The sequence below is a fragment of the Paenibacillus sp. UASWS1643 genome (assembly GCF_008693195.1).
Lineage (GTDB): Bacteria > Bacillota > Bacilli > Paenibacillales > Paenibacillaceae > Paenibacillus > Paenibacillus amylolyticus_B.
This window is the reverse complement of sequence record NZ_VXKZ01000115.1, coordinates 346,029-403,699: the sequence shown is the minus strand read 5'-3', so window position 1 is coordinate 403,699 and position 57,671 is coordinate 346,029. Positions and strand designations below refer to the sequence as shown.

Sequence of the window (57,671 nt, the reverse complement as noted above, 5' to 3'; positions counted from 1 at the left end):
ACTCTAAAAAGAGGATGCTGGATAAACCACTGAAAGATAATTAATAAATTGCATGTATTTGTAGTTGGATTTTTAATGATTTCAATGCGATCAAAATTGCTGAGGAGGAGTATTAATGTTTAAAAACGAAAATTCAAATCTCTCAGGTTCTAAAGTTGATTTTTTGGATCGTTCTTTTATTCAGCACCCTTTTCCAGTCTACGAAAAGCTACGTGCGGATGAACCTATTCATCGTTTTTTATTGCCGGGTGGGCATTATGCGTGGATGGTATCACGCTATGAAGATGCCGTAAATATTCTACAAGATGGACGCTTTGTCACAAGTCATCCTCTCCAAGGACAAGCCGGGGAACAAGCTCCACATATGGAGATTATCTCGCAAAATCTACTGAGCGTGAGCCCAGAAGATCACCGACGTCTACGGCGATTAATTCAGAAGGCTTTCACACCACGTATGATTGAAAGGTTACGTGGAAGAATTGAGGAAATTAGTGATGAATTGTTAGACAAGATACTTGTATCGGGCAAACGTGAAATCGATCTAATTGAAGAATATGCTTTTCCTCTGCCGTTAATTGTTATCTGTGAAATGTTAGGTGTTCCAATAGAGGATCAGGACAAATTTCAATTGTGGTCGAATACAATTATGGAAAGCGTCAGCAACCCTCAGATGAGCCAGGAAAGTGACCTGGTCATGAAGGCTTTTGTTGACTACCTGCAAGGCTTTATCGCCGAACGTAGAAAAGAGCTTAAAGATGATCTTATCAGTGATCTTATCAATGTGGAAGAGGCAGGAGACAAGCTTACAGAACATGAACTCTATGCACTCGTGTTTGTTCTGATTATAGCTGGTCACGAGACAACAGTGAACTTGATCGGTAATGGATTGTTAGCTCTTCTAGAGCATCCAGAGCAAAAACGGCTATTAGTAGAAGAACCTAATTTAATTCAGGCTACCGTCGAAGAAATTCTACGATTCAATGGTCCTGTTGAAGTAAGTAATGTTCGTTGGGCAACAGAAAATGTTGAACTGGACGGTCATCAGATACGTCAAGGCGATATGATGTTTGTTGCTGTGGCTTCTGCGAATCGAGATGCCAAAAAGTTTGAGGAACCTGATACATTTGATATTACACGTAAAATTAATGACCACATTTCTTTTGGTAAAGGTGTCCATTATTGTCTTGGTGCCCCTCTTGCAAGGCTTGAAGGAGAAATTGCTATAATTTCACTTCTTCAGAAACTCCCTGAGATGAAATTGAATACGAAGATTGATCTTTTAGAATGGAGATCAGGTATGATTATCCGTGGCCTTAAGACGTTACCAATTACTTTTTAGAGCTGAATTTCTAGACTGAAGAGAAACAGCAGATAGTTAGTTACATCCTACGAACATTCATTATCCTACACTCCTCATTATTGTATGTGAAGTTCGCTTGATTTCAGGAAAGAGCCTTAGATTTAGGCTCTTTTTTCTTAAAATGTTAAATATGTTCATATTCATAAGTTGGATCAAAAGCACTCAATAGAGAAGTACATTCCGTTTTTCCGAAACCCCTATTTTGTAAAGATTGATAACATCTTGAATAACAATAATTCTGGAAGGAATATTTATATGTCAAATACAGATAAATCCGAATCGTCCCAGGCCGTATGCTTGATCTAAATGATTTTAGGTTTTTCTCACTTATGGATGAAGAACAGAGTACAGAATTGGCCTACCATGATCTACATCGTCATGATTGTTTCTAAATGTTTGGATAACAAAAGGACAGGGGAGAGTACTGATCGATTTTCAGGACTAACCTGTCTCCGAATACACTCGTTTTAATCTCCCCTGGTCAGATTCACGGTTGGTTTGAAGAGAACCATGTCCAAGAGGTTGAAGGATTCATGCTTATCTTCTCATATGAAATAATGTCCACACAAACATCTGCGTTAGCGGGTTGGTCACCAACCACTTTATTCGAGATGATGGGTAGCAACCCTTTTCAGCGATTGACCGAAGATCAGGCTTTTATTTTTAATGAACTTTTTGGGTTGCTTTCTCGTGAGCAAACGAGGTCACAGAAAGATCAATCCCTCTCCATACGTAACTTGAGTTGCTACATATCGAGATGAGTAGAATTGAGGATCAATGGGAGCAAGGCCATAGAGAAGAGGCAGGTTTTAAGCTTACTCGGCAATATTTACTGGCTGTAGAGACAAACTTTGGTTCTGTCACATATCGATAAGAAAAGGAAACCATTTTCTTATCCTTGACGATTGATCTCATAATATATACAGAATGAGAATATTGGAATAGAATTAAACCATCATTTATGTGATGGGAGCCAATAGAGGATTATGAAAAAATTCAGATTTCTACTAAAGGAAGAAGTCGCTAAAAAAATATACATACCTTCAATCAATCTCTGAATATATTTGGAACGGTTTTGATACAAAAGCAACTATAATTGAGCTTCAAACATTTCAAACCAAGTTAGGTTCTATTAACGAAATTCAAATTATGGATAATGGGTATGGAATAAAGATTCAAGATCTAGAGGGTAAGTTTACCCCCTTCTTCGAGTCCGATAAGTCAATTGATCCTAATCTCCGTTCGGTGCCCGATACTATCGTGAAGATCTCGAGCGATCCGGCTGCGTTCCTCAATGACAGCATAACGCAGGGACTTCTCTGTCGCTAGCTCCAGCTCCTCATGAGCTTGTCGAAGTTTGAGGTGGGCACCTTCCAGTTCTGAATGCATCAGAGTTAATTCCTCTGTAAACTTGAATCGTTCCTGTTCGCGTATCCTTCTCTGCCTAATCAAGCGACACATGGCGAACAAGCCCGCATAAAAAAAGAAATCACGACTTAGTAAACTCCCCCAGGATTGTCCATCAAAAGAAAGTCGAACCAGAAACGTGATCAAGAGAATGCTACCTGACTGAATCACCGCTGTCCAATTTGGCAGCATCAGCGCGATGTAGCTTATGAGAAAGCCTTGAAGGGATAGCAGTAATCCCGTGTTTTCATCAAACGCAAACCAAAATAAAGGGATACAACATACAGTAATGCAAACAGAACACTAAGCATTCGTGTAGATGAAAGTTGATAGACATACCAAAAACTAACCATGTAGATCAGGCACAGAGCCAATGATACCCATTTGGAGGACATCGGATCAGGAAATAATGATAGGAACACGAATAATAACGCTATAATCACGATAACGAATCCTCTGTGAAAGGAGAGAGACATCCATGAATACCACCTTCATGAGAACATTTTTGCCTTATTATTCACTCAATTTATTTGCTGGTGTCATAAGGGTGAGTTATTTATCTTCTATAGTAAATGTATTCAGTAGCTGTATGTTCAACTTACTGCGTTTCACTTTAATTAAAGTACCGATCACTCATACGGTAATCATTGCACCAGCCATCAGAATGAAAATCGGACCGAGCACTTCTAAGTCAAAATGGTGCTCTATTGAAAAAACAAAGGCTTCTTCGCCGTTTAGTGTAACCATTTCTATCAAAACAATACGTAGAATGAAAACAAAAGATAAAACAGCAATACTAGCAAAGTTCGAGGTTACGTATGTGATCCCGGTTTTTGAGTCAAATTCGGTGCGGGTTAAAAAGACCAGAACTGCACCGGCCACAGCCCCGAGTAGAGAAGCAGCAACCAGTAACCAGCCGTTATTACCACCAGTTGGCACTTCTTTCAAATACGTAGCCCCAAAGTAGCCAATTAAAACAATAGGTAGCAGGATTCGGATGATGTTGAACGGTTTGCGTCCGATCGTACTGTATACCAGCACAGCGAACATAGCAATTGTGGAAATCCAAAGATTAGTTGTCATAACGGTGCCTCCTTACAGGTCATTGGTTATATCACAATCATACAATTTGTAAGGAGGAAATACGTCCACCAGCAGGTTGAATTTGTAGTGATATATATCCACCTATAGGTGGATATGCGTCGCAAAAATGAGAATAAACTTTTAATAGAAGAGGGTTGTCCTCAGTCAGTGAACTTGTGAATATTTCTTATAGAGAACTTAGCACATGATTTGAAGAACCGTCTAAATTCAGAATAAGTTTCAACTGATTGTCAACTTCTTCAACCGATATAGAAAAGTCTTGCGCAACCCATTCCATAACAACTCCAAGATAGGCGTTCTTTGAAAGGCGAAATAGAGATCAGCATTTATATGCTTCGAAGGATCTAACATTATTGATTCCTCTATCATCGTTTGAATATGTCTTAAATATTGAAAATAAAACTGCAAAGGTGCATTTGGTGAAAAAATAAAGCGATAATAATAATCATGTTGTTGAACATGCATCAGTAATTTTTCATACGAAGGCAATACACCCGTACGTTCTAAATTTTTTTGATATGAAATTAATTCCCTTTCAACTTGTGCGATCAGATGCTCAGTATAATCATTAAACAAATCAATTTTATCAACATAGTGTACATAGAAGGTGCTTCTGTTTACTTTTGCTAATTTACAAATTTCTGAAACAGATGACTGTTCAAATGACGAGTTTTTTAGTAATTTTTCAATTGTTAAGTATAAATTTTTCTTTGTTCTTACAATTCTTTATCCAATTTAATAACTCCTATTTATAAAATAACCGACAACTATACAAGATTTGTTGGTAAGTGATTATCTTAATTTATTATACTCAATGAGACAGTTGTCGATTAATTCTATCATAATATTTAGGAAGATGTTCAGATGAATAAAGTAGTGATTATTACTGGAGCAGCAACGGGTTTAGGGCGTTCGACAGCTTTAAAGTTAGCAGAGCAAGGATATAAATTATCTCTTGTTGATTTTAATGAGAAAGATGGACAACAAACGACGAACGACGTTAAAGAAAAAGGTGCTGAAGCAATTTTTGTGAAAGCAGATATTTCTAACGAAAACGACGTTCAAAATTATGTTACTAAGACTGTAGAAGTATTTGGCAGAGTTGATTTCTTCATTAATAATGCTGGCATTATGATTCCATTCCGTTTAATTCATGAGTACTCTTCTGACGAATATGATCGTTTAATGAATGTCAACGTAAAAGGTGCATTTTTAGGAGTTAAATATGTAATCCCAGTAATGCTGGAAAATGGCGGCGGAACAATCGTAAATACGGTCTCTTCTAATTCATTTAAGCCAACAGCCTTCAATGGTATTTATGCTGCTTCAAAACATGCCATGGCGGGAATTACCAAATCCATTGGCCAAGACTATCAAAACAAGGCAATCTTCGCTGTAGGAGTGGCTCCTAACAATATGCAAACTTATATTTCAGCAAATGCAGCAGTTACTATTAATGAAGACATCCTAAAAGAGTATCTCTGAAACAACAGGTCCTAATATCACAGCAACTGCAGATGAAGTAGCAGATGCAGTCATTTTTGCCATGACGAATGGAAAGTTATTATCAGGTTCGATTGTAAATTGCGCAGAAGGTCAAATTTACAATTAAAGCTATAGATATGAAAAAGCATAGATCTGAAAGATTGCCTAAACGTTCAAATAACGGAAAACGATAACTCAGAGAACTAATCAACTGAACTGAATCTTCAAATGTTAGACACGATCTAGCAATTGAAGGTCCAGTTTTTTTGGTTAAAATTCTACTCAGATTTGAAGATAGAATTATTCATTCATACTTATCAGAGACGGAAAAGTTATGAAAGATATAGAAATGTTTAACAAGTTGAATACAGAAGTGACTTTAGAAATCCAACTAATGCCAAGACGTGGCGATGGTTTTCACACGTGGGGGAAACGAACGAAATACAAAATCAGCCGTATTGCTTCCCAGTTGGAAGCAATACGGCTGATTTTTCTACTTAAGGATTGTTCGCCTTGTATGCGTCAATCTGGGCCTGCAGATCCTTTATGGTTGTTTCCAGACCGGCTTTTTTGGCAGCCGACTCAAATCTCGCATAAGCGGTTTCATAATCGATTAGGCCAACGCTGGCCGGATTCATGTATTGTTCAGCGAGATTCTGAATGGCTGCATTTTCGTTCTTCACATTAGCGTCACTGTAAATAAAGTTATATCCATATGGGTATTTGTGTTCAATTTTCCGATAATCTCTTAGTTCTTTAACGATTTCGTCAGGTGATTCGACGCTCCATCTTTCGTTAGGGCCGCGCCATCCCCATGGGTCATTGGCTCCCGGCGGATAATTTGAAGAATCTGCAAGTTCTTTAAATCGGTCGTCCCCGACAGGCTCCCAATGTTTACCCTTAATTCCATACCAGGTTAAATCTGAGTAGTCTTTATTCCACTTAAGCAGATCCAGGAATTGAAGCGCAAGTTCAGGATTTTTGGAACGAGCGTTTATTGCTACTCCATTTTGCATGTAACCAGAAGGGACAGCCGTCATTTCGGGAATGAATATCTCAGCCTTCCATTCTGGATGTTTTTTTTCAATGGCTACAGCTGTATTTGAAATTTGATCAAGTGACGAAACCTGAACTGCCGATTTTCCTGCTTCAAACAACTCAGAGGATTTTTCTTTTTGTGACAAGGCGTTCTTCGAGAGAATGCCCTCTTTTTGCCAGCGGAACATAGTGTTCGCAAAGTTTTTGTATCCTTCCGTCTCGAAGGTCCTCTTAGCTTGCATTCCTTCTTTACTATATACGTTTAAAGTCAGGGCACTGTTGGATGACACACTTAGGTTGTCAGGTGCTTCCAGATTCGGATCAAATAAGGTTCGGATGAAACCTTCCGTTCCTTGATGATAAGCAAAAGGAGTAATTCCTTGGTCGTTCTTTGCAATTGCCGTTAAGTAGGCATCCAGACCAGCCATGTCTTTAACCGGCGGCACATTATATTTTTCCCTTAAATCTCCGCGCAGCAAGAACCCGATTGCCCCATTCTCCTGTACTGCCTGAGGTACAGCGTAAACTTTTCCGTTAACTTTAGCTTGTTCCCAAGCATCCTTAGGTGTTTTCTCCCACGTAATCGGCGCATTCTTGGACAAAAGCTCTTCGGTTAATTCCAGAAATCCACTCTTACTTGCGAAACTTTGATATCCTGTCCAATTCGAAGCGTAAATCAGGTCAAAATCCTCACCGGCAGAGAAGAGAAGAGAATATTTATTTGACCATTCGCCCCATGTAAAGTTCGTCACTTCAATTTTGGCATTAATATCTTTTTGCGCCATTTTGCTTAATTCCTGATAGACAAGATCAGCATCAGTTGGTTTATCCCCGAGGAGAATCATCTTAAGAGTGACCTGATCCCCGTCGGCGTTCTCTCCCTTGTTGGACTGAGATGAGCTATTTTCTGAATTGCTGCATGCCGACAAAACTAAAGCACTGATTATCATAATTGCCAGAGTGATAGACCACTTGTTCCGTTTGTTTTTCATGTTGACCCTCCTATAAGTATTATATGTTAAATCGGCATTATACCGAAATTAACCTTTCACAGCACCTAAAGTCAGCCCTTTCACAAAATACCGCTGTATAAAGGGATACAGGAATAAAATAGGGCCTAGCGAAATCATCGTGACAGCCATTTTGAGAGAGTTTTGTGGCATATTACTCATGTCAACGGAAGCCCCTCCACCGGATAACGCCGAGATTTTTCGAAGTTCTTCTGAGTTAGTGACTAAATTATAGAGAAGTAATTGCAACGGTCGCAGATTCTCATCTGATATAAACAGCATGGACAGATACCAGTCGTTCCAGTATTGCAAGGCAACGAATAACGTTACCGTAGCAAGTACCGGCTTGCAGACAGGAAGAATAATAGAAGTGAATATGCGGAATTCGTTAGCACCATCCATATATGCGGATTCACTAAGTGCTTCAGGTACTCCACGCATAAACGCTTTCATTACAATGACATAAAAAACACTGAAGAGAGAAGGGATAATGAGTACGAGCAGATTGTCTTTCAAATTTAGATATTTCATGATTAGGATATACCAAGGAACCAAACCTGCATTAAAAAGTGTAGTAAAGAAGAAATAGAAGGACAGTCCGTTCGCTATACGAAACGTACGTTTATGAATGACATAAGCCGTCATAGCCATTAAGAATACACTGGCTATGGTACCAACTACTGTAACTAGCATCGTAACTCCGTAAGCTCTAAGAATAACCATCGGATTTTCAAGGGCTACTTCATATGCCTTTAGAGAGAAAGAAGTCGGAAACAGAGTATAACCATTACGTATTATCTCCTGTTCATCGGTTAAAGATGAAGATAGGACCATTACAAATGGCACGAAGCACAGGATTGCAAAAACACTAAGTAATAGATAAGAGAGAACATTAAAAATTACGATATCTGCAGTTGGTTTTCTCAAGTTGATAGCTCCTTTCTAGAACAGAGAGTAATCTTTGTTATATTTCTTGACCGCATAATTCGCAATCATGATGGTGACAAAGCACAAAATGGATTGGTAGAAACCAGCGGCAGCTGCCATACCTTCCTCCCTTGTTGAGAGCAAAGAACGGAAAACAAAAGTATCGATAACATCTGTTTTATCATATAGAACACCGTTATTCTGTACCAACTGATAGAACAAGCCAAAATCACCTCTGAAGATATTCCCAATGGCAAGAAGCACCAGGATGACGATGGTTGGCGTAAGAAAGGGCAGGGTCAAATGCCATATCCGGCGGAAAATATTCGCACCATCAATCTGTGCAGCTTCGTAAATTTCCTTATCCACGCCCATAATGGCAGCCAAGTAATAGATCATGCCGTATCCTACAGACTTCCATGCACTGACAAGGATAATCAGGAACGGCCAGTAATCCGGAGTATTGTAGATATCGATGGGCTCGGATCCATTGGATCGCATGAACCCATTAATGATACCCGAATCAAAATCAGCAAAACCGTAGACCAGTAACCCCACGGTTACCCAGGACACGAAATAAGGTAGAAACAGCATCGATTGCGTAATCTTGCGGAACCATTTACCTGATAATTCTACAAGCGCGATTGCAAGTATAATCTCCAAAATGTTGTTGACGATAATAAATGCAATGTTGTACAAGAACGTATTAGTCGTCACAAGTAATGCCTTACCTGAAATGAAGAAGAATCGAAAATTGTCTAATCCTACCCACGGGCTTCCAAAGATACCATCTTGGTAGTTGTATTGTTTAAACGCAATAACCAATCCGGCAATGGGTAAATAGTTGAAAATGAAAAAGAAGACCACGGCCGGTAAAGCCATTAATACCAATAGTCGATTCTTGATCAGATGTTGCAGCAACGATTCACGTTTCACTGTTGAAACCTCCTATTCTTTTTGTAATGTTCATGAAAGCGCTATCGTTAGTTTGACAGCATTACATCATCAATATAACCCGACAGAATTGTAATCTAGCCAAATATATTGTAGGATCAGAAATAAAAAAAGTCCTATGATAGGGAGGTCATTTCAAAATGAAGATTCTAATAGCGGATGATGATCCATTTACGCTTCAGGGGATAATCGGAGCAATTCACTGGGACCAGTTCGGCGTCAATATGGTATTGCAAGCGAGCAATGGAAGTAAAGCGTTAGATGTCGCACGCCAAGAGCTTCCCGAGCTTCTGTTAACCGACGTACGAATGCCGAAAATGGACGGAATCGAGCTTGCCACGGCTTATCGGGAAATCAATCCGAGCTGCCAGATTATTTTCATGAGCGGGTTCTCTGACAAACAATATCTGAAATCGGCAATAAAACTAAGAGCGGTTTCATATGTTGAGAAACCCATAGAATTAAATGAATTGCAAGATGCACTCCAGTTGGCAGTGTTACAGACTCGTTCCACGGGACAGACTGTCAAAACAGAAACGAACATGATGCTGTCTGCTAAACCACTCATTTCGAGTGAACTCGCGCTAGCGATTACGAAACCTATATGTGACAAAGAGCGGATCAGTGAGTTGGTAGAGATGGCTGGATATACTTTTCCAGCCAGAATGCGTTTGCAAACTTTATTGGTGAAGGTTCGTAAGAAAAACATGCTGAATCCACAACGCGTGGAATTGAACGTAGAAAACATTTATGGTTTGGTCTCTGGTTTGCTGACTGAATCCAGTACTACAGGGATTGCGGCTGTGAAGGACGACTATCATATCGTCATACACCTTTACGTCGTCTCAGGCAATCTGGATGAACTCCAGGATGCTGCTGACCGATTTGCCTCGAACTTATTGGATATCCTGCCAGACAAGGAGATGGTATTCATTGCTTCTGGCAAAACCGTCATAGGGCTGTCGGCTACTGAAAAATCCTATAGTACAGCAGTAATAGTCTTGCAGCATATGTTTTATAACAATTATTCCGTTTACGGGTATCACGAGAATCAAACACCTGCGTATTACATTGATCCTCACTTGGTGACAGTGTTCGGGGAACATCTCTCCAAGCAGGAAATTGAGCAAGCGCTTCGGCTTATTTCCAGTCTCACCTTTGATATCAAGCAGCATAAAAACACCATGGTCAATTATGTAAAAGAAATGTATTTCCAGCTTGTGATGACATTGATTCGTGTGTCGGGAGAACGAAATATCCACCTCTTCGATAATACGGATAGCTCGGGATCGATATGGAACATGATGCATGAATTAGAAACCTTGAGCGAGTTGAAAGATTTTATCGCCATGAAGGTGGAGCACTATTCGTCATCAATTATGGAGCAATCTCCTTATAGTGGAATTGTTAACGGAATTCTTCAATATGTTCATGACCATTACTCGGACATTCATCTATCGATCAGTAAAATAAGTACTCATACGATGCTTACGACTTCCTATCTTTGCAACCGCTTTAAACAGGAGACTGGCCAAACAATTAATCAGTATGTTACGAATTATCGGATTGATAAAGCGAAGGAGCTATTGCGTGACCCCTCGCGCAAGGTGGCTAATGTATCGTTGAGCGTGGGATATAACAATGGAGACTATTTTGCCAAATGTTTTCGTAAATTGACCGGGTGCAATCCATCTGAATACAGGGAGGGGCTTGGAGGATGAAAATGAAGGAGAAAGCACGGTTTTTCCAATTTTTCTCCGATCTCAAGCTTAGAAATAAACTGATCCTTTCCTTCTTTACGCTGATCATACTTCCGCTCGGCGGTTATTTCTATCTGTCTTCTGAGCAACAGTATAAGCAGTTTTTAAATAGGACTTCATTTTCTGTGGAGCGAAACTTTGACCAGTCATTCTCTTTTCTTTCCTTCAAATTTCAACAAATTCGCACAGCGAGCGATATTCTTATATCAGAGAAAATGCTTACCGATGTGATGACATCCGAAGGAAGCACTGATGATTTCTTCATACAGTACAGAGATTTTCTGGATTTGAAGCCATTCTTATCTTCCTTGGAAGACCATAGTAATATTCAAAACGTCAAATTATTCGTTAATGAGGAATTGTTCTATTCAGACGAGAACATTAACCTCTTCAGTCTGGAGAAAGCACGTCAGACTTACTGGTTCAAGCGATTGATGGAGAGTGGCAAAGGGATTTTGTGGGCACCAAACTCTTACTTTACAGATTCCGAGGCAAATAAAAATGAATTTTTGGCGGTTCTCCGGCCATTTCGTAACCCCAATGATTATTCGGAATTACTTGGCGTTATCCGATTGGATATTCCGCTCAACATGGTCACTGATATTTTAAACAATGCCGCACCCATTCAGAATAGTTTGACATATATTCAAAATTCCAATGGGGAACTTGTTGCAAGTTCTAATCTCTCGCTCCAACAGGAATATAACATTGATCAGGATCAGGTAATTCATTCTTCTAAGAGGGACCCTCATTTTGTTAAATTGAAGAAGTCTGAAGTGTATCTACAGAGCAAAATGATTCCCGGAACCGATTGGTATATGGTTACAGTAATACCGTTAGAAGAAATTGCCGCTGAAAGCAAGGCCATGCTAAAAAACTCAGTTCTTTTGCTCATCGTTATTGGCTTAATCGCTTTGCTCCTATCCATTTTGATATCAAATTATATGACATCACGCCTAACTCAGATCATGCGTAAAATGCGAAATGTACAAGAAGGCAACGTCGTAGCACTCTCACTACCCCCGTCCAGGGATGAGTTCGGGGAGTTAATCGAGAATTATAATTATATGGTTCATAAAATTGGGGGATTGTTAGAAGAACAGTTTCGCTCTGGTCAAGAAATCAAGAGTGCAGAGTTAAAAGCGCTCCAGGCGCAAATCAATCCTCATTTTTTATACAATACACTTGATTTGATGAAATGGATGGCACGCAGCGGAATGACCGACGAGATAGGACAGGTTGTGACCTCGCTCTCAAAGTTCTACAAACTAAGCCTAAGCGGCGGCAATACGATCATTTCCATCCGTGATGAACTTCTTCATGTCAGCAGTTATATGCAAATACAGAGCGCACGATACGCAAGTAAAATCCAGCTGGATATTCAGGTGGATGAAGCAATTATGGAGTGTGGCATTTTAAAAATCACACTACAGCCTATTGTAGAGAACGCCATCATCCATGGAATATTGTGCACAGATGAAGAAGCCGGTACGATTCGAATAAGGGGCGGTCTTATCAAAGGCAATATTGAGATAATTGTATCAGATGATGGTGAAGGCATGTCTCCGGATACCGTATCCAAATTACTCACTAGCGATCTCCACAATCAAACGAAAGGCAGTGGATACGGTCTGCGAAACATTAATGAGCGAATTCATCTTTTTTATGGTACAAGTTATGGACTTACGTTCCATAGTAAGCCCGGATTAGGTACCGAGGTTATCATCCGTATACCTATGCAGAAACTGCAACATCAATCGAATGAGAACGGGAACCAATCCTAAGAATTTGTATTCTACGCATGCAATTTAAAATTCAGGCTTAATCTAAGATTTACTAAAGGATAAAGCATCAAACTTATTCTTATTTCGGTATTTTTTCGGTGTCAGACCGGTATAGCGCTTGAAAATTTTGATGAAGTGGTTCTGATCATAGAAGTTGAGTTTCGTGGCGATGGCAGTTTTGGGTTCAGAGGTCAGCTCCAGAAGTTTCTTCGCTTCATCTACCTTTTCTTGTTGAATGAATTGGGTGATGGTCACACCCGTTTCTTTCTTGAACAATTGGGACAAATAGTTTTCATGCAAACCTACAAGATCCGATAGAACGGCTAGGGGTATACTTTCATATAAGTGATTGAAAATAAACTCCTGGCAAGTCGCAATAGATCTGGAAAGGTGTTTGTGTTTACTTTCGTATACCCGATCTACAAAGTCTATTAATGCAGCGCCGATGGCAGAGACCACTTTATTATATTCATGCAGATCCTCAATACGCTCGATATGAAGATCACTAACGGTATAAGCAACTTCTGGATAAAGTCCCCCTTCAATTGCGTCAATTATTAATGAAGAATCCTCATATATATTGATTTTCCTTAGGGAATTTTCGGCATAAAAATATTCCTTTTTGAAAAGAGATTTTTTCCAAAAAACATACGCGTATGCATATGGACAAATCTCGGGGAATTTAGTTATTCAATTCAGCGTAAATTTTTTTAACGCCTGGCTGAAGATAGCAGGGAAGAGAAGTAAGGAAATTAGCACGCCTTCTTGGAAAGAAGTAATTGCAATGAGAGATCTTTCTTTTCCAATAGTAGCTTTGAAATACAATTTTGTTGCTGAGAAAAGTTCATCTAGTTCAATCGAATATCACTATTCTGAAGATGAAGAAGTGTCAGCTGATAAATACGTTTGCCCATATCAACATGAAACTGTCAAACGTAATATTTTTACTATGGCGTCTTATACACCTCAATCAGTTGCGATTCAGGTCAGAAGGAACACTCCCGATATTTTTGAAAAGAAAGCATTACAGAAATCAGTTGAAGCATATGTTAAGAGATTAAACTTTTAGAACCTGGCTAAAATGGACTTAAATGCAGTAAAAGAAAGTCAAGAAACGATCGCGAATCGTATGGAAGGAAAAATACTGAGAGAAAATGATTTTGAAGCTTTTAGAGTGTTTGTAGCATACGATTATGGCGAATTAAACAAAACAAACAAACGTATCATGCATTTCCATCAGTTTAATCGTGAACGAGATACGGCAATAATTTCATTAATCTTAGGATCAGGGCTTAGATTATCAGAAGTTTGCGGAATCAATCTTGAGGATTTAGATCTGACGAAATCATCAGTAAGAGTAGTCCGAAAAGGGGGGAAAGAGCAATATGTTTACTTTAGCAGCCAAGCATCCCTAGATATTGAGAATTACCTGCAGATAAGGGAAACAAGATATACCCCAGAAAAAAATGAAAGATTTTTGTTTATTGCAGCACCTGTAGGACGCAAAGGTAAAAATAGACGTTTAACACAACGTTCTATAGAAAAACTTGTTGAGAAATATGCAACAGCCTTTGGTAAGCCGGCTTTGACGGTTCATTCTTTGAGGCATTCATTTGCCACACGTTATCATATTGAGAATAATGATGTCCCAAAATTAAAGAATCAATTAGGACATTCTTCAATACAAACTACAATGATTTATACTCACTTAACAGATGATCAAATGAGAAGCGCTGTAAACAACATGGATAAATAATCCGGAGGGAGTGACATAAAGTTGCCTACCAGGCTGGAGAATGACACATAAAGTTGCCTACCAGACTGGAGAATTGTCGAGGGACAAGAACATGTTCCCATTGAAGTCGCAATTTTAGCGGCTTTTTTATTTTATCGGTACAAGTTCTTGTCCCAAGCCAAGGACAAGAACTTGTACCGATTGCCGGAATGGACAAGAACATAGTCCGATTGCCGATTAGATGTATATCTAAATATTAAGCAGATACACTTAAAACCTCATTAAGTACCATAATACATGAAAATATCCCCATGTTATGGAACAACAAGAAAGGAGATGCGAGATCTTGGAGATGCTTAAGTTGCTTCGCCAATCCTTTGATTATGTGGAACAACATCTGCACTTGCCGATTGAGATTGAGGACAGTGCTAGGTCAGTAATGAGTTCAAAATATCATTTTCAGCGCATGTTTCATGTAGTAACCGGTGTGACCGTAACTCAGTACGTGAGGAATAGGCATCTTACGCTTGCAGCGCAGGAGTTAGCGGGAACGGATTTACAATGAATAAAATGGGGTAAATCATCTGTTTTGGTATTAATTACGTTTTAATTGTAATTAGTTGATATGTTAAATTCTTCATCACGTCTTTTTAAAAGATTCTGGATAAAAAGAGTGAATACATATTCTATCTCAACACTTTACATGGCGTTAATTTTTTTCTAGGAGGATTTTTGTTGAAGAAGAAGGAGTTTCTTGAACTGGAACGAAAGTTCAAAGTAATGGCGAAATTACCATGAATGCAAATGAGGAGTATGTAGATGCTCTCCCTGATGATTTCAAAAGCGATCTAAACCAACAATTGAATAGAGAGACAATTGACAATCAGAGAACATTTCTGAGAACAATGCTCACTAATAATAATGATATTAACCTTCAGCTCACAATGACACCAGAAGGCGAATTCTTCTCTGTCAAAGGATCTGGCAGTATCACTTTATTAGGAGAAACAAGTCAGTTAACTTTAAATGAGTCTATGTTCAGATGCATTTTTTCCCCAAACTGAAATTTCAGTACTTTCTTCTGCTGGACCACTTGTTGTATAAACAAATTGAAATCCATCAAAATTGGCAAAATAATTTCTCGTCTCTACTTCATTGGGAGTCAATGATACTACTTCTAGTACATACAATGTTCTAGTCCCGTTTAAGAAATATCCCTGTACTAAAACACTGGAAGAATTGGCTGAATCTCGATTAACAAAATTAACCGTCACTTGTTGGGTAGGTCTGACTCCACCTACCGGACGATTTTCAATCGGTCCGGTTGATAAAATTGCCATACATTCATCCCTCTCTTTCTTAAAATGTTAGACTTGTCAAACGAAGATCTTTATTACATTGTAAATAAATTAGTGAAAGTATCCTCTATCTTTGAAAAAGAGGATCTATGTTATTATATGTAGTATTTGATGTACGCATCCTTTACTTTTCCCGCGCCCCTGATTCAACTGCATCCAGTTCCCAAACGTTTCACGAGAACGAACCTCCTGTGGGCGATCTGAAATTGATCTGCCAATGGTGAATTTACAGCGAGTTCTACGGGTTTCTAATGCTTCCTTTTGTGCCAAAGAACCTGTAACGTGCCTTGAGAGAGTCGACCTGCGTAAATTCCAGCGATAGATCGTTTTAAAGGATACAACGCTGGCTGGCCTTCGGTACGGAAGCGTTGAGTGATCTGTTCCGGAGACCACGTCACCTCCAGTTTTTCTTCCAACGAAGCAGCTAAGTTTTTGATCATTTACCTGATGAGACAGAGGCTTTACCACGCTTCTCATAAGCGTTCTGAGCATGTTCTGCCTGTTAGGGATGCGATGCAGTAGCACGATCTAGTTCACGGCAAATCGGGGACGAGTGCCTTCCCAGTTCTTTTGCAAAGGCTCTTGAACTTTTACTTTGTCTGTGGAGGATCTCTAGCTTGCTGCGTTCGATTACGCTATGATGTAAACAACTGATGGACTGATTCTCCTTGTGTGAATGCTGGTGTGGTAACTTTCATTCTACACGAATCAGTCCATGAGCATTTTATGGTTACAATAGTTGTCGCACTTCATATTACAATCCGTTATAAGATAAATTTAGTAGCTTACTCACATCAGGCCAAGCCCTCTATTTAACACTCTAATCATAAAATAAAAGATTCTTATAAAAAAAACCAAATCCGTCGCTGGTTGAACCCGCGACGGAATTTAAAAAAAGCTTAGCTTACTATATCTATGAATTTTTTCTTGTTTTTCTTTTAAATCTGCTCACGGCATTCAACACATCTTTATAAGGTAGTAACTTGAAAGTTACTAAAAGTGATATGTATAAAACACACACAAATGCCATTATAAAGACAACTTCTAGTAGATTGTTGATCTTTTCATACGAAAAAAGATTTAAACTCTTTACTACAAATTTGTTTAAACCTAGAGACAATAATACAACAATAGAAGTTGACAGAATTAGATTGAACCATTTTAAGCCTAGTATATTTAATGTAACAACCTTATTGATTATTGAAAGATTAAACAAAAACATAAGAAGAAAACATATAATTGTTGATACGTTAATACCATAGATACCAAAGTAATCGGATAAAATATAGTTTAATACAACCTTACTCGATACACCTATTAAAAAACTAATAATTAGATATTTTGATTTTTCAATTCCAATTAGAATACCGCCGCTAGTTTGCATTAAGATTTGAAAGAGAGAGCTTATCGTTATCATTATTACCATATTAGAAGAGTATGTCTTACCGAATTCAGTTCCCCCGTAATTAAATAAAAAACCAACAAGAGGGGAACTAGCAAAACATATACCTAAAACAACCGGCAATCCAGCTAGAAGTCCCAAACGCAATGACTTGGATGCTTCTGTTTTTAATTCATTTATATTCTTTTTAATATAAAGTGCAGATAGTACTGGAACAATAGATTGACTAAATGCTACAGAAATAATAATTGGTATTCCGGCTAATGATTGCGCTTGGCCACCTAATATACCTATTAACTCCTTAGCTTCATTTAATGTAAACTTATCTTTTAATAAAGGTATAATCGAAGAAGTATCAATATTATAAATTAGTGTAACTGTCATAGAGAAGATTACATTTGGTAAGGAAATTTTTATTAGCCAAATTGCTGTACTTAATGAGCTTTTAAAAAAATTCAACAATCCACCAAACGAATACACAATTTTTTTCTTGGTTTTAAGGTGTTTATTCCTCTTGAAACAATAAATTAGAGTTAAGAGTGCTGCCAATCCACCTGCTACCCCGCCAAATGATGCACCTGCACTTGCCCATATCAAACCATAACCAATTAATAAGTATGCTAAAAGTATTGAAATAATCAGTCTTACAACTTGTTCAACTATTTGGCTGATACCATTGGGCATAGCATTTTGATTCCCCAATGAGTAGCCTCTCATGACAGCTACTGCTGGAAAAAATAATAAAGCAGGTGCAATAGCTCTTATAGAAAAAACTGCATCTAAATCTCCAGATATCCGTGCATAGATTGGTGCAATAAAATATAAGAGACAACACATAAATAGACCACTTATCACTGAGAAAAACAGGGCCCTGTGATAAATGGTATGAGCTTCTTCTTCTGAATTATCAGCTATTTTGCTAGAAATTACTTTACTTAGGATCGTAGGTATTCCAGCGGTAGCTATCACGAGAAGAGTAGAATAAAGATTAAAAGCGATAGCATAACTACTCATCCCAGTATTTCCTAACAGATAAACAAGTGGAATACGTTGAAAAACACCTAAAAATCTTGCTACTGCAGCTGCAATAATTAATATTACAGAGTTTCTTAATAAAGAACTTCTGGACATCCTGAACCCTCTTCCAATCATTGTAAAATTTATTACTATAAGTTTAACATAATTTTACTGAGTATTTGAGTATTAAATAAATGTTTCATGGTTCTTGAACATGCTAGATCAGCCACCAATAGTGTCCTCTGGAGGCAGTGACCCAACCACACACAACACAACTACTACTATTACACACCCACTCTACCAAATCTATTATTGCGAAATTTATGTAAATCATAATATACTAATTTCAGAGGAATAGAATACATTGTTTTTTATGAATAACACTTACACTACCGTAGAAACGGCGTGCTGAAGACAAATTACGATTTGTCTTCATGCACGCTATTTTTTATTTTTTTTAGAAAGGAGGAACAGACTTGAGTCAGACGGGCTTAGATCCAAATGTTTCTCTGCAGAAAGTGTTCTCATTTGTGAATAGTGAAGAACTCGCTACGCAGATTAGCAATCTTTCGACGAATGGACAAGATATGTTAAGCAGACTACTAATTCAAGAAATTCTGAGTGCATCAAAATACTTTATTCCACTTATTCACCTTGCAGAAGTTGAAGGCAAAGAATTGATCGTCAATTTCTTGCCTGACCAAGTACAAGGAGGGTAATGTCGTGAAGGCCATCGCGAAATATCTTCCTATTGTAATTAAGCTGTACATACCTACCGTTTTTTTCATCTCCCTCATAGGGCTGATGGCATTGTTTATGAGTTTGTACCGCTTAGGATTCGGTATGCCTTTGTTGTTTTGGTTATTAGGACTAACTGGACATATCATTTTCTTTCGTAACACGAACAAAATAAGCTATCTATCTTTATACGGGTGTATCTTTGCTTTTGATTGGATGCTCGGCAGTATAGTTACTCGTTTAATTGATAGGATCTCACCTGGTTCTACATCCATATTACCATCCATTTTTAGTTTAATTTGCTTAGTTGGTATGCTCTTTCTTTCTTTCTTATATCTATGTCAAAGCAGTAAAGAGTCTGAAGCCTCCTATAAATCGAACGTACTTTTGGGAAGATTTTAATTTTGATCTGAATATGAAATTAGAAAAGGCCGAGATCCGCTGGAACGATATAAAGGAGAAGCTATATGAACTTAAGGTCAAACTACTAACTAAGAAAGTGGATTTGAAAAACCTTGTGAATAGAGGAGGAACCCATTCACTCCCTGTTCAACCCGTTCCTGTATCAATTCAAGAACCCGAAGAGATTAACCCCTTTGATATGAAAGAAGAAGACGATACTGAGAGGACAGACGAAGAACAACCCACGTTTACTATCATTGATTTTGAGAAGGAGAACGCCTCTGAAAATACCCAACAAACATTAGAGACTCCGAAATCAGAACCTACGAAAAAAGAGAAAATCCCCTTTTTGGAAAGTGAATTACCTGCTTACAATGCTCCGCTGCCTGAGCCACCTCCAGTACGATCTAGTAGAAGTGGGCCGGCACCGAGAGGGCATTTCAACAACAGGAGCAGACCCAGGCAAGGAGTATGCGCCTATCGTTTTACGCAAAAGTCCTGAGTTTGAAACTGCCTATGACCGTGAATTGTCTCATTTCATCCAATGTATCCAGTCAGGATCTCAGCCCGAGGTCACACTCCAGGATGCTTGTATAGCGTCCAAGATCGCACGGGCTGCACTCGAATCTGCTCATAGCGGGCTGCCTGTAAACATGTTGGGTTTTGAGGAAAAGGGGGGTTAATCGAATGAAACGACTGCGTATTGGCATGATTAGCTTCGCTCACTCTCATGCCTTCAGCTACTATCAGGAGCTTGCGGCGATTGAAAATGCGGAGGTTGTTGCCATCGCTGATGAGAACAGGGAGCGGGTCCAGAGCCTTATTGAACATGGGCATCTCTCCTATTACGAGGATTATCGCAACATGCTAAAGCTTCCTGAGATTGATGCCGTGATAGTATGTTCAGAGAACGTAAATCATGCGAGCATGGTCATGGAAAGTGCTCGTGCGGGCAAGCATGTTCTATGTGAAAAACCACTAGGTGTAGGCATGGATGAAATGAAGATTATGATCGAGCTCTGTTCCAAATATGGGGTACAACTGATGACTGCATTCCCGTGTCGGTATTTGCCTGCTGTAATGGAGACGAAAAGGGCGCTTGAACGAGGAGATATCGGCCAAGTAGTTGCGGTTAAGGGATATATCGCGGAACAGCACCAATGGGTTGGTATGTGGAACCCGCTCAATCCGGCGGTGGAGCAATCTTGGATCATACGGTTCATGTCGCTGATCTGCTTCGGTGGTTGTTTAACAGTGAACCGATAGCGGTATATGCGGAAAAAGGGGACTTGTTTCACGATCTCAAAGTGGAAGATTCGGGCATGGTGCATATCGAATTCGATCAGGGAATGATTGCTTTTATTGATACAAGCTGGTCGAGAAACCGGAGCTATCCGTTCTGGGGAGATGTGAAGCTAGATATCATTGGTACGGAAGGCGTCATACATATGGATGCTTTTGCACAGACGAATGAGGTGTACAGCGATTTGGAGGTTAAATCAAAATGGAGCTACTGGGGAGAGCGTATGAATTATTACATGCTTCAGGATTTTGTGGACGCACTTGTAGCTAAAAGAGATGTTCCCGTGTCCGGAGAAGATGGTTTGCGCGCTACTTCCATTGCCTTAGCCGCGTACGAATCGATCCAGAGAAAAGGCAAAGTGGCGATGAAGAAGGAAAGAGAACATGGAGCGTTGCACGGACAATCAATATACTGATAACTCCCTAAATGTTAGACCCACAATGGATAACCTTTTTGGATCTTTGGAGAGTGAGAGCACTAATTGTACTCCTTATCTGGATTAACTCGAATTCAGCTTGGTTATAAAATGAAGGGAACATTTTGTCCAGATGGCTATAAACCAGTCTATATTGATATGTAGTCAAAATTATCCTATTCTTGAGACATGAATGAGATTAAGAAAAGCGCCAATGCTTGCAACAATGATAGCGATGCTTAAAGAAGAGATTAATATCCCTTTTCAATACTAATTGCTAGACAAGAAGCAGGCAATTCAGAGAGATCTGGATTACCTGTTTCTTGCATTAATTAGGCCCCTCAGGAAGTTAACGAAGATGACAGATTTATCTCTAGCTAGCAACCAAATTAATGATCTTTCACCGCTAGCGGGACTAGTCAATCTGAGTACGTTGTCTATAAGTTCCAACAAGATCACTGATCTAAAGCCGCTAGCAGCAGGATTGTTTAAGCTTAGGAGACTCGAAGCTGCGAATAATAACATCAAAGATCTTGCTCCCTTGTCTAAATCAGCTGTCCTGGTTACTCTGAATGTATCATCTAACATCGAAAATAAAGTTGTAAGCTAACAGTCAGCATTGTTCAGCGGATCTACTCGCACTGGAGGCGATTCAAGTGATCAATAAGTCCAATGAATTACCGTTTATGTTTTTGGCGATTATATTTTGTTACGATAGGCCTAACCAAATTTTGGGTGTCCTTATAAGGGGGATTAGTCTATGTTCAAAGCAATAATTGATGTCAAAGGTACCATGATAACTTTTTGTTCGCAAACACCCATGTGTTACCAATCCAAGATTCGGATATTCCGGAGATTAAGCTTGTTTTGGATATGACGGTGGTGAAAGGAGAGTTCAATGACGTTTCTAAGAGATGGTGATAAAAAATAAATATCCTATTCATTATTATAAAAATCTTTAAAAATACATATTTTCTTATTACGAAAGTGAATAAAATTAAACCGTATTATAAATCTTGTTGATCTAGCTGACTTACAAGCTGCTTTACCCACGTTAAATAAATGTGTTAGGAAGAAGAGGAGGAGAAGAGAGAATGGGAAAACTAGCTGGAAAAGTTGCCATTATTACAGGGGCAGGCGGGGGGTTAGGTAAGCATATTGCAGTTCGCTTCGCGGAGGAAGGGGCCTTACTCTCCTTATGCGATATCAATACAGAAAGGCTGAAAGAAACAACTGAATTATGTAAAAGCAAAGGCGCCTCCGTATTTGCAAACGCCTTTGATGCTTCCGATCTTGACCAGTCAAACGAATTTGTTTCTGCTACGGTAGAACATTATCAGACGGTAGATATTTTGGTTAATTTGGCTATCGCTATTAAAACGCCTCATTCATTCCTGGACCACACGAGAGAAACACTTGATATAAGTTACCAGACGGGGCTCGTATCAACATGGAACTTTATGAAGCTGTGTTACCCTTATCTTAAAGAAAAAGGCGGTAAAGTGATTAATTTTGGATCGGGAAGCGGTGATCAAGGCCAGGAAGGATATGCAGCTTATGCAGCTATTAAGGAAGCAATCCGTGGTCTCTCCAGGGTAGCTGCCCGTGAATGGGGTCCTGATAATATCAATGTAAATGTGATAAATCCAGGAGCAATCACAGATGGTATACAAGCGTACCTCGATCTTTTACCTGAAGAGGAACGTGATCCAACCAAGTTAGGCTTCGAGCAAACCTCTCTACGGAGATTTGGAGCACCGTATGAGGATATTGCACCAGTAGCACTGTTTCTAGCAAGTGAAGATTCCAGGCACATAACCGGGCAAACACTAAATGTGGATGGCGGCGTCAACATTCATGCATAGATACTTGAATAGAGTGAAATTCATTGAAAAGAACCGCTAATTCCTGATGGATTAGCGGCTTTTTAGATAAATGCAAGATGAAGTAAAAAATGAGAACTAATTAATGAATGCTGGATTTTTCCGATATTGACTTGGTGATAATCCAGTATATTTTTTAAATATGTTTGAAAAGTAACTTTGATCATTGAAGTGGAGAAGCATACAAATGTTCGCTACAGAATGGTCAGATTGGATAAGCAATTTTTGAGCTTCTTTTATTTTTTCGTCTTGAATGTATTTTCCAAGCGGTTTGTTGGTTTCTTTTTTAAAAAGCTGTGACAAATATACGGCATTCAAATGAACCATGTCAGCCAGATCCTTGATAGAAATTTGCTCAAAAATATGATTGAATATATAGTTTTTACAAACTTGTACAGCTTTAGAGTAACTATTTTCTCTGCTTTCTTTCACACGGTCAACTAATGAAAACAAGAAGTCATCCCCAATCAAGTAGATTTTTTGTAGTTCGGAAGTTTCTTCTACTTTTTGAATGGTGACATCACTCATCGTATACGCAATTTCAGGATAAAGTCCACCGTCCATTGCTGCTCTTGTTGCAAGTGCAATAGAGATGATGGTTTGATTTTTAATGTTACGAAGGTGGCTTTTTTTCGATAGCAGACCTGCACCTTCAATTTTGACCGTATCTAAATGTTCCAACAGCTTTTCCTTATCTCCTTCTTTTACACATTGCCAGATTTTCTGTTCGACCCGATAATCCATATGAAAAGAAGCATCAAGACGGCGGTGGCGTACCAATTGTTCAATATGGCTTGATTCAATTTCTTCAGAATTTTTTAGTTGAGATGTGACTAACTCTTCTTCAAGTGGTTCTTGATATATTAAATAATAAGTAAGGAAGCAAAGAGACAAAATTTTCTTTTGATTTAACCACTCTAATTGACTGTAATAAAAAAACAACTCTTCCTGATAAGCAGAAGATATTTGATAGTCATGAATAATACCATATATCATGTTCTCGGTAACCTCGTAGGAAGAAAAAGGTCCAATTATCATAGTTGTGGTTGAAGATACATGAAATACAATGAACGTCTCCAGATAGTTTGTTGTTTTGATCAAGGGAACATTTTGCTGATCTTCAGGTTGAATGAGCCGGTTTATAGATTCTTCTATTGAGTGAAAAAGAGGATGTTTCAGATGAGTTCCACTGCTAAAAATGTGGCCGTTTTCATTATCAAAACCAATAATTGGAATATTATATGCATCACAGATCATTTTAGAGATGAATTTTAAGTTTTGTTTCATTATCGATACTCCTTATTTTTTATAAAAAAGTGCTTTGGACGATATTTTATAAAGATACATAAATATACATATTATTTAATAAGTAAAAAAATTAACGTTTTATCGAGAGATTGAAAAGCGTGGGTTAATTAGAGAAGCTTGACTCAGTGGCACCCACCATTCAGAGAGCTCGGGTGCTATTTTTAATAATTCGTAAATTACTCGAAATAATTAAGCTAACGAGAGGACCAAATGAGAGAATCTCATGAACAGTCCCGTTTTTTAAGTAGGGGAATTGCTGACGAAGAAGACAAAATCACTTCCAGACGTGTACCTGTCATTGTCTTGGAGATAATAGTACCGTCATTACTGTCGTATGGCAAACGATGTCGGTCCTTTCAGACTGTTAACAGAAAAAGAATTAATAATCCTTCAAGCGGATGCCGTGGGATGCGCAGCAAAGAAATTGCCTTTGACATGGGTGTCACGGAACGGACAATAAAGGCACATCTAACCCAAATCTATAACAAGCTAGGTGTGGATTCTCGCTCTGAGGCTGAGGCTATTGCTGTTTCATTGGAAAAAGGAATTCTTCATCTGTAAAATTTCCCGAACTTCACCAGAATTTTCAGTTACGAATCATCGTAAAGTACGGTCATAATAATACATTTAGTTTGTCGTGATATACAAATTAATTTATAACAAAGTGGGAGATCTAACGGGCCTCTAGGTGAATCAAATTTCAAGTAGTGGATCTATCCTGTCTAATTCCATGATAAAACTCTATAAATATGGTAGTGAATTGCAAAGCCCTAAACTTAAAAGTACACCTCTTTAGCCATCGGATCGAGATCAATACTCATGAGATGTATAGAAGGGTAGAGGAATTAGGCAAATTGCCGAAAACTGCAGCCCCCTCACCCGCCGACTTTGTTCAGTCTTTCGGCCTAGTTATTGAAAATAGTAAAGACGTACTGTTTATCAGTATGTCATCTCAGGTATCATCCACTTATCAGAATGCACTAATTGCCGCAAGGAAATTTCCACCAGGGCGGGTAACCGTAATAGATTCGTTAAATGTAACTGCAGGAACAGCCATGAGTAATCTTCTGGCTGCCCAAGCGGCTGCGGAGGGGAGGAGTGCTCTGTTTATCTCGGATAAATTTCACTTGCTGCGTGATGAAATCCAGTAAACTGCTAATCAAGCCTATTCTCTATGTAAGGCATGGAAGAGTATTATCCGAGGTGAAATACCGCGGTAATAAGCAAAAGATTGGATAGCATATTTTTACAGGTTCACCGTAATGATCATGATCAGATCATTGTTGACCAAACCCTGGAAGCTGAGACTGCAGAGTGGATCCGGAGAGCAGTTCTTGAAGAGACAAACATTCGCGATTTATTTATTGAAGGCGGGTGTGCAATCTCCTCTCACAGTGGACAACACAGTCTTGCAATCAGCTTCATTCTGAAGCCTGGGTGATAGTTATATTCTACTTTAATAAGAAGTTGCCCTACCGGTAACTTCTTATTTGATTTGATATATGTAGTCAAGATGAAGGTCCGTAACAAGAATATTCATTTTAAGTTGATATAAGCATTCGCTTGAAATGTCGTCAGATGAACATTAAAAAGTCGTGTATTAGGTAGATTTTACTCATGCTCTATGATCAAATGAGAAGGTGTATGTAATGTACACTTGAGAAGGAGGACTTTAACAAAAATTTTTATTCCGAAGTATATATAAGCTGGTACACTTTAAGATGGCTATTGTGAAATATGCAACCGCCCAACTTTCAATTAACAGGGGGAATAAAAATGGGCACTATATTTCCACATTTTTCTTGGAACTCCATTCGGTTAAAACTGGTTGTCGGATTTGTTTGTCGTCACATTACCACTTATTACCTTACTTATATATAACAACCATTACAGTATAAATGTAGTGCGTAATCAAGTGGCCATCTCCAATAAAAATTTAATTTCTCTGTATATGAGTCAGATTGATGATCGGTTAAAACTTGCTGAGAGGAATATCCTTAGTCTAGCCACAGTTAATTATGATATTCAGTCCATGAATGCACCCAACTCTGATGACGAATACCAAATGGCTAAATACAACGTATCAGTAAATTTATCCAACAATATATTTTTATATACATCCATTGATTCTTTCTTCATTTTCCAACCTGAAGGGCAAGACTTGCTAAATGTTTCTCAATCCTCTGTATCCTATTCAGAACGAATGGAGATTGAAGAAAATCTGGTTAAGCATTTAAATCAATTATCAAACTCGTCTCAACTACCCACGAACAACTGGTATATACGAAATATTGGAAATGATAGCTATCTTCTACGCATAATCAAATCAGATAACCTATTTATTGGTGCCTGGGTCAATGCTAAAACACTTATCGGTCCTATGAGTTTAATAGATCTAGGAAAGAATGGTAGTGCACTATTGGTTACTTCTGAAGGAATTCCTATGGTTCCTACAGATTTGCCTCTTGCACAGGTTGATTTGTCAAAAGGGTTAGAACAACAATATTATTTAACAGGCAACAAAAATAACATACTGGTTATTGGTGAATCTTCTAAGGAGGGGAAATTCAGTCTGACTGCAATTATCCCAAATGAGCAAATTTTGCAGAATCTTCCTATTCTATCATGGTTAATCCGTTGGATTTCCTTTACTGTCATAGCTTTAGTACCACTGTGTCTTTTTTTTCTACATCGGACATTGTTAGTACCTTTAAATAGACTCATCTCTGTAATGAACAAAATAAACAAAGGCCTTGTAAATGTTCGAATAGATAACTTTAAGGCATCAGATGAATTTTTAATGGTAAATCAAACTTTTAATAAAATGATCAATAAAATTGAAGAATTGAAAATTAATGTATATGAAGAACAATTGAGCAAGCAGAGAATTGAGCTTCAACATCTCCAGCTCCAGATTAATCCGCATTTCTTTATGAATTCACTAAATATCCTATACAGCCTGGCTCAAGTGAAGAATTTTACGCTGATACAAGATATGACACTTTGTTTAGTTCGATATTTTCGGTTCATGTTTCGCAGTAATCTATCCTTTGTTACCTTGCAGGAAGAGATGGAGCATGTCCACAACTATATTCGCATTCAAGAGTTGCGGTTCCCTGATCAATTGACATGTAATATTGAGTACCCTGAATTACTCGGGCAATTGGAGATTCCTCCTTTGTTGATACAAACTTTTCTTGAAAATTCAATTAAACATGGTGTGACATTGGAGGAACCCCTGCATTTATCGGTAAGTTTTGAATTAAGAGAAACGGCTTTAAACCCTTTTATTGAAATCGTCATTAGGGATACAGGAACAGGGTTTTCCGAAAAAGTATTAGAAGAGATTCGCTCGGGAAATCGTATTGTCGACGAGAAAGGCGAACATATTGGAATCTGGAATGTGAGAAAAAGATTATTACTTTTATATGGTGATGATGCTTCATTATCTTGTTATAATGGCTTTCCGAATGGAGCTGTAGTGGAAATTCGTCTTCCTTATCAAGAAGAAATATAGAGAGGTGGATTGAGTTATTTATGTACCAGATCTTAATTGTTGATGACGAGATTCATGCCGTCGAAGGAGTTCGCGCTGGTATTGATTGGGGTAAATTGGGGATTCAGACTGTCCATACAGCGCATACGGTAAAACAAGCTAAAGAACTATTCGAGACTGAACGCATTGATATTATGTTATGTGATATCGAGATGCCGCAGGCATCGGGTTTGGAGTTAACAAAGTGGGTTAGAGAACGTTTTCCCCAAACAGAAACCATTTTTCTGACTTGCCATGCTGATTTTTACTATGCCAAGGAGGCAATTCGATTAGGAAGCTTTGAATATATTCTTAAGCCGGTACCTTTTGAAGAGCTTGAAAAAGTGATCCTTAAAGCGAAGAATAAAATCCACAAAGAATCAGAAATAGTTCAATACACGAAGTTCGGACAATTCTGGTTTCAGCATCAACCATTGTTAATTGAACGCTTTTGGCAGGATATTCTGAATCAAACTATTCCATCAAGTCCAAATGCCATGAGTCTCGCTGCAGTCGACCGAAACATTCAATATATTAATGAGTTAGTGTTTATACCTATATTGATGAACGTTCAAAGATGGTACAAGCCATTAACTCTGCGTGAGGAGAGAATTCTGGAGTATGCTCTCAAAAATTCTGCAGAAGAAATTCTTTTTAACACCGGGAAAGAGGGATTGATTATTTCGCTCAATAATAGAAAGATGCTTGCCATATTATCAGTTGAAGAAAATGAGGATATTAACATCTCTTTGGAAAAGGAGGTCCAGCGTTATATTGATGAGTGCAGTCATTACTTTTATTGCGATATCTCATGTTATATCGGACAAACCGTCCATGGCCATGAAATGTTAGATATGGTGAATAAGCTTAATGAGATGGATAGAAACAACGTTGCATATAACAATAAAGTTTTTTTTCTAGCCAAATCTCAAAATAGCTCCTTCATTTATGAGCCCGGTAATATCAAGTTATGGTCTGTTATGTTGAATGAGAATTCTTTTGATGAGGTATTGTATGAATCTTCCCAATATCTCAATGGACTGGATAGAGGAATTTTAAATGCTGATCTTTTGAACCGAATCTACCAAGATTTTCAACAGATGATGCATTTTGTATTACAAACAAAAGGAATTCAAGCGCATCAATTGTATAGCAATTCCTTGTCACAGCAGTTGAGTGCTAATGCATCTCGCTCCGTGACCAATTTACTCGAATGGGTAGAGCATGTCGTTATAAAAGCAAAAGAATATGTACATTCATTGAAACAATCTTTGAGTGTTGTACAAAAAGTAACCCAATTTATCAAACTTAATATTTCTAAGGATATCTCCCGTGAAGAAATCGCTAATCATGTGTTTCTTAATCCGGACTACCTAACCCGTATTTTCAAAAAGGAAACAGGTATGGCCGTTTCTGATTATTTATTTCACGAAAGGTTAAGGGTTGCCAAAGAACTTCTCGTGAAGACAGATATGGCCATCAGTAACGTTGCATCCCATATTGGATATGTGAATTTCTCACATTTTTCACGAACATTTAAAAAGCATACGAACTTGAACCCTAATGAATATCGTCAACTACATCAACGCCCCACGGTTGATAATAACGAAGATAATAATGTAGATAATGAAAATCAATTGAATAAATAAAAGTAAATGAATAGCGTAATATTCGAACCGGTTAAGTTCTAGCTTGACCGGTTTAATTCTATGAAGTGACGGGTAGGATAGCGCATATAGTCGCCAAATGAATATAGGAATGTCGTGTAGAGAGCAGAATCGCAGGGCAGTTCTTAGTAAACTTTAATTATCCACTTCTGGACACTTTTTATGTTATCGGTTTCATTAGTAGAAAATTTACGATGAAGGGGTTAGGACTATGAAACAGAGACTGAAGTTGTTAAGTGTATTGCTCTTTGGTTCCATGTTGTTATTGTCTGCATGCAGCAGTAGTAGTAGTGATAGTAGCATTAACACTGAGGTGGACAATAATAAAGAGGGAGTTACTGAATTAACGGTCGCATTTCCGATTTTTAGTGCACAACCGAAAGATATGGCTTTAGTTGAAAGTGCCATTAACGAAATTGCCCAAGAGAAGATTAATGTTAAAGTGAAATTATTGCCCATCACCTTTTCGAACTGGATGCAGCAAACGAATTTGATGTTCTCCGGCGGTGAACAGCTTGATCTTATGCCAAGTATTTACAATTATAGCCAATCCGTTCTACTAGGTCAATTTATTCCGCTAGACGATCTTCTAGAAAAACATGGCCAAGGAATCGTGAAGGCATTGGATCCGGCTTACCTGGATGCATCCAGAGTGAAAGGCTCCATCTATGGCGTTCCGACCCTTCATGAAATGGCTGATGTCAATGGCGTTACAATGCGAAAGGATATTGTTGAAAAGTACGAAATTGATACCAGCAAACTTCAAACGATTGAAGACCTGGAAGAAGTGTTGAAAAAAGTTAAAGCTGGCGAATCTAATATCGCTCCTATTATCCCGTCAACAGTTGGTGCGTCTATACTTAACAACTACAAAACATTCGACGAACTCAATAATACCATCGGAGTTCTTCCTAACTATGATAACGACTTAAAAGTAGTTAATCTTTATGAGACAGAAGAATATGCCAAACATCTTAAAATGCTTAGAAGATGGTATCAGGAAGGTTTGATTCTCCAGGACGCATCGACCAATCAAGTTAGCTCGACTGACCTGATTAACTCAAACCGGGCTTTCTCGTTTTTACTTAGTGCACATCCAGCAGCACTATCTGAAACAGTTCAAGGAGGTGTACCTATGAAAGTTGTAACATTCTCCCAACCGCCCGTTTCCACGACGTCTCAAATTACGAATACGATGTGGGGAATTACTGTAAACTCTAAGACTCCGGATAAGGCGATGGAATTTCTTAATCTAATGTATTCCGATGAGGATATTTCAAACTTGCTGACTTGGGGAATTAAAGGAAAACATTATGAGGTTAAGTCTGAGAATGTCATTGATTTTCCCGAAGGCGTGAATGCTCAGAATTCTGGATACTATTTAAATGCAGGATGGCTGTTCGGCAATCAATTTCTCTCCTACATCTGGAATGGGACGGACCCAGAATTGTGGAAAAAAATAAAACAGTTTAACGATTCGGCTACCAAATCGAAAGCATTAGGCTTCACGTTCGATCCATCGTCCGTTAAGACAGAGCTTGCTGCCATAGGAAACGTGATTACTCAATATGCTCTCCCACTTGAAACAGGAAGTGTAGATCCGGACAGTGTTCTGCCTAAGTTTATAGAAAGCCTGAAAGCTGCCGGTGTTGGCAAGGTTATCGCTGAAAAACAAAAACAACTCGACGAGTGGGTGAAAAGTCAGAATTAAAGATTTACTTGTAACAGTAGAGACGGTCATGCGATCGCGTGACTGTCTTTCCTTTCTTCCTTTTATTTGAGTTTTAAGTTATGAGATTGAATGAAGGGAGTGTCGAACGATGAATAACAAATTAAGTGTTACAAGAAAGAAACTATGGAAATTCAGTTCCCTTTATTTAATGATGTTACCTGGTATTGCTTATTTGATCATAAATAATTATATGCCTATGTATGGATTAACCATAGCCTTCAAGGATGTGAATTTTGCAAAGGGTATCTGGGGCAGCGACTGGAATGGTATGGATAACTTCAAGTTTTTATTATCTTCATCCGATGCTTACGTTATTACTCGTAATACAATTCTCTACAATGCAGCTTTTATTGTAATAGGGCTGATTGTTGGTGTGGGAACTGCTATTCTCTTAAATGAAATCAAGAATAAGCTCGCAGTAAAATTCTATCAAAGTGTTCTGTTACTTCCCTACTTGATTTCTATGGTTCTGGTCAGTTACCTGGTGTACTCGTTATTAAGCGTAAATGTGGGTTTAATGAACAAAACAATACTACCCGCTCTAGGGATAGATCCTATCTCTTGGTACAATGAGCCCAAGTTTTGGCCATATATTTTGGTCATAGTGAATTTATGGAAAGGGATTGGCTTCTCCTGTGTAGTTTATCTCGCAGCCATAATTGGTATTGATAAGGATTACTATGAAGCGGCTATGCTGGATGGAGCCAGTAAATGGCAGCAAATACTAAAGATTACAATCCCGTTGATAACTCCAATTGTTGTTATGATGACGTTACTTAGTATAGGACGTATCTTCTACTCTGACTTTGGACTATTTTATCAAGTACCAATGAACTCGGGAGCCTTATTCAGTACAACGAACGTCATTGATACGTACGTATTCCGGGCGCTAATGCAGCTCGGCGATATTGGGATGTCCGCTGCGGCAGGATTGTATCAATCCGTTGTTGGTTTTGTCCTTGTCATCCTATCGAACTATACGGTTCGAAGAATCAACAAGGATAATGCGTTATTTTAGGAGGAATCATTATGGCTCATGAAGATCGTAGATGGCAGTGGGGTTCTAATATCATCTTGATGTTGTTGTCACTTGGTTGTATAATTCCTTTCTTGCTTCTTGTCATATCATCTTTAACCGATGAACAATCTATTATCCAAAATGGGTACTCCTTCTTCCCGCAGGAATTTAGTTTTGCAGCTTATGAGTATATATGGCAGCAATCCTCATTAATTTTTAATGCTTATGGAATTACTGTTTTTGTTACTGTATTCGGAACGCTCTCTAGTTTGCTTATTACGTCGATGCTGGCTTATCCTCTTTCCCGACCGGATTTGCCAGGGGGCAGGTTTGTTGCATTCCTTTTGTTCTTTGCCTTGTTATTCAACGGCGGATTGGCACCAACTTATATCATATATACCCAAGTGTTCCATCTGAAAAATACATTGGCGGCTCTTATTATTCCTGGTTTATTAATGAACGGGTTTAGCGTAATGATGATGAGAGGTTTTTTCATGACGACCGTACCTTCTTCGGTTTTGGAATCAGCAAGTATAGACGGTGCTAAAGAGTTTACGATCTACCGCAAAATAGTTCTTCCGCTTTCGTTGCCTATTTTGGCTGTTGTTGGTTTGTTACAAGGGCTCATGTATTGGAATGATTGGTTTAATGGCTTGATTTATCTTACCGATCCCAAGTTATACAGCTTGCAAACTGTGATGAACCAATTGATGAGCAATATTCAGTTTCTATCCAGTAACAGTTCCGTAAGTTCATTAGCAAGTGGGGCAATGCAAGATTTACCAACAGAAGCCTTCCGTATGGCGATAGCTGTAATCAGTATTGCTCCGATCATGATCGCTTATCCTTTCCTTCAGAAGTACTTCGTCAAAGGTTTAGCTCTTGGCGCGGTTAAGGGTTGATCCAAAGCATATGGAAGTGAGTTGAATTGACGTATTCTTTGGGCAATACAATCCATTCGGTAGGATGTAAAAGTGAAAGAAGCGGAAGGTTAATCCTTCCGTTTTTGCTTTAACTTAACGAACGGGGAAACACCTTTTGTTTTGAATATCACTCTAATCAACGAAACAACATGTAATAGAATATAGATCAAAATACCGGAGGTACCAAGATGCAAAAATCAGATGAACCTCGAAATGCTAGAAACAAGATAATCAGTCTCCTGGAAGTGGTGGATATTAATAGTAGTGAACGTAGTATCATAGCTGAATTTGATTTTATAATAGAGGCGCCTAATTGGACGCGTGACGGCAAACATCTTATATATAACAGCTTAGGCCGCCTTTACACTTTTGATCTCACTTCCAGGGAAAGTGAAATTATTGATTCCGGTTATGCGAATCGATGCAATAACGACCATGTATTGTCTCCCGATAACACGCACGTTGCGGTGAGTCATCATACGAATGAGGATGACCTGTCCCGAATCTATATTCTCCCATTCAAAGGTGGTAATCCGATTCTCATCACCCCATTAGCTCCTAGCTACTTGCACGGATGGTCGCCTGATGGTAACACACTCGCCTATTGTGCAGAGCGCAACGGCGAATACGACATATACACCATTCCAGTTAACGGCGGGATCGAGACTCAATTGACCTTTACCACCGGACTGAATGATGGCCCGGAATATTCTCCGGATGGAAAGAACATTTGGTTTAACTCGGTACAATCGGGTCTTATGCAGGTGTGGCGTATGAATACAGACGGCAGCGTACTGGTTCAGATGACCTTTGAAGAAAGTAATAATTGGTTTCCGCATGTATCTCCTAACGGAGAACTGTTGGCTTATCTTAGTTATAAGAAGAACGATGTTGATCCAGGTGAACATCCAGCAAATAAAGAGGTAGAAATTCGTCTGATGCCAAGTCACGGCGGCAATTATCGTACTTTGGTCCGATTGTTCGGCGGGCAGGGTACCATTAACGTTAACTCTTGGTCTCCTGATAGCAAAAAACTGGCTTTTGTAAGTTATAAGGTGCTTGACTAGAAGTGGGCAGATCCCGACTTAGCACGTAGGGGAATGTACAAATGTAAAATCAGCCGCTTTGCTTCCAACAGGAGAGCAAAGCGGCTGATTTTTCTTCTTAAGGTTTCTCTATCTTATATGCATCAATCTGTGCCTGTAAATCCTTTAAGGTTGTGTCCAGACCCGCTTTCTTGGCAGCGGATTCAAATTTTGCATAAGCTGTGTCGTAATCGATCAGACCAACGCTGGCCGGATTCATGTATTGTTCGGCGAGATTCTGAATAGCTGCATTTTCGTTCTTCACATTAGCGTCACTGTAGATAAAGTTAAACCCATATGGGTACTCGTGTTCAATTTTCCGATAATCCCTTAATTCTTTGACGATTTCATCAGGTGATTCGATGCTCCATCTTTCGTTCGGACCGCGCCATCCCCATGGGTCATTCGCTCCTGGTGGATATTTTGATGAATCCGCAAGTTCTTTGAATCGGTCATCGCCTACCGGCTCCCAATGCTTGCCTTTGATCCCGTACCAGGTTAGATCGGAGTAGGCTTTATTCCACTTTAACAGGTCAAGCAATTCAAGTGCCCGCTCAGGATGTTTGGAACGAGCATTGATAGCAACACCATTTTGCATGTACCCAGAAGGAACGGTCTTCATTTTTGGAATGAAGATTTCAGCCTTCCATTCTGGATGGACTTTTCCAATGGCCACAGCTGTGTTTGAAATTTGATCAAGTGAGGAGACTTGCACCGCTGATTTCCCTGCTTCAAATAACTCAGGTGATTTTTCATTTTGTAATAATGCATTTTTTGAGAGAATGCCAGCCTTCTGCCAACGGAACATTGTACTGGCAAAATTTTTGTAAGCTTCATTCTCGAATCCCATCTTGGCTTGCATTCCTCCTTTGCTGTAAACGTTCCAAGTCAGGGCTTTGTTTGAAGATACACCTAAGTTGTCAGGTTGCCCAAGATTTGGATCAAATAAAGTTTGGATAAAACCCTCTGTACTATGATGATAGGCAAAAGGAGTGATGCCTTGATCATTCTTAGCAATTGCAGTTAAATAGGCGTCCAAACCAGCCATGTCTTTAATCTGCGGGACATTATATTTCTCTCTTAAATCTCCGCGCAGCAAGAATCCGATTGCTCCATTCTCCTGTACTGCCTGAGGTACAGCGTAAACCTTACCATTAACTTTAGCTTGCTCCCAAGCATCCTCAGGTGTTTTCTCCCAACTAATTGACGCGTTTTTTGACAAGAGATCCTCAGTCAATTCCAGAAACCCATTCTTACTGGCGAAACCTTGATAATCTGTCCAGTTCGAAGCATAAATCAGGTCGAAATCTTCTCCGGCGGAGAAAAGAAGTGAGTATTTCTGTGCCCACTCGCCCCACGTAAAGTTGGTTACTTCAATTTTGGCATTGATATCTTTCTGCGCCATTTTACTTAATTCCTGATAGACAAGATCAGCATCAGCAGGCTTATCACCGAGAAGAATCATTTTAAGAGTGACTTGATCCATGCTATTGTTCTCTGACCCAGGTGAACTATCTTTCTCTGAATTGCTGCAGGCAGACAAGACCATTGCACAGACCATAACAATTACCAGAGTGATAGACCACTTTTTTCGTTTGTTTTTCATGTTGACCCTCCTATAATGTAGTATAAGTTAAATCGGCACTGTGCTGAAATTAACTTTTCACAGCACCTAAAGTCAGCCTTGCACGCTCCCTCCGTTGGGTAACGCCGAGATTCTTCGCAGCTCGTCGGAGTTCGTGACTAGATTATAAAGAAGCCGTTGCAACGGTCGCAAGTACTGTTTGCATACGGAAGTATGATAGACGTGAGTGAAGAAGAAAAAGAAAGCCAAGCCGTCCGCAATGCGGAACGTATGTTTATGAATGGCGGACGCAGTCATAGGCATCAGGGATACACTGGATATGGTTCTAACTACTGTAATAAATAGTGTAACGACATATGCTCTAAGAATAATCATCGGGTTTTCAAGGGCGACTGCGTATGCCTTTAAAGAGAAAGAAGACGGGAACAGCGTATAACCATTACGTATCATCTCCTGTTCATCCGTTAAAGATAAAGATAAGGCCATTCATTAATACCAATAGTCTATTCTTGATCAGATGCTGCATCAACGATTCACGTTACACTGTTGAAACCTCCTATTCTTTTTGTAATTATCATGAAAGCGTTATCGTCGTTAGTTTGACAGTTTCTAAAGCCATTATAACCCGACAAAATTGTAATCTAGCCAAATATATTGTAGGATCTGAAATAAAACTAATATGTATCATGATAGGAGGGTATTTTCGAAGTGAAGATACTTATCGCAGATGATGATCCATTTACGCTTCAAGGGATTATAGGAGCAATTCCCTGGGAACAGTTTGGAATCGGGACTGTGCTTCAAGCGAGCAATGGAAGTAAGGCACTGGATATTGCACGAAGGGAGCTGCCGCAACTACTGTTAACCGATGTGCGAATGCCCAAAATGGATGGAATAGAGCTTGCTACCGCTTATCGGGAAATAGATCCAAACTGTCAGATCATTTTCATGAGCGGTTTTTCCGACAAACAATATCTGAAATCGGCAATAAAACTAAGAGCGGTCTCATACGTCGAGAAACCCATAGAATTAAACGATCTGCAGGATGCCCTTCAGATAGCAGTTTCACATACTCGCTCAGCAGGACAGAATCCCAAAACAGAAACGAATATGATTTTGGCCGCTAAACCACTCATTTCGAGCGAACTCGCGATAGCGATTACGAAACCCGACTGTGGCAAAGAACGGATCAGTGAGTTGGTAGAATTAGCCGGATATGCTTTTCCAGCCAGAATGCGTTTGCAAACTCTATTGGTGAAGATTCGTAAGAAAAACATGCTGAATTCACAACGATTGGAATTGACCGTAGAAAACATTTATGGTTTGGTCTCTGGTTTGCTGACTGAATCCAGTACCACAGGGATCGCCGCTGTGAAGGACGACTCTCATATCGTCATACACCTCTACGTCGTCTCAGGCAATCTGGATGAACTCCAGGATGCTGCTGATCGATTTGCCTCAAACTTATTGGATATCCTGCCAGACAAGGAGATGGTATTCATCGCATCAGGCAAAACCGTCATAGGGTTGTCGGCTGCTGAAAAATCCTATAGTACAGCGGTAATAGCCTTGCAGCATATGTTCTATAACGGTTATTCCGTTTACGGGTATCACGAGATTCAGACACCTGCGTATTCCATTGATCCTCACTTAGTAAAAGTGTTCGGGGAACATCTCTACAAACAGGAAATTGAGAAAGCTATTCGGCTTATTTCCAGTCTCACCTTTGATATCAAGCAGTATAAGAACACGATGGTCAACTATTTAAAAGAAATGTATTTCCAGCTTCTGATGACACTGATTCGTGTGTCGGGAGAACGAAATATCCACCTGTTCGATAATACGGATAGCTCGGGATCGATATGGAACATGATGCACGAATTAGAAACCTTGAGCGAGTTGAAAGATTTTATCGTCATGAAGGTGGAACGCTATTCATCATCAATTATGGAGCAATCTCCTTATAGTGGTATTGTTAACGGAGTTCTTCAATATGTGCATGACCATTACTCGGATATTCACCTATCGATCAGTAAAATCAGTACCTATACGATGCTTACGAATTCGTATCTTTGCAACCGCTTTAAGCAGGAGACTGGTCAAACAATTAATCAGTATATTACGAATTATCGGATTGATAAAGCGAAGGAACTATTGCGTGACCCTTCGCGTAAAGTGGCTGATGTATCGTTGAGCGTGGGATATAACAACGGAGACTATTTTGCCAAATGTTTTCGTAAATTGACCGGGTGCAATCCATCTGAATACAGGGAGGGGCTTGTAGGATGGAAGTGAAGGAGAAAGCACGATTCTTCCAATTTTTCTCAGACCTCAAGCTTAGAAATAAGCTGATTCTTTCCTTCTTCACGCTTATCATACTTCCGCTCGGTGGGTATTTCTATCTGTCTTCTGAGCAACTCTATAAGCAATTTTTAAACAGGACTTCATTTTCTGTGGAGCGAAACTTTGACCAGTCATTCTCTTTTCTTTCCTTCAAATTTCAACAAATTCGCACGGCGAGCGATATTCTTATATCAGAGAAAATGCTTACCGATGTGATGACATCCGAAGGAAGCACCGATGATTTCTTCATACAGTACAGAAATTTTCTCGATTTGAAGCCATTCTTATCTTCCTTGGAAGACCACAGTAATATTCAAAGCGTCAAATTATTTGTTAATGAGGAATTGTTTTATTCTGAGGAGAACATTAACCTCTTCAGTCTGGAGAAGGCACGTCAGACCTATTGGTTTAAGCGATTGATGGAGAGCGGTAAAGGGATTTTGTGGGCCCCCAACTCTTACTTTACAGATCCCGAGGCAAATGAAGATAATTTTTTGGCAGTTCTCAGGCCATTTCGTAATCCTAATGATTACTCGGAATTTCTAGGCGTTATCCGATTGGATATTCCGGTTAGCATGGTCACTGATATCCTAGTCAACGCTGCCCCCATCCGAAACAGCTTGACGTATATTCAAGATTCCAATGGGGAGAATGTTGCGAGTTCTAATCGCTCACTTCAACAGAAATACAAGATCGATAAAGATCAGGTGATTCGTTCCTCTAAAAAAGAACCTCATTTTGTCAAACTGGAAAATTCTGAGGTATATCTCCAAAGCAAACTGATTCCCGGAACCGATTGGTATATGGTTACAGTAATTCCCTTAAAGGAAATTGCTGCTGAAAGCAAAGCTATGCTAAAAAACTCAGTTCTTTTGCTCATCGTTATTGGTTTAATCGCTTTGCTCCTATCCATTTTAATTTCAAATTATATGACATCACGCCTAACTCAGATCATGCGTAAAATGCGAAATGTACAAGAAGGTAACGTCGTAGTACTCTCACTGCCCTCTTCCAGAGATGAGTTCGGGGAGTTAATCGAAAATTATAACTATATGGTTCGCAAAATCGGGATATTGTTAGAGGAACAATTTCGTTCAGGGCAAGAAATCAAGAGTGCGGAGTTAAAAGCGTTGCAAGCACAAATTAATCCCCATTTTCTATACAATACGCTTGATCTGATGAAATGGATGGCACGCAGCGGAATGACCGATGAGATTGGACAGGTTGTGACTTCGCTTTCTAAGTTCTACAAACTCAGCCTTAGCGGGGGTAATACAGTAATCTCCATCCGTGATGAACTACTCCACGTCAGCAGTTATATGCATATACAAAGTGCCAGGTACGCAAGTAAAATCCAACTGGACATTCAGGTGGATGAGGAAATTATGGAATATGGAATTATAAAAATAACACTACAGCCTATTGTAGAAAACGCCATAATCCATGGTATTTTATGTACGACAGAAGAGGCTGGAACGATTCAGATAAGAGGTGGTTTAATTAAAGGTGATATTGAGATTGTTGTTTCTGATGATGGCGAAGGAATGTCTCCTGATATTTTATCGAAATGGCTTACGAATGATCTCAACAATCGAACTAGAGGCAGTGGATATGGTTTGCGAAACATTAATGACCGAATCCATCATTTTTACGGTTCGGGATATGGACTCACTTTCAATAGTAAACTCGGAGTAGGTACAACTGTAGTAATCCGTATACCCACACAAAAACTATAATATTTATAGTTTCAACAATATGCTAAGATCTTGTAGTCATGGAACCGAACCTTATCGTGTTTCCATCAGGTGTTAGATTTCAAATTAAAAGATGATTAATTAGGAGGAGTTAAGGTTGCGAATATTAATTACTGGAGCTAATCGAGGACTGGGATTGGCACTTACTACCAAAGCTTGTGCTCGTGGACATCAGGTGTTTGCTGGAGTTCGAAGTGCTGAATCTTCGGCTGAGAGAATATTGGCGCTCAGCACTCAATTCCCGGAACAGATTAAGATACTTTCGCTAGATGTAACGAACGAAAATTCCGTACGCTACGCTAGTGAGCAAGTATCAAGTCAAATGAGCAGCTTGGATGTCATTATTAACAGCGCAGCAATCTTACTGGGGCGCGAACAGAAACTTGCACAACTTGACTTCGTTCAGGTACAACAATCATTTCAAACCAATTTGTTTGGCCCAATGATCATATTGAAATATTTTTTGCCTTTACTTAAAAAAGGTAAACATCAGGCCGTTGTTAATATCAGTTCGGAAGCAGGCAGTGTCGCTGGAGCCTATGGAGGAGATTATTCCTACGCATTGTCGAAAGCTGCACTTAATATGTTCTCTGCCCAGTTACGTCAAGAACTTAAGCCTGAGGGTGTTCTTGTGCATGCGGTTCATCCTGGCTGGATCCGGACGGATATGGGCGGCGATCATGCTCCTGGCAATGCGACTGAATCAGCCAATGGCATATTGGACATCATCGAACGGAAGATAGAAGCCGAGAATGAGGCATTATTCATTGATCACAAAGGCAAAGCTATAAGTATTTAACAATAAAAAAACTCATCATACACAATATGATGAGTTTTTTTATTGGTTGAACGAAATAATTCAATTCATCTCATAACTAATACTCTAGTCATCGTTTATCGTGTCAAATTTGTTCTTGTTTCGATATCTCTTCGGTGTTAACCCGGTATATCTCTTGAAAATTTTAATGAAATGGTTTTGATCATAAAAATTCAACTTGGCAGCGATAGCAGTAACACGCTCGGAGGTTAATTCCAACATTTTCTTAGCTTCCTCTACCTTCTCTTGTTGAATGAACTGAGTTATAGTTACTCCGGTTTCTTTTTTGAATAGCTGCGATAAGTAGTTTTCCTGTAAACCTGCTTTGTCTGCCAGAACAGATAAAGGAATATTATCATATAAATGATTGAAGATATACTCCTGACAAGTTGCAATCGATTTGGAAATATTTTTTCGTTTGTTATTTGATACTCGATCTACAAAGTCTATCAGTGCATCACCAATGGCGGAAACTACCATACTGTACTCACGTAGATCTTCAATGTGTTGAATATGAAGATCACTGAGAATATATGCAACTTCCGCATATAACCCTCCTTCAATTGCAGCTCGGGTTGCAAGTGCAATAACATATATGCCGAGATTTTTAATGCTACGCAACTGGTTGTAGTTAGATAGGATGCCCGGGCCGTCGTGATTAGCTAAAATCGTCATGTTATAGAAGGCGGCTTTATCACCGTTTCTTATGGATCTAAGCAATTGTCTTTCAATCTCAAAAAGACCACGAAATTCAAGTGATTCCCGTCGATCTGAAATGACGATTTCTGCATGTTTGCTTGAGTGGAACTGTTGCTCAAACCGAAAATGCTTCTCCATAATTTCAGTGATATCAAGCATGATGCCGTTCAACAAATGATGTACCAAAATTCCGATATAATTTAGCCGTTTTGAAGATAAGAGAGGTAGCTGCTGCAAGTAGGATGTCCATTCTGGTGTCACCGTGTAATTAAACTCTGTTAACAGGTTATTGATATTCTCGTTATTCATCGGAATTACTGTAAAGGGACCGATAACGACGATTGCCTCCATAGCTTCATCACGAAGCTTAGGAACAATGATGAGCGATTCTCCGAAATTAGTCGTATGAATATTAGGTACGTTCAAAGGCTGAACTTGTTTCTTCAAAAGCCGAACAAGCTCAGAATGGTTGTCGAATAGTGGGTTATTTGGTGTTCCTTCCACAAGAAAGCAACGGACTTCCTCATCGTCCATTCGTGAGTAACTGACCGGTAGTTGCAAGCTCTCTAAAAGCAGTTTACACGAAGTATGGATAAACTCATCACCTTGTACTAACCCCATTTCGAAATCACATCCTAAAATTACATAATAATATACTTTTTATATAAGAAACATACCATAAAATATATAAAATGAGTATTAAAATGAGTTACATATTCTAATCGAGGTGATTAAACTGACAACATTCACAGAAAACTCAAAATTAGGTGAATTGCTCTCAAATGAAGAAGCTGTAAAAGTTTTGGAAAAACATTTACCTGGGATTTCTACAAGCCCAATGATTAGCATGGGAAAGGGTTTTACTCTGAAGCAACTCAGTGCTATTCCACAGGCAAATATTCCTGATGAACTCATTTCGGTAATCTTGTCGGACTTATCGATTATCCCAATTGTAGATCTAACGAGTTCGCAGAATAGTTCCCTAAGTAAAAACTCGCAGGAAACCCTCTCTATGAACGGGTTGGTGGCGATCGTAACCGGAGCCGGTGGTGGTATCGGTCGAGCTTCCTCTCTTAAACTATCTCAATCTGGATACAAGATAGTAGCTGTAGATTTTAATACGGAAACGGGAGAGGAGACTGTTAATCTACTCCGCGCGCAGGGGGGAGAAGGGCTATTTATCCAAGCTGATGTCTCTAAGGAAGAAGACGTAGAACGATACACTAAGGCTGCACTTGACACTTACGGTCGTATTGATGTTTTTTTTAACAACGCAGGGATTTTGCAGAAATTCTCACTGATTGAGGATCTAGATGTATTTGAATTTGATCGCATTATCAACGTGAATGTCAGAGGTGTTTTCTTGGGTTTGAAGAAGGTGCTTCAAATTATGAACGTCCAAGGATTTGGTTCAATCATCAACACGGCATCTACCGCAGGTATTCGCGCCGAACATAGTTTGTCAGCCTATACTGCGAGCAAGCATGCCGTGATCGGTCTGACGAAATCGGCTGCGATTGAATACGTTCGCAAAAATATTCGTGTGAACGCCATCTGTCCAGGCGGTGTCGATACGGCACTTACCCAATCTGTTCCCATGATGATGCAGGAATCTGGCTATACACCTGAAGAGCTTCCTAACATGCGTATCGGGCGCTTTGCTGAGCCTACCGAAATTGCTGAAATGGTTGTGTTCTTGGCATCCGATAAGTCAAGCTACATCACAGGTTCTATCATTGCGGTGGACGGCGGTTTGACATTGTAAGGACTTAGAGGAGGAGGGTTACTATGAAACAAAGAATCAAAATTGATAAAGTGGCTCCAAACACAGGAGCATTGGATTTTTCGCATTTGTTGGATGCTCCTGCAGGTAAACACGGATTCACAGAGGTTCGAAACGGAAATCTGTATTTTGCTGATGGAATCCGCGCTAAATTCATAGGCTTCAACTTACCGACTCGATCCAACACGCCTGACCATCAAACTGCTGAACGACTTGCTGAGCGGTTTGCGTCTATGGGTGTCAACGTCATACGTCTCCATGCTGCGGATGCACCTCCAGGTCCTTCAGGATGGAGTTCGAGCCAAGAAAATCCGTTGATCGATTATGATAGCGGTTCCAGCAGGATTCTCAATGAGAAGGGTCTTGACCGTTTTGATTATCTGGTTGCAAAGCTGAAGGAAAAAGGCATATATATTCAGGTGGATCTACTGGTAGCTCGCGTTTTCCAAGAAGGAGATGATTTAGACTACCCTGATGCGCCGCCATTCTTCTACAAAAGCTTTACTCACGTTAATGAGAGACTGATTGAACTTCAGAAAGAATATGCAACCAAGCTACTCTGTCATGTAAATCCATATACGGGTCTGGCTTTGATTGATGATCCTGCAGTTATGACTATTCAGGTCAATAACGAAGATTCTGTCTTTCGCGGTACAGAAGATATCAAGGATGAAAAGGGCATCGTGCCATATCGGCAAGAGCTGCAACGTCGCTTTAACCGGTACCTGTTGGCCAAGTATGATTCAAGAAAAAATATGGCCAAGGCCTGGACGTATAATGGGGTTTGTGCTCTTGGTGAAGAGGAAGACCCAGAGAAGGGAACTGTACTTTTTCCAGAGGGTAGTTTCTATCAGGTTCCTAACGACCCGATGGGGGAATGGGCAGGCGGTGTCAGTCCCGCGCGCTACGCTGATTTTATGGAGTTCGGTATCAGTGTAAACCGCCGATACTATAATACAATGATGGACCATATTCGATCTTTAGGTGCAAAAGTTCCACTAAATACCAGCAACCTTCTGAATGGCACAGCAGATATATATTCCCATTCGGATGCAGACATTATGGAAAACAACACATATTTTAACCATCCGATGCCGCCATTTCATCAGGAAACGCTAGTTGTACCAGATATGCGTGAAGCTGTAACGTCTAATCCTCTGACTGTGCACAAAGATGGGGAATACATGCGTACCGAGATGCTTCAAATGGCCAGTACAGCAGTGGTGGCGGGAAAACCTTTCATTCTTAGTGAGTGGAACGAATACGGAGTTAATCCTTTCCACTCCACTTCGTTTATTTCCATGGCAGCTTATGCCTGTCTGAACGATTGGGATGGTCTCATGCTCTATTGTCATCATACGTCTGAAAGGTGTGATGACCAACCTGATGATGTTATTACCGACATATTTGATGCTTATAATGATCCATCTCTTATTTGTCAGTTCGGTTTTATGGCTGAGTTATTTCTTGGCAGCCTGGTACGACCTGCGGAGCATCAGGTGGATCTGGTCTTTACGAAGAACGATCTGAAGACCCTGCCATCATCTTTTAGCATGCCAAACACGTTTCTCCCATATATCACCCGTATGCGCAACGTATTTTTGGATCAAGGAGATACCTACACTGGCGATGCGGACGTCGCTATTACTGCGGGCTTTGTGAATAACGGTGACCTTTCACAGGCTAAACATGCCGTTTATTATTCTTGGTCAACATATAGAGACGCCATGAGGCATACAAGTGGTGAAGGACGGCTCGAGAGACTTGCCGAGCAGGCGGATGAAGAATTGTCAGGTGCAGCATTAGGAGACAAACTCCTGGTGTATACGGATATAGCTTCTGTAGCTGGAGCCGGCGACTACACCACTTTTGCAGCCAACCTGGATACAGCATTCAAACGCTGGGGTGTTTTGTCTGATGACCGTGGTCTTGTGGGCAATGCTATGGTCTCCGATACCGGGGAGATAAATTTCGATCCGATTGCAGGAACTCTCCGCATCCAGACCAAAGGGTGCACCTACTTTAGCGGTAATCCAGCCAGCGGTATTTCGTTGACGAAGGATATAACCCTTTCTGTTAGCAATGATCGCCTGTCTGCGGCATTATTGCCTAGAAACTCCGAATCTGTTGATGACGCCAAAACTTATCTCATAACGTTACTCGGCCACACTGGTATGGATGAAACTATTTTCACTACAGAGGGTTTGGTTACAATTGTTGATCATCAAGGGAAGTTGTACGCGGATACTCCTGAAGGATCCTTGTTCGTACGTAGTAAGGAGGCAACGCTGACTGCTTTGGACACAGTAGGTGCACCAGTTTCCGATATTCAAGGGGCACCTGCTGATGGCGGCATGATTTTCAAGCTGGACGGAACGATCCCAGCAGTCCACTTCCTTCTGAAATTAAACTAAGGTTGGAGTAGAGGATACAAACATTTGCCTTCAAATGTAAAATCGTCATCAAACTTAAATGTACAAAACCAAAAGCACGACCACTGAAGGTCGTGCTTTTGCATATCATCTAATCCTTCTAATGCACTTCCTTACTATAGATACAGGCCTCACATTTGATTTGGGTTAATAGTATATACACTTTCAGCTGGTACAACATATTTGGCTAGATTACAATTCTGTAGGGTTATATTTATATATTAAAGCTGTCAAACTAATGATAACGCTTTCTCGATAATGAAGAAGGAATGGAAGGTTGTAGTCTCGCAGAAAGTTCTTGAAAATCCATTGGCATTTGCAAAACTTGATCCGGTACATTTTATTTTTATCCAATATATGGGATAGAGCTGTCAGTCTGTTCTTAACATGGAATTGCCCGAAGATGCGGAATATTCCATCGATCTCGTAGATATTGGAAGATGACGCGTGAGAATATTATTTCGCGAGCCAGCGGATGAACGAAATTGCCGTCGTTACCTGGAAAGGAAAGAACAGCTGTTATAGCAACACGGATCTAAATAGAAAGAATCAAGCCGGGGGTTCTCCACCGGCTTTCTTGTTATCGCGGCAGCTTGATCAAGCTGGGGATAATGCAATAGAAATTTTTGTTAGGAGGGGCACATCATGAAGCTGCTGATCATTGATGACGAAGAAAGAACCAGGGAAATGCTGTCCAAGCATCTCGCATGGGGAGAATTAGGTGTTCATGAGGTGGAGACGGCACGCAATGGCTTGGTTGCCTTGGAGTTATGCCGAAGCTTTCGCCCTGACATCGTGCTCTGTGATATTCGGATGCCGAAGATGGATGGTATAGAATTCGCGAAGCGGCTCCGCGAAAGTGATCTTTCATGCAAGCTGCTGTTCATGAGTGGATTCTCGGACAAAGAGTATTTGATGTCGGCGATCCGGATGAATGCCCTTGACTATATTGAGAAGCCGATTAATCTGAACAAAGTCCGGGAGGCCGTTCGAGCGGCGGTGGAATCCAGGAAACATGATGAGAAGAAAAGGCTGGAGGAACGACAGCTGCAGGATGCCTATGATGAAGGTCTGCCTTATCTGAGACAGGAGATGGTCCGTAAGCTGATTACGGTTCCCGGTTCACTCCATGCACAGAAGGCTCTGGAGAGCAGAGAGACTTTTCTTCTGCCTCCGGAAGGAGTGTACACTGTGGTTGTATCGTCTTTGTACTGGCAAGCGCTGCAATATCCCGAAGATCCAAAGCTGGTGCAGGAGACCCTGCTGCGGAGGCTGAACCTGAATAGCACGCTGGCTTCGCTGCAGGGCATCTGCGGTTTCGATTCACGGCAATTTCTGATTTTCATTCTGCCGGAGGCTTTCGGCAGCAGCTATCGGGAACAACGCAGCGTGCTGGAGGAGCTTTATGCAGAGGTTGCAGGGATGATAGGCGGCAATAATATCCGTTTCCGTATGGGGGTCGGAGATTCGATAAAAGAACGGATGCAGATTCCGCATTCATATAGAACAGCCCTGGATGCGTGCAGTCTGCATTATTACAGTGAAGGTAGCCGACTAATCTTTGCCAGTGAAATTGGCGGCAACCGGGAACTGGCTACAGATTGGGATATGGTACGCAGTCTGCGCAGATTGCTGAAACAGGAAGAACTGGAAGCTGCCCGCTATCTAATTGTGAGTTGGACCAAGCAGGCAAGGGCGGCATGTGATTTGGATATTGTCCGGCTCAAGGATTCTTACTTCCAGTTCTTGCTGGTCATTCTTGATGTAGCGGTGCAGCTGGGATTCACAGATACAGATGAGGACACAGAACGGCGATACATCTGGAAGGAGATTGACCGTGTTCCCGATCTGGCGAGCATGGAGGAATATATCCTCTCCTTCCTGGACTTATTCCAGTTGACGGCCGAACCAGAAGGCAGCTCCGCAAAAATGAGGGAGATCCTGCAGTATATTCACAAACGCTTTCATGAAAAGGGCTTCGCGATCTCGGAAATTGCCAAACATGCGGGGTTGAATGAGACTTATCTCTGCTCCTTGTTCAAGAAGCAGAGAGGAAGCACTGTCAAGGAATATATCTCCTCACTGCGAGTGGAGAAGGCCAAGGAACTGCTGTTGGCCAAGGAGCTGAAGCTGTATGAGGTAGCAGACCGAACTGGCTTCACTGATGCCAATTACTTCACAACCTTTTTCAAAAAATATGCAGGCTGCACGCCTTCGGAGTACCGGGAGAGGATGGCCAAATGAAACGGAAGTTCCGGAGACCGTTCGCTGATTTTAGCATCCGTTATAAGCTGTTCGCTTCCTATATGCTGGTGATCATTATCCCGTTTGTCCTGCTGCTCTTCCTGCATCTGCACTTAACCGCGAATGAAAATGAGAAGCAGGCATTGTATTCGGCCCGCAAAATGCTGGAGGAAACCAAATCCTACCTGCAGTATCGTGCAGAAATGGTCAAAGAAGTACTGAACTTCATTGCGTTCAATGATACGGTACAGACACTGGTAGCCGAAGACCCGAAACGGTATGAGGATGTTAATCTCTGGGCAACGGATGCCAACAAGCTAGCTCGGGTGCTGGGGCAATTCCGCTACAATTCGGATATTGAGGCTGTTCGGCTCTATATGAAGCAGGGCCTTGCTTCGGTCACCGAGAATCCCGACTATATGAACATGGGCAATGTGGAGCACAGCCTCTGGTTCAAGAACTTCATCGCTTCCCATTCCTTTTTCACCTGGCTTCCTTCCTCCTCCTTTGAACAGGATGAAGGAAGGAGGGAAATATCGGTACTGCGCGTCATTTCGAATGCGCACAACATACATGAGAACGACGGTATTGTGCGTGCCCAGATCTCGCAGAGCACACTAATTTCTGTACTGGAACATGCCATTGCCACTCCGTCTACCTCCGTGGCCTTATTCAATGACCGCGGTGATATTCTCAGCACCTCAGGTAAATTTCTGTATACCTCCAAGGAATTTATGGATATGCTGTCGCAGGTTCCGGCCGATGGGGAAATGGACAACACCTGGTCGGACAGTCTGGAGTTCAATGGACAACGAATTCTTTTGGGAGTGCAGACAATACCTGAGACGAATATGAGTGTAGCGATGATTGTACCCTACTCCGACATTTTGAAATCGAGTAATAATATGCGCAATCGACTGATCTTTATTTTTTTACTAATTATTCCGCTCACTTTGGTTCTGTCCTTCATCGTAGCCGGTTCGGCAACCAAGCGTCTGAGGCAGCTTATTCGGCATGTTCGCAAGGTCAAGAATGGCAATTTCCACATCGATCCGCTTCCGGCCAATCAGGATGAGATCGGTGAACTGACCAGTAATTTTAATGGGATGGTCGAGAATGTGTCGCGGTTAATGGAGGAGACGTACACGCTTGGACGTGAAGTGAAGAATAAGGAGCTAAAGGCGCTGCAGGCACAAATTAATCCGCATTTTTTATACAACACTCTGGATCTGATTAATGTTATGGCTATTGAATCAGGAAATGGAGAAATATCCAAGGTCGTAGATAGGTTGGCGTTATTCTACCGGTTGAGCTTATCGAATGGTAGAGAAACCGTCACATTGGAGAGTGAACTGAGGCATGTGGAATCCTATGTGTCGATCCAGAATATGCGATTTAATAACGCGATCACACTGATCCTGAAGGTTCCACCAGAGTTGCTAGGTTGTGAGGTACCCAAAATCATGCTTCAGCCTTTGATTGAGAATGCGATTTTACATGGCATTATGGAACGGGATTCGGAGAAAGGTGAGATCCAAGTGTCCGCTAAAGAAGAAAAGGGAGATCTGCTCGTGGAAGTCAAAGACAATGGTATCGGTATGGAAAAAGAAATGTTGAAGTATGTGCTAAATAATAGGGCAATGAGTAAAGGTACCGGTGGATTTGGGATCTGGAACATTCAAGAGCGGATTAAGTTAAATTATGGATCTCAGTACGGATTGTCATTCACAAGCCTTCTTGGCAGCGGAACCACCGTACAGATGCGTATACCAAGTCAATAAAAAAGTAAGCGTTACCAGAGGATTTCAAAGTAGATCGAAAGTTTGCCCCATAGGTAGTGCCCCCCAAGCCATTTACAATAAGAAAGGAGAGAGAAACATTCAGAAGGAGGTTGCTTATGGGCGCCAAGGTAGAGCAAGTTGCGGTGCGGAAACCCCGAAAAATAAAAGGGCATTCCCCGCTACAGGAGATAAGGAAAAACTGGGTACTTTATACGATGTTTGTACCGATTGCCGTATATTTTATTATCTTTTCTTATATACCGATGACGGGCATCGTTATGGCTTTTAAGGAATTCAACTACAGAGACGGTATATTCATGAGTCCCTGGAACGGGCTGGAGAACTTCGAGTACTTTTTTCAATCCGGGAAGGCGTGGCTAGTGACAAGGAATACGATCCTGTACAATGTAGTATTTTTGGGATTGTACACTCTTTTCTCGATATTGGTTGCGGTTCTAATCTCGGAAACGTATAACAAATTTTTCAAAAAAACCGCACAGACATTAATGTTTCTGCCTTATTTCATATCTTGGGTTACCGTATCCGCGTTTGTTTACAACTTTTTCAATTATGAGTTCGGAATTGTAAACGTATTCCTGAGAAATATCGGGCTAGGAGCTATGGATATTTATTCGACTGAAAGCTATTGGTACCTTCTGCTTCCGTTGCTTTACGTGTGGAAGTGGGTCGGGTTTGGCAGTGTTCTTTATTTGGCGGCGATTGTCGGGATTGATCAGGAAATTTATGAGGCAGCAACAATTGACGGTGCCAGCCGTTTTCAGAAGATCATGAAAATCACGCTCCCTTTGCTCAAACCTACAGCGGTGGTGCTGATATTGCTTGGTCTTGGAAGGGTTATGCGTGGTGAGTTCGATATGTTCTATCAGCTGATCGGCAACAACGGTGCGCTCATGAATGCTACTGATATTATTGATACGTTAGTGTTCCGTTCGCTTATGGGTACGCAAGACTTTGGCATGGCTTCTTCAGTGGGTCTATATCAATCGGTACTTACCCTGATCATTATCCTGTTTGCCAATAAAATGGTCCGTCGCTATGACAAGGATAACGCACTATTCTAACTAAACCCTAGAAAGGAGGTAGCTTTATGGAAAATAATAAATTAAATTCGGCGCCTGTCTTCAAAGCCTTCTCGTACATTGTTGTATCACTTATCGCAATTCTGTGCCTGCTTCCGTTTATCGTTCTTATCTCCGGATCTGTTTCGGATGAAGGGCAGGTTTTGGCGAAGGGCTATTCCTTCTTTCCTCGCGGCTTTTCATTGGATGCCTACGCTTTCATCTTCCGCAATCCCGGTGAAATTCTCTCCGCTTACCGCGTTTCGGTGATTGTGGCGGTGGTTGGAACAGTGCTTTCGCTGTTGATCTCCACGATGGCGGCATACGTGATGTACCGCAAGGAGGTGAAGTATCGGAACAGACTGGCGTTTTTTCTGTTCTTCACCACATTGTTTAGTGGTGGACTGGCCCCTTATTTCATCTGGGTCACCAGTTATCTGCATCTGAAAAACACGCTTGCGGTGCTGATTTTGCTCCCTATGTTCAATGTGATGTATGTGTTGATTATGCGTAGCTTCATACAGGGCTCTGTGCCGGAGCCGTTGGTGGAATCAGCCAAAATTGACGGGGCGGGAGACTTTCGAATCTTCTGGCAGATGGTGCTGCCGCTCTGTAAACCTGCACTTGCTTCTATCGGCTTGTTCACTATTTTAGCCTACTGGAATGACTGGTGGACGCCCATGATGTTCACTGACAAGGAGCAGTACGTGCCGCTGCAGTACATGCTCTACAAAATGCTGTCCTCCATGAATATGTCAGCGGCCTTAGCCCAGCATGTGTCCTCGCTTGATATGCCGAAGGAAACGTTCAAGCTAGCTATGACGGTAATTGCCACTGGTCCGGTTGTGATCCTGTTTCCATTTCTTCAGCAGTATTTTGTCAAAGGCATCACGATTGGCGCGGTGAAAGGTTAAATCCTGCGATGCAGCGCCAAACCACTATATAAAAGTAAAAAAACTAAGGGGGAGAAAAAGTGAAAAATGCTAAGAAAAATGTGACGTTCATGCTTACCATGCTGCTGTCGCTGACGATGCTGTTGTCTGCCTGCTCAAAAGGAAACGAAAACAATTCAAACACGGCTAGCAATGACGAACCGACTTCTAGTCAAAAAGAGGTTGTACTGAAGGGCTACCTGCTCGGCGAAACGCCGAAGGGCATGCCTGAGGTGCTCGCCAAACTCAATGAAAAGCTGAAAAAAGACATCAATGCTACCATTGAGCTGAACTATATCGGTTGGGGTGATGTGCAATCGAAGTATCCGCTGTTGCTGGCCGCAGGTGAAGATGTGGACTTTATTTTTTCGGCAGATTGGGTTGGTTATGGCGAGCAGGCCAATAAAGGGGCCTTTTATGAGTTGAAGCCGGAGGATATCGCCAAATATATGCCGAAGAAATCGGCTGCTATTGATCCTGTCGCTTGGGAAGAGGCCAAGATTAACGGTAAAATCTTTATGATTCCGAAAACTACACCAGACAGTAATGTCTTTGTATCTGTACTTCGTAAGGATATTATGGCGGAAGCAGGCCTTACCGAGGTGAAACGTCTCTCTGAAATCGGTCCTTATCTGGAAACTGTGAAGAAAAACCATCCGGATATGATTGGTCTAAACCTGGATTCACAAGTTGATTTACCGACACCTTACCAACATCTAATGCGTGACAAGATTGGCTACACAACTGCTCCTTTTGGTGGTGGACCTTTGGCCCAAGGGGCAACTTACGATTTTACAGATCCGACTGGGAAAATCTATAGCATGGTAGAGGAGCCTTATCTAAGCGCACAAAAGTATGCTGCTAATATTATGAAGAATTGGTATGACAAAGGATATGTTAACAAAAATCCGTATGCAAACAAGATCCGCTCGAAGGATAATTATGTGGAAGGCAAATCTGCGGTAGCATTTGGCAACAGCATTGATATTGCTGCAACCCTTGAAGCTGCTGAAGCGAAAGGTATTGAAAGCTATATCATTCCGTCATTGATGCCAAACGGTAAGGTCCCAATGGGCAATTATATAGGTGGTGGGATTTCCATTGCGGCCAATTCCAAAAACCCGGAACGTGTGATGCAGGCGTTCGACCTTATTATGGAGGATCCATCTTATGTGTATTTGACTTATTACGGGATCGAAGGCAAGAACTATGTCGTCAAAGATGATAAAATCGGGTTGCCGGAAGGGGTAACAGCCGATACCAATACCTATCCTCCTGATGCTGCAGGCTTCTGGTTCGTAAATAAGGCCTTGTTTAAGCCGATGAGTACCTGGTCACAGACATATATTGACTTCTGGGAGAAGCAGGACGAATATAATACCTCAGACTTTATATTTAAGGGTTTCAACTTCAATTCGGAGAATGTCAAGACGCAGATTGCAAACCTGGCCAATGCTTCGACACAGTATGCCAATCCGATTTACATTGGTGCAGTCAAGGATGTAGACAAAGCATTTGATGAATTGACCAAAAATTTGGATAGTGCCGGTCTGGATAAGGTCAAAGTAGAGGTGCAGGCCCAGGCTGAAGAGTTCCTGGCGGAGAAGAAATAACCCTTAGACCTTCGGGTACAGCAATATTTGAACTAATAATCGTTGTTAGTTTTACAGGAGCGCAGTAGGCAGGCTGCGCTCTTTTGAGTACTTTCCAAGAATCTAAAATTATCCTTGAAAGTGAGTTGAATAGTATGATCGGCACCTGGCATTTTTTGCATCAAACCCCGGATACGACGATAAAGATGCAGTTCATCATTGATAAAAAAGAAGCTATTGCATTATCTGTTATCCTGGAGCCTTTTCCATTTCCAGTTGAGATCCACACCGTGACAGTTGAAGGGAATCTGTTACTAGCCAGAGGGATGTCCCAGTTTGTCCCCGGCGAATCTTTCGAATTTGATTTGACCTTTGAAAATCAGGAATTCCAGGGCAGGATCAAACTTCCCCACCAGGAAGCCTTTTTCGTGAAGGGTACGAAAGGGACCGGTCCATCCCTCGAAAATTTGCTGATTTCTAAACTCTCTCATTACCGGAAGCAAGATGTAAAGCAACGAGACGATCAGGAGATCCGTCAAGCAGTAGAAGCCCTGCTGAACAAGATGTCCATCACCGATAAAATCGGTCAGATGAGCCAGTGCATGTCGACCAACCTCTCCCTTGGATCAGATATTGATTCTGATACGCCAGAGAAACTGATTCGTGAAGGCAGCGTGGGTTCGGTACTATCTGCCGTAAACAGTAACCGCGTGTTCGAATTGCAGAAAATTGCGGTAGAACAGTCCCCCCACGGTATTCCATTGTTATTTAACTTTGATGTGATCCATGGCTTTCAGACTGTGTTTCCGGTACCACTCGCCTGGTCCTGCAGCTGGGACATGGCAGCTATTCGGGAAGCCAGCGCGATTGCCGCAAAAGAAGCCAGTGCTACTGGAATAAACTACAACCATGGGCCGATGGTGGATATTACAAGAGACCCGCGTTGGGGACGTGTCGTTGAAGGAGCAGGCGAAGATCCATACTTGGGCAGCTTAATCGCCAAGGCGCAAGTTGAAGGTTTTCAAGGAGACAGCTTATTCGATCCAGAAACAATTATTGCTTGTTTGAAACATTTTGTCGCATACGGGGCTGCTGAAGCAGGTCGGGATTACAATACGGTGGATATTTCTGAAGGGACACTTCGCAATGTGTATTTGCCGCCGTTTCAGGCGGGGATTGAAGCTGGTGCAGGGTCGGTTATGAATTCCTTCAATACGTATCAAGGAGTGCCGGTGGCAGGTAACCGATACATTCTTAACGAGCTGCTTCGAAAAGAGCTGGGCTTTGACGGAATTTTGATTTCCGACTATGGTTCCATAGATGAAATTGTCGCTCATGGAAACGCGAAAGACAGTAAGGAAGCAGCAAAAAAAGCACTTGATGCAACGATGGATATCGAAATGGTAACCCGTTCGTATGATCATCTGCATGAATTAATCGAACGAGGACTCGTAACAGTCGAACAATTAAATGAAGCCGTACGGCGTATCCTGACTTTTAAATATAAGATCGGTATTATGGATGATCCGTTCCGCTATGTTCGTCCAGAGAAAGAGAAGGAATATCACTTCCATCCGAAGCATTTGGGGGCGAGCCGGAAGTTGGCACAGAAGTCCATTGTCCTGTTAAAAAATAACGGTGTTCTCCCTCTTGCAGACAAGGGACAAAAGCTTGCGGTGATCGGTCCATTCGGCGATAGCAAGGATATGCTGGGTCCCTGGCAGTGGTCCCGGTATTCGAAGGAGACTGTTACGCTGAGAGAAGGTCTGCAAGAGAATGGATTTCCGAAGACCCACCTTTTGGTGGAAGCCGGCTGTACGGTTGAAGAAGCATTGGACGGGGGAGTTGAGCGGGCTGTTGCAGCGGCGGAACAAGCGGATATCGTCATTCTGGCGCTCGGAGAGAGCAGTGAAATGTCGGGCGAGGCAGCGTCCCGCATGGACATTACGCTGCCGAAGGTGCAGCAGGAGCTTGCGGAGGCCATCGTTCGTGTGGGTAAGCCGACAGTACTGGTCCTGACCAATGGACGGCCTCTGGTCCTGGATTGGTTTGAGCACCATGTGGATGCCATTGTAGAGACCTGGTTTCTGGGATCTCAAGCGGGACATGCCATAGCCGATGTGCTCTTGGGCGAATATAATCCTTCCGGCAAACTGACCATGAGTTTCCCCGTACATATCGGACAAGTACCGGTATACTACAACCACTTTAAAACCGGGAGACCCGTAACGGAAAGCAATAAAGGGGAAAAGTTCTTTTCCAGATATATCGATGGCTCAAATGGTCCGTTATACCCGTTCGGTTACGGCCTAAGCTATACAACTTTTGAGATTTCCGACATTCAATTATCGCAAATGCAGATGACGGATTCGGAAACGATGGTCGCCAGCGTAACGGTTACCAACACAGGAACGGTATCGGGTGAAGAAACCGTTCAAATGTATATCCAGGATCTTTATGGTAGTGTAGTCCGTCCCGTAAAGGAGCTTAAAGGATTTGAAAAGGTTAAATTAGCAGCAGGTGAAGCGAAAGAAATCTGCTTCAGTATTACCACAGCGGATTTGGTATACTGGCATCCGAATCTGAAGTATGGCGCTGAATCGGGGGATTTTAAGGTATATATCGGTTCAAGTTCCCTTGATGTGAAAGAGGCATCGTTCGAGCTTTTACAGCCAACACAAAGCAAGACAGATAAAGTCGCCAAATGAAAAACGAAAAGTCGTTTAAAGGGTAGAGCTGGTTCACGGTTCAACGTAAGCTTGAAGTAGACTGGGTGCCTTTTTGTATGTTGAAAGGGCATGAACTGTACAATCTGTACCGTTTATCTAAACGGAAAACATGATTACTAGGAGGTAAAAGATGATTTACAAAGATGCCAGTAAGTCTATTCATGAGAGAGTCGAGGATTTAATTGGAAGAATGACATTGAGGGAGAAAGTAGCCCAGTTATATTGTGCAAATTCATATGGTGGAGAATCCGTTTATGATACCCGAAAAGAGAAATTAAAGAATGGGATTGGGACCATTAGTTATTTGAATGATTCCTTTACCGGGGAAATGAAGAAGGATCAGGATTCTATAAAAGGCATACAACAATTTCTTGTAGAGGAAACCAGACTAGGTATTCCAGCTTTGATTCACAGCGAGGGTATAGCTGGCGCCCAGATTCCAAGTGCTACCACTTTTCCACAGTCGCTTAATCTTGCCTCTACGTGGGATCCAACTTTAGCAGAGACAATGGGTGAGATCGTCAAGAAACAACTAAGAGCTTTTGGGTTTAGAGCTGTGCACTCCCCTTTGTTTGACTTGGGAAGAGATCCGAGATTTGGTAGAATTAGTGAAACTTATGGGGAAGATCCCTATTTAGTTGCGAGAATAGGCGTGTCTTTCGTGAAAGGAATTCAAGGAGATCATGAGTTAATGGCTACCGCCAAACATTTTGTCGGTTATGGAAATGCCGAAGGTGGCAGAGGGGGCGGTGAACAGCAAATATCGGAGAGAAGATTGCTGGATAGTTACTGCTTCCCCTTTGAAGCAGCCATCCACGAGGCGAACGTAAAAGCGATAATGAATAGCTATGGCATGTTAAATGACCAGGCGGTGGCTACGTCAAAATGGTTGCTCACCGATATTTTAAGAAACAAGCTAGGCTTCAAGGGACTGGTTGTAGCTGATTACGGTAGTATTACGCATGCCTTCTTACGTTACAGAGTGGCAGAAGATGCAAAGGAAGCAGGCATTCTGGCTTTGAAAGCGGGAATGGACGTAGAACAACCTGGCAACCAATGTTACCAGCACTTGGTAGAAGCAGTCGAGTTGGGAGAGCTTAACGAAGCTCAGATTGATGTTTCTCTGAGAAGGATACTTGAAACCAAATTCACATTAGGGCTATTCGAGAAACCATATGAAGAAGGTGACTTCTTTGTTGAGATCAAAAAAACAGAAAATGCAGAATTATCACAGGAGATTGCTGAAAAATCGATGGTATTGGTGAAAAATGAAGAAGCCATTTTACCTCTAAAAAAGAATCTGAAAGTTGCACTTATAGGTCCCAACTCCGATACCAAGACCAACTTCTTCGGAGGGTATTCATCGGTAGGATCAGCTAGTACTAGAAGTAGTGATTTTGATAAATCAGAAGAGGACAGCTTCTTGAGAATGATGTATGCAGGGACTATTACTGATAATAAAGAGTCATTAAAATCGATGGGAATTGAATTTGAGGATCAACCTACTCTGGAGCAAAAAGAAATCATTATGAATATGATCAGGCAGAATCT

Annotated in this window: 44 protein-coding genes and 4 pseudogenes (1 of these 48 only partly in view); 35 read left to right on the top strand and 13 right to left on the bottom strand. The window is 40.8% G+C overall.

Features of this window, described 5'->3' with window-relative positions; all coding sequences use genetic code 11:
• The first annotated feature begins 115 nt into the window (after positions 1-115).
• Both FE296_RS26425 and FE296_RS34130 read left to right on the top strand, forming a co-directional pair.
• Complete coding sequence (locus FE296_RS26425; RefSeq protein ID WP_150366926.1) at positions 116-1,339, top strand: cytochrome P450 family protein; 1,224 nt, start codon at positions 116-118, stop codon at positions 1,337-1,339.
• A gap of 1,071 nt (positions 1,340-2,410) precedes the next feature.
• A complete protein-coding gene (locus FE296_RS34130) occupies positions 2,411-2,689 on the top strand; it encodes an ATP-binding protein (protein WP_411860616.1) in 279 nt (92 codons plus the stop codon).
• On the opposite strand, the gene FE296_RS33985 is transcribed toward FE296_RS34130, so the two are convergent.
• Both FE296_RS33985 and FE296_RS26410 read right to left on the bottom strand, forming a co-directional pair.
• Positions 2,582-2,959: a histidine kinase gene (locus FE296_RS33985; protein WP_317889433.1), complete on the bottom strand. Its 378-nt coding sequence runs from the start codon at positions 2,957-2,959 to the stop codon at positions 2,582-2,584. The genes FE296_RS34130 and FE296_RS33985 overlap by 108 nt on opposite strands.
• A 441-nt stretch (positions 2,960-3,400) precedes the next feature.
• Positions 3,401-3,850 carry a CcdC protein domain-containing protein gene (locus tag FE296_RS26410; protein ID WP_150366924.1) on the bottom strand — a complete coding sequence of 150 codons (450 nt, stop codon included), beginning with the start codon at positions 3,848-3,850 and terminating at the stop codon, positions 3,401-3,403.
• A gap of 885 nt (positions 3,851-4,735) precedes the next feature.
• Here FE296_RS26410 and FE296_RS26400 point away from each other — a divergent pair.
• Entirely contained in the window at positions 4,736-5,356 is a 621-nt protein-coding gene (locus tag FE296_RS26400; protein WP_150366922.1) for an SDR family NAD(P)-dependent oxidoreductase, read from the top strand.
• Positions 5,357-5,853: 497 nt separating this feature from the next.
• On the opposite strand, the gene FE296_RS26395 is transcribed toward FE296_RS26400, so the two are convergent.
• Genes FE296_RS26395 through FE296_RS26385 form a run of 3 tightly spaced genes read right to left on the bottom strand, consistent with a single transcriptional unit; the run spans position 5,854 to position 9,267 of the window.
• Entirely contained in the window at positions 5,854-7,386 is a 1,533-nt protein-coding gene (locus FE296_RS26395; protein ID WP_150366920.1) for an ABC transporter substrate-binding protein, read from the bottom strand.
• Between the two features lie 48 nt (positions 7,387-7,434).
• Positions 7,435-8,331, bottom strand: a complete 897-nt coding sequence (locus tag FE296_RS26390; protein WP_223869036.1) for a carbohydrate ABC transporter permease — start codon at positions 8,329-8,331, stop codon at positions 7,435-7,437.
• Positions 8,332-8,346: 15 nt separating this feature from the next.
• On the bottom strand, positions 8,347-9,267 hold the full coding sequence (locus FE296_RS26385; RefSeq protein ID WP_411860605.1) for an ABC transporter permease: 921 nt from the start codon (positions 9,265-9,267) through the stop codon (positions 8,347-8,349).
• 158 nt (positions 9,268-9,425) lie between these two features.
• On the opposite strand from FE296_RS26385, the gene FE296_RS26380 reads away from it, so the two are divergent.
• Together FE296_RS26380 and FE296_RS26375 are read left to right on the top strand one after the other, a co-directional pair.
• Positions 9,426-11,006, top strand: a complete 1,581-nt coding sequence (locus FE296_RS26380; protein ID WP_150366917.1) for a response regulator transcription factor — start codon at positions 9,426-9,428, stop codon at positions 11,004-11,006.
• Positions 11,003-12,829 (top strand): sensor histidine kinase, encoded by a 1,827-nt coding sequence (locus tag FE296_RS26375; RefSeq protein ID WP_150366915.1) that lies wholly within the window; start codon positions 11,003-11,005, stop codon positions 12,827-12,829. The genes FE296_RS26380 and FE296_RS26375 overlap by 4 nt, the downstream gene beginning before the upstream one ends.
• 42 nt (positions 12,830-12,871) lie before the next feature.
• Here FE296_RS26375 and FE296_RS33025 read toward each other — a convergent pair whose 3' ends face one another.
• Entirely contained in the window at positions 12,872-13,288 is a 417-nt protein-coding gene (locus FE296_RS33025) for a helix-turn-helix domain-containing protein (protein ID WP_190945569.1), read from the bottom strand.
• A 163-nt stretch (positions 13,289-13,451) separates the two neighbouring features.
• Between FE296_RS33025 and FE296_RS34125 the strand changes: the two genes are divergently transcribed.
• The 3 genes and pseudogenes from FE296_RS34125 to FE296_RS26360 form a co-directional block, all read left to right on the top strand.
• Positions 13,452-13,898 carry a hypothetical protein gene (locus FE296_RS34125; RefSeq protein WP_411860604.1) on the top strand — a complete coding sequence of 149 codons (447 nt, stop codon included), beginning with the start codon at positions 13,452-13,454 and terminating at the stop codon, positions 13,896-13,898.
• Between the two features lie 3 nt (positions 13,899-13,901).
• Positions 13,902-14,585, top strand: a pseudogene (locus FE296_RS26365) (tyrosine-type recombinase/integrase); the annotation flags it as partial.
• Positions 14,586-14,910: 325 nt separating this feature from the next.
• Positions 14,911-15,111: pseudogene (locus FE296_RS26360) on the top strand (AraC family transcriptional regulator); the annotation flags it as partial.
• A 475-nt stretch (positions 15,112-15,586) separates the two neighbouring features.
• Here FE296_RS26360 and FE296_RS26355 read toward each other — a convergent pair.
• From FE296_RS26355 to FE296_RS26345, 3 genes and pseudogenes are all read right to left on the bottom strand, one after another.
• Positions 15,587-15,904 carry a hypothetical protein gene (locus tag FE296_RS26355; RefSeq protein WP_150366913.1) on the bottom strand — a complete coding sequence of 106 codons (318 nt, stop codon included), beginning with the start codon at positions 15,902-15,904 and terminating at the stop codon, positions 15,587-15,589.
• A gap of 120 nt (positions 15,905-16,024) precedes the next feature.
• Positions 16,025-16,577 (bottom strand): annotated as a pseudogene (locus tag FE296_RS34220) (IS30 family transposase); the annotation flags it as partial.
• A gap of 258 nt (positions 16,578-16,835) precedes the next feature.
• Positions 16,836-18,455, bottom strand: a complete 1,620-nt coding sequence (locus tag FE296_RS26345) for a putative polysaccharide biosynthesis protein (RefSeq protein ID WP_190945565.1) — start codon at positions 18,453-18,455, stop codon at positions 16,836-16,838.
• Between the two features lie 362 nt (positions 18,456-18,817).
• Between FE296_RS26345 and FE296_RS26340 the strand changes: the two genes are divergently transcribed.
• From FE296_RS26340 to FE296_RS26320, 7 genes are all read left to right on the top strand, one after another.
• Positions 18,818-19,060 (top strand): hypothetical protein, encoded by a 243-nt coding sequence (locus FE296_RS26340; RefSeq protein WP_150366909.1) that lies wholly within the window; start codon positions 18,818-18,820, stop codon positions 19,058-19,060.
• Between the two features lie 434 nt (positions 19,061-19,494).
• Positions 19,495-19,983 (top strand): hypothetical protein, encoded by a 489-nt coding sequence (locus FE296_RS26335; protein WP_150366907.1) that lies wholly within the window; start codon positions 19,495-19,497, stop codon positions 19,981-19,983.
• Positions 19,898-20,164 (top strand): Gfo/Idh/MocA family oxidoreductase, encoded by a 267-nt coding sequence (locus tag FE296_RS34115; protein WP_411860603.1) that lies wholly within the window; start codon positions 19,898-19,900, stop codon positions 20,162-20,164. Before FE296_RS26335 ends, FE296_RS34115 begins: the two co-directional genes overlap by 86 nt.
• Before the next feature lie 4 nt (positions 20,165-20,168).
• Complete coding sequence (locus FE296_RS33980) at positions 20,169-20,747, top strand: Gfo/Idh/MocA family protein (RefSeq protein WP_317889432.1); 579 nt, start codon at positions 20,169-20,171, stop codon at positions 20,745-20,747.
• A complete protein-coding gene (locus tag FE296_RS33975; protein WP_317889431.1) occupies positions 20,642-21,199 on the top strand; it encodes a Gfo/Idh/MocA family protein in 558 nt (185 codons plus the stop codon). The genes FE296_RS33980 and FE296_RS33975 overlap by 106 nt, the downstream gene beginning before the upstream one ends.
• A 358-nt stretch (positions 21,200-21,557) precedes the next feature.
• Positions 21,558-21,809, top strand: a complete 252-nt coding sequence (locus FE296_RS34110; RefSeq protein WP_150366906.1) for a leucine-rich repeat domain-containing protein — start codon at positions 21,558-21,560, stop codon at positions 21,807-21,809.
• A 484-nt stretch (positions 21,810-22,293) separates the two neighbouring features.
• Entirely contained in the window at positions 22,294-23,064 is a 771-nt protein-coding gene (locus FE296_RS26320; RefSeq protein WP_150366904.1) for an SDR family NAD(P)-dependent oxidoreductase, read from the top strand.
• 96 nt (positions 23,065-23,160) lie between these two features.
• Here the strand turns inward: FE296_RS26320 and FE296_RS26315 are convergent, their stop codons facing one another.
• Positions 23,161-24,369 (bottom strand): helix-turn-helix domain-containing protein, encoded by a 1,209-nt coding sequence (locus tag FE296_RS26315; protein WP_150366902.1) that lies wholly within the window; start codon positions 24,367-24,369, stop codon positions 23,161-23,163.
• 385 nt (positions 24,370-24,754) lie between these two features.
• Between FE296_RS26315 and FE296_RS26310 the strand changes: the two are divergent.
• From FE296_RS26310 to FE296_RS26275, 8 genes and pseudogenes are all read left to right on the top strand, one after another.
• Positions 24,755-24,951: pseudogene (locus FE296_RS26310) on the top strand (helix-turn-helix domain-containing protein); the annotation flags it as partial.
• Between the two features lie 188 nt (positions 24,952-25,139).
• Positions 25,140-25,541 (top strand): DegV family protein, encoded by a 402-nt coding sequence (locus FE296_RS26305; protein WP_150366900.1) that lies wholly within the window; start codon positions 25,140-25,142, stop codon positions 25,539-25,541.
• Positions 25,542-26,341: 800 nt separating this feature from the next.
• A complete protein-coding gene (locus FE296_RS26300) occupies positions 26,342-27,907 on the top strand; it encodes a sensor histidine kinase (protein ID WP_223869035.1) in 1,566 nt (521 codons plus the stop codon).
• Positions 27,908-27,927: 20 nt separating this feature from the next.
• Positions 27,928-29,574, top strand: coding sequence for a response regulator (locus tag FE296_RS26295; RefSeq protein ID WP_150366898.1), 1,647 nt, complete (start codon positions 27,928-27,930; stop codon positions 29,572-29,574).
• 229 nt (positions 29,575-29,803) lie between these two features.
• A complete protein-coding gene (locus tag FE296_RS26290; protein WP_150366896.1) occupies positions 29,804-31,303 on the top strand; it encodes an ABC transporter substrate-binding protein in 1,500 nt (499 codons plus the stop codon).
• Positions 31,304-31,412: 109 nt separating this feature from the next.
• Complete coding sequence (locus FE296_RS26285) at positions 31,413-32,342, top strand: ABC transporter permease (RefSeq protein ID WP_223869034.1); 930 nt, start codon at positions 31,413-31,415, stop codon at positions 32,340-32,342.
• Positions 32,343-32,353: 11 nt separating this feature from the next.
• Complete coding sequence (locus FE296_RS26280) at positions 32,354-33,244, top strand: carbohydrate ABC transporter permease (RefSeq protein WP_263364279.1); 891 nt, start codon at positions 32,354-32,356, stop codon at positions 33,242-33,244.
• A 209-nt stretch (positions 33,245-33,453) separates the two neighbouring features.
• Positions 33,454-34,332, top strand: coding sequence for a TolB family protein (locus tag FE296_RS26275; RefSeq protein WP_150366893.1), 879 nt, complete (start codon positions 33,454-33,456; stop codon positions 34,330-34,332).
• Positions 34,333-34,429: 97 nt separating this feature from the next.
• On the opposite strand, the gene FE296_RS26270 is transcribed toward FE296_RS26275, so the two are convergent.
• Both FE296_RS26270 and FE296_RS26265 read right to left on the bottom strand, forming a co-directional pair.
• Complete coding sequence (locus tag FE296_RS26270) at positions 34,430-35,956, bottom strand: ABC transporter substrate-binding protein (RefSeq protein WP_150366891.1); 1,527 nt, start codon at positions 35,954-35,956, stop codon at positions 34,430-34,432.
• A 72-nt stretch (positions 35,957-36,028) separates the two neighbouring features.
• The gene (locus tag FE296_RS26265) at positions 36,029-36,421 is read right to left on the bottom strand and encodes a hypothetical protein (RefSeq protein ID WP_190945561.1); all 393 of its coding nucleotides are present in this window, start codon (positions 36,419-36,421) and stop codon (positions 36,029-36,031) included.
• 222 nt (positions 36,422-36,643) lie between these two features.
• Between FE296_RS26265 and FE296_RS26260 the strand changes: the two genes are divergently transcribed.
• The 3 genes from FE296_RS26260 to FE296_RS26250 all read left to right on the top strand — a co-directional run bounded on the left by FE296_RS26260 (position 36,644) and on the right by FE296_RS26250 (position 40,831).
• Positions 36,644-38,230 (top strand): response regulator transcription factor, encoded by a 1,587-nt coding sequence (locus FE296_RS26260; protein ID WP_150366887.1) that lies wholly within the window; start codon positions 36,644-36,646, stop codon positions 38,228-38,230.
• A complete protein-coding gene (locus FE296_RS26255; RefSeq protein WP_150366886.1) occupies positions 38,221-40,014 on the top strand; it encodes a sensor histidine kinase in 1,794 nt (597 codons plus the stop codon). Before FE296_RS26260 ends, FE296_RS26255 begins: the two co-directional genes overlap by 10 nt.
• 115 nt (positions 40,015-40,129) lie before the next feature.
• Positions 40,130-40,831: an SDR family oxidoreductase gene (locus FE296_RS26250; RefSeq protein ID WP_150366884.1), complete on the top strand. Its 702-nt coding sequence runs from the start codon at positions 40,130-40,132 to the stop codon at positions 40,829-40,831.
• 84 nt (positions 40,832-40,915) lie between these two features.
• Here FE296_RS26250 and FE296_RS26245 read toward each other — a convergent pair whose 3' ends face one another.
• On the bottom strand, positions 40,916-42,169 hold the full coding sequence (locus FE296_RS26245) for a helix-turn-helix domain-containing protein (RefSeq protein WP_150366882.1): 1,254 nt from the start codon (positions 42,167-42,169) through the stop codon (positions 40,916-40,918).
• A gap of 391 nt (positions 42,170-42,560) precedes the next feature.
• Between FE296_RS26245 and FE296_RS26240 the strand changes: the two genes are divergently transcribed.
• The 9 genes from FE296_RS26240 to FE296_RS26200 form a co-directional block, all read left to right on the top strand.
• A complete protein-coding gene (locus FE296_RS26240) occupies positions 42,561-43,313 on the top strand; it encodes an SDR family NAD(P)-dependent oxidoreductase (protein WP_150367682.1) in 753 nt (250 codons plus the stop codon).
• Between the two features lie 23 nt (positions 43,314-43,336).
• A complete protein-coding gene (locus FE296_RS26235) occupies positions 43,337-45,745 on the top strand; it encodes an alpha-amylase family protein (protein WP_150366880.1) in 2,409 nt (802 codons plus the stop codon).
• 663 nt (positions 45,746-46,408) lie between these two features.
• On the top strand, positions 46,409-48,007 hold the full coding sequence (locus tag FE296_RS26230) for a response regulator (RefSeq protein ID WP_150366878.1): 1,599 nt from the start codon (positions 46,409-46,411) through the stop codon (positions 48,005-48,007).
• Positions 48,004-49,788 carry a cache domain-containing sensor histidine kinase gene (locus tag FE296_RS26225; protein WP_150366876.1) on the top strand — a complete coding sequence of 595 codons (1,785 nt, stop codon included), beginning with the start codon at positions 48,004-48,006 and terminating at the stop codon, positions 49,786-49,788. Before FE296_RS26230 ends, FE296_RS26225 begins: the two co-directional genes overlap by 4 nt.
• Before the next feature lie 116 nt (positions 49,789-49,904).
• Entirely contained in the window at positions 49,905-50,870 is a 966-nt protein-coding gene (locus tag FE296_RS26220) for an ABC transporter permease (protein ID WP_150366874.1), read from the top strand.
• A 26-nt stretch (positions 50,871-50,896) separates the two neighbouring features.
• On the top strand, positions 50,897-51,781 hold the full coding sequence (locus FE296_RS26215) for a carbohydrate ABC transporter permease (RefSeq protein WP_150366873.1): 885 nt from the start codon (positions 50,897-50,899) through the stop codon (positions 51,779-51,781).
• Positions 51,782-51,840: 59 nt separating this feature from the next.
• Positions 51,841-53,412 (top strand): ABC transporter substrate-binding protein, encoded by a 1,572-nt coding sequence (locus FE296_RS26210; RefSeq protein WP_150366871.1) that lies wholly within the window; start codon positions 51,841-51,843, stop codon positions 53,410-53,412.
• 83 nt (positions 53,413-53,495) lie between these two features.
• Complete coding sequence (gene bglX, locus FE296_RS26205; protein WP_223869033.1) at positions 53,496-56,099, top strand: beta-glucosidase BglX; 2,604 nt, start codon at positions 53,496-53,498, stop codon at positions 56,097-56,099.
• A 151-nt stretch (positions 56,100-56,250) separates the two neighbouring features.
• Positions 56,251-57,671: the 5' portion of a glycoside hydrolase family 3 N-terminal domain-containing protein gene (locus FE296_RS26200; protein WP_150366869.1), read on the top strand. 1,048 nt of this gene lie beyond the right edge of the window; 1,421 of the gene's 2,469 nt are visible here — the first part of the coding sequence; the start codon lies at positions 56,251-56,253; its stop codon lies off the right edge, out of view.

Excerpts from the sequence above, each read along its gene's own strand:
- FE296_RS33975 (WP_317889431.1), top strand. The coding sequence starts at position 20,642 with ATGGGTTGGTATGTGGAACCCGCTCAATCCGGCGGTGGAGCAATCTTG.
- FE296_RS26290 (WP_150366896.1), top strand. The coding sequence starts at position 29,804 with ATGAAACAGAGACTGAAGTTGTTAAGTGTATTGCTCTTTGGTTCCATG.
- FE296_RS26245 (WP_150366882.1), bottom strand. The coding sequence starts at position 42,169 with ATGGGGTTAGTACAAGGTGATGAGTTTATCCATACTTCGTGTAAACTG.
- FE296_RS26315 (WP_150366902.1), bottom strand. The coding sequence starts at position 24,369 with ATGAAACAAAACTTAAAATTCATCTCTAAAATGATCTGTGATGCATAT.
- FE296_RS26215 (WP_150366873.1), top strand. The coding sequence starts at position 50,897 with ATGGAAAATAATAAATTAAATTCGGCGCCTGTCTTCAAAGCCTTCTCG.
- FE296_RS26285 (WP_223869034.1), top strand. The coding sequence starts at position 31,413 with ATGAATAACAAATTAAGTGTTACAAGAAAGAAACTATGGAAATTCAGT.
- FE296_RS26220 (WP_150366874.1), top strand. The coding sequence starts at position 49,905 with ATGGGCGCCAAGGTAGAGCAAGTTGCGGTGCGGAAACCCCGAAAAATA.
- FE296_RS26410 (WP_150366924.1), bottom strand. The coding sequence starts at position 3,850 with ATGACAACTAATCTTTGGATTTCCACAATTGCTATGTTCGCTGTGCTG.
- FE296_RS26380 (WP_150366917.1), top strand. The coding sequence starts at position 9,426 with ATGAAGATTCTAATAGCGGATGATGATCCATTTACGCTTCAGGGGATA.
- FE296_RS26255 (WP_150366886.1), top strand. The coding sequence starts at position 38,221 with ATGGAAGTGAAGGAGAAAGCACGATTCTTCCAATTTTTCTCAGACCTC.
- FE296_RS26275 (WP_150366893.1), top strand. The coding sequence starts at position 33,454 with ATGCAAAAATCAGATGAACCTCGAAATGCTAGAAACAAGATAATCAGT.
- FE296_RS26300 (WP_223869035.1), top strand. The coding sequence starts at position 26,342 with ATGAGTCAGATTGATGATCGGTTAAAACTTGCTGAGAGGAATATCCTT.
- FE296_RS26270 (WP_150366891.1), bottom strand. The coding sequence starts at position 35,956 with ATGAAAAACAAACGAAAAAAGTGGTCTATCACTCTGGTAATTGTTATG.
- FE296_RS26265 (WP_190945561.1), bottom strand. The coding sequence starts at position 36,421 with ATGGCCTTATCTTTATCTTTAACGGATGAACAGGAGATGATACGTAAT.
- FE296_RS26375 (WP_150366915.1), top strand. The coding sequence starts at position 11,003 with ATGAAAATGAAGGAGAAAGCACGGTTTTTCCAATTTTTCTCCGATCTC.
- FE296_RS33985 (WP_317889433.1), bottom strand. The coding sequence starts at position 2,959 with ATGCTGCCAAATTGGACAGCGGTGATTCAGTCAGGTAGCATTCTCTTG.
- FE296_RS26355 (WP_150366913.1), bottom strand. The coding sequence starts at position 15,904 with ATGGCAATTTTATCAACCGGACCGATTGAAAATCGTCCGGTAGGTGGA.
- FE296_RS26320 (WP_150366904.1), top strand. The coding sequence starts at position 22,294 with ATGGGAAAACTAGCTGGAAAAGTTGCCATTATTACAGGGGCAGGCGGG.
- FE296_RS34110 (WP_150366906.1), top strand. The coding sequence starts at position 21,558 with ATGACAGATTTATCTCTAGCTAGCAACCAAATTAATGATCTTTCACCG.
- FE296_RS26295 (WP_150366898.1), top strand. The coding sequence starts at position 27,928 with ATGTACCAGATCTTAATTGTTGATGACGAGATTCATGCCGTCGAAGGA.
- FE296_RS26230 (WP_150366878.1), top strand. The coding sequence starts at position 46,409 with ATGAAGCTGCTGATCATTGATGACGAAGAAAGAACCAGGGAAATGCTG.
- FE296_RS26240 (WP_150367682.1), top strand. The coding sequence starts at position 42,561 with ATGAACGGGTTGGTGGCGATCGTAACCGGAGCCGGTGGTGGTATCGGT.
- FE296_RS26395 (WP_150366920.1), bottom strand. The coding sequence starts at position 7,386 with ATGAAAAACAAACGGAACAAGTGGTCTATCACTCTGGCAATTATGATA.
- FE296_RS26305 (WP_150366900.1), top strand. The coding sequence starts at position 25,140 with ATGGTAGTGAATTGCAAAGCCCTAAACTTAAAAGTACACCTCTTTAGC.
- FE296_RS26400 (WP_150366922.1), top strand. The coding sequence starts at position 4,736 with ATGAATAAAGTAGTGATTATTACTGGAGCAGCAACGGGTTTAGGGCGT.
- FE296_RS26225 (WP_150366876.1), top strand. The coding sequence starts at position 48,004 with ATGAAACGGAAGTTCCGGAGACCGTTCGCTGATTTTAGCATCCGTTAT.
- FE296_RS26235 (WP_150366880.1), top strand. The coding sequence starts at position 43,337 with ATGAAACAAAGAATCAAAATTGATAAAGTGGCTCCAAACACAGGAGCA.
- FE296_RS26425 (WP_150366926.1), top strand. The coding sequence starts at position 116 with ATGTTTAAAAACGAAAATTCAAATCTCTCAGGTTCTAAAGTTGATTTT.
- FE296_RS33980 (WP_317889432.1), top strand. The coding sequence starts at position 20,169 with ATGAAACGACTGCGTATTGGCATGATTAGCTTCGCTCACTCTCATGCC.
- FE296_RS26280 (WP_263364279.1), top strand. The coding sequence starts at position 32,354 with ATGGCTCATGAAGATCGTAGATGGCAGTGGGGTTCTAATATCATCTTG.
- FE296_RS26345 (WP_190945565.1), bottom strand. The coding sequence starts at position 18,455 with ATGTCCAGAAGTTCTTTATTAAGAAACTCTGTAATATTAATTATTGCA.
- FE296_RS26335 (WP_150366907.1), top strand. The coding sequence starts at position 19,495 with ATGAAATTAGAAAAGGCCGAGATCCGCTGGAACGATATAAAGGAGAAG.